General features: G+C 69.3%; 59 protein-coding genes and 1 pseudogene (1 of these 60 only partly in view). 29 read left to right on the top strand and 31 right to left on the bottom strand.

Annotation, left to right across the window (positions count from 1 at the left end):
* The 11 genes from ACWDSL_RS06600 to ACWDSL_RS06550 all read right to left on the bottom strand — a co-directional run.
* A protein-coding gene (locus ACWDSL_RS06600) for a hypothetical protein (RefSeq protein WP_450482355.1) crosses the window boundary here: on the bottom strand, window positions 1–379 show its 5' portion. 251 nt of this gene lie to the left of the window's left edge; 379 of the gene's 630 nt are visible here — the first part of the coding sequence; it begins with the start codon at window positions 377–379; its stop codon lies off the left edge, out of view.
* Between the two features lies 1 nt (window position 380).
* Window positions 381–941 (bottom strand): DUF6197 family protein, encoded by a 561-nt coding sequence (locus tag ACWDSL_RS06595; protein ID WP_450482353.1) that lies wholly within the window; start codon window positions 939–941, stop codon window positions 381–383.
* Between the two features lie 229 nt (window positions 942–1,170).
* Window positions 1,171–3,711: a hypothetical protein gene (locus ACWDSL_RS06590; protein WP_450482351.1), complete on the bottom strand. Its 2,541-nt coding sequence runs from the start codon at window positions 3,709–3,711 to the stop codon at window positions 1,171–1,173.
* A 157-nt stretch (window positions 3,712–3,868) separates the two neighbouring features.
* Window positions 3,869–4,456, bottom strand: coding sequence for a DUF6197 family protein (locus ACWDSL_RS06585; RefSeq protein ID WP_450482349.1), 588 nt, complete (start codon window positions 4,454–4,456; stop codon window positions 3,869–3,871).
* A 114-nt stretch (window positions 4,457–4,570) separates the two neighbouring features.
* Window positions 4,571–5,350 (bottom strand): hypothetical protein, encoded by a 780-nt coding sequence (locus ACWDSL_RS06580; RefSeq protein WP_450482347.1) that lies wholly within the window; start codon window positions 5,348–5,350, stop codon window positions 4,571–4,573.
* A 313-nt stretch (window positions 5,351–5,663) separates the two neighbouring features.
* A complete protein-coding gene (locus ACWDSL_RS06575; RefSeq protein ID WP_450482346.1) occupies window positions 5,664–5,921 on the bottom strand; it encodes a WhiB family transcriptional regulator in 258 nt (85 codons plus the stop codon).
* 106 nt (window positions 5,922–6,027) lie between these two features.
* On the bottom strand, window positions 6,028–6,408 hold the full coding sequence (locus ACWDSL_RS06570) for an ATP-binding protein (RefSeq protein ID WP_450482450.1): 381 nt from the start codon (window positions 6,406–6,408) through the stop codon (window positions 6,028–6,030).
* A gap of 322 nt (window positions 6,409–6,730) precedes the next feature.
* Window positions 6,731–7,531: an NUDIX domain-containing protein gene (locus ACWDSL_RS06565; protein ID WP_450482344.1), complete on the bottom strand. Its 801-nt coding sequence runs from the start codon at window positions 7,529–7,531 to the stop codon at window positions 6,731–6,733.
* A 282-nt stretch (window positions 7,532–7,813) separates the two neighbouring features.
* Window positions 7,814–7,960 (bottom strand): hypothetical protein, encoded by a 147-nt coding sequence (locus tag ACWDSL_RS06560; protein ID WP_450482342.1) that lies wholly within the window; start codon window positions 7,958–7,960, stop codon window positions 7,814–7,816.
* A 681-nt stretch (window positions 7,961–8,641) separates the two neighbouring features.
* Window positions 8,642–9,058 carry a hypothetical protein gene (locus ACWDSL_RS06555; protein WP_450482340.1) on the bottom strand — a complete coding sequence of 139 codons (417 nt, stop codon included), beginning with the start codon at window positions 9,056–9,058 and terminating at the stop codon, window positions 8,642–8,644.
* Between the two features lie 145 nt (window positions 9,059–9,203).
* Entirely contained in the window at window positions 9,204–10,031 is an 828-nt protein-coding gene (locus ACWDSL_RS06550; RefSeq protein WP_450482338.1) for a hypothetical protein, read from the bottom strand.
* Window positions 10,032–10,488: 457 nt separating this feature from the next.
* Between ACWDSL_RS06550 and ACWDSL_RS06545 the strand changes: the two genes are divergently transcribed.
* From ACWDSL_RS06545 to ACWDSL_RS06530, 4 genes are all read left to right on the top strand, one after another.
* Window positions 10,489–11,298 (top strand): GntR family transcriptional regulator, encoded by an 810-nt coding sequence (locus tag ACWDSL_RS06545; protein WP_450482336.1) that lies wholly within the window; start codon window positions 10,489–10,491, stop codon window positions 11,296–11,298.
* 872 nt (window positions 11,299–12,170) lie between these two features.
* A complete protein-coding gene (locus ACWDSL_RS06540) occupies window positions 12,171–14,681 on the top strand; it encodes a hypothetical protein (RefSeq protein ID WP_450482334.1) in 2,511 nt (836 codons plus the stop codon).
* On the top strand, window positions 14,678–15,490 hold the full coding sequence (locus ACWDSL_RS06535; RefSeq protein WP_450482332.1) for a DciA family protein: 813 nt from the start codon (window positions 14,678–14,680) through the stop codon (window positions 15,488–15,490). Before ACWDSL_RS06540 ends, ACWDSL_RS06535 begins: the two co-directional genes overlap by 4 nt.
* A 141-nt stretch (window positions 15,491–15,631) precedes the next feature.
* Window positions 15,632–16,378, top strand: coding sequence for a DUF5131 family protein (locus ACWDSL_RS06530; RefSeq protein ID WP_450482330.1), 747 nt, complete (start codon window positions 15,632–15,634; stop codon window positions 16,376–16,378).
* Between the two features lie 55 nt (window positions 16,379–16,433).
* Here the strand turns inward: ACWDSL_RS06530 and tcmP are convergent, their stop codons facing one another.
* Window positions 16,434–17,582: a three-Cys-motif partner protein TcmP gene (gene tcmP, locus ACWDSL_RS06525; RefSeq protein ID WP_450482329.1), complete on the bottom strand. Its 1,149-nt coding sequence runs from the start codon at window positions 17,580–17,582 to the stop codon at window positions 16,434–16,436.
* Between the two features lie 289 nt (window positions 17,583–17,871).
* Between tcmP and ACWDSL_RS06520 the strand changes: the two genes are divergently transcribed.
* From ACWDSL_RS06520 to ACWDSL_RS06510, 3 genes are all read left to right on the top strand, one after another.
* A complete protein-coding gene (locus tag ACWDSL_RS06520) occupies window positions 17,872–18,117 on the top strand; it encodes a hypothetical protein (protein WP_450482328.1) in 246 nt (81 codons plus the stop codon).
* Window positions 18,118–18,680: 563 nt separating this feature from the next.
* Window positions 18,681–18,947: a hypothetical protein gene (locus tag ACWDSL_RS06515; RefSeq protein ID WP_450482326.1), complete on the top strand. Its 267-nt coding sequence runs from the start codon at window positions 18,681–18,683 to the stop codon at window positions 18,945–18,947.
* Window positions 18,947–19,345 carry a hypothetical protein gene (locus ACWDSL_RS06510; RefSeq protein ID WP_450482324.1) on the top strand — a complete coding sequence of 133 codons (399 nt, stop codon included), beginning with the start codon at window positions 18,947–18,949 and terminating at the stop codon, window positions 19,343–19,345. Before ACWDSL_RS06515 ends, ACWDSL_RS06510 begins: the two co-directional genes overlap by 1 nt.
* Window positions 19,346–19,408: 63 nt before the next feature.
* On the opposite strand, the gene ACWDSL_RS06505 is transcribed toward ACWDSL_RS06510, so the two are convergent.
* From ACWDSL_RS06505 to ACWDSL_RS06495, 3 genes are all read right to left on the bottom strand, one after another.
* Window positions 19,409–19,570: a hypothetical protein gene (locus ACWDSL_RS06505; protein WP_450482322.1), complete on the bottom strand. Its 162-nt coding sequence runs from the start codon at window positions 19,568–19,570 to the stop codon at window positions 19,409–19,411.
* A gap of 282 nt (window positions 19,571–19,852) precedes the next feature.
* Complete coding sequence (locus ACWDSL_RS06500) at window positions 19,853–20,776, bottom strand: recombinase family protein (RefSeq protein WP_450482320.1); 924 nt, start codon at window positions 20,774–20,776, stop codon at window positions 19,853–19,855.
* A gap of 47 nt (window positions 20,777–20,823) precedes the next feature.
* Window positions 20,824–21,147: a hypothetical protein gene (locus ACWDSL_RS06495; protein ID WP_450482318.1), complete on the bottom strand. Its 324-nt coding sequence runs from the start codon at window positions 21,145–21,147 to the stop codon at window positions 20,824–20,826.
* Window positions 21,148–21,482: 335 nt separating this feature from the next.
* On the opposite strand from ACWDSL_RS06495, the gene ACWDSL_RS06490 reads away from it, so the two are divergent.
* A complete protein-coding gene (locus ACWDSL_RS06490) occupies window positions 21,483–21,839 on the top strand; it encodes a hypothetical protein (protein WP_450482317.1) in 357 nt (118 codons plus the stop codon).
* Window positions 21,840–21,900: 61 nt separating this feature from the next.
* Here the strand turns inward: ACWDSL_RS06490 and ACWDSL_RS06485 are convergent, their stop codons facing one another.
* Both ACWDSL_RS06485 and ACWDSL_RS06480 read right to left on the bottom strand, forming a co-directional pair.
* Window positions 21,901–22,272, bottom strand: a complete 372-nt coding sequence (locus ACWDSL_RS06485) for a fic family toxin-antitoxin system, toxin component (RefSeq protein ID WP_450482315.1) — start codon at window positions 22,270–22,272, stop codon at window positions 21,901–21,903.
* Window positions 22,273–22,288: 16 nt separating this feature from the next.
* On the bottom strand, window positions 22,289–22,516 hold the full coding sequence (locus ACWDSL_RS06480; protein WP_450482313.1) for a hypothetical protein: 228 nt from the start codon (window positions 22,514–22,516) through the stop codon (window positions 22,289–22,291).
* Window positions 22,517–23,258: 742 nt separating this feature from the next.
* On the opposite strand from ACWDSL_RS06480, the gene ACWDSL_RS06475 reads away from it, so the two are divergent.
* Window positions 23,259–23,474 (top strand): hypothetical protein, encoded by a 216-nt coding sequence (locus tag ACWDSL_RS06475; RefSeq protein ID WP_450482311.1) that lies wholly within the window; start codon window positions 23,259–23,261, stop codon window positions 23,472–23,474.
* 150 nt (window positions 23,475–23,624) lie between these two features.
* Here the strand turns inward: ACWDSL_RS06475 and ACWDSL_RS06470 are convergent, their stop codons facing one another.
* Window positions 23,625–25,670, bottom strand: coding sequence for a hypothetical protein (locus tag ACWDSL_RS06470; RefSeq protein ID WP_450482309.1), 2,046 nt, complete (start codon window positions 25,668–25,670; stop codon window positions 23,625–23,627).
* A 1,404-nt stretch (window positions 25,671–27,074) separates the two neighbouring features.
* Here ACWDSL_RS06470 and ACWDSL_RS06465 point away from each other — a divergent pair.
* Window positions 27,075–27,287: a hypothetical protein gene (locus ACWDSL_RS06465; protein ID WP_450482307.1), complete on the top strand. Its 213-nt coding sequence runs from the start codon at window positions 27,075–27,077 to the stop codon at window positions 27,285–27,287.
* Between the two features lie 175 nt (window positions 27,288–27,462).
* Window positions 27,463–27,975: a hypothetical protein gene (locus ACWDSL_RS06460; protein WP_450482305.1), complete on the top strand. Its 513-nt coding sequence runs from the start codon at window positions 27,463–27,465 to the stop codon at window positions 27,973–27,975.
* Window positions 27,976–28,057: 82 nt separating this feature from the next.
* Here the strand turns inward: ACWDSL_RS06460 and ACWDSL_RS06455 are convergent, their stop codons facing one another.
* Together ACWDSL_RS06455 and ACWDSL_RS06450 are read right to left on the bottom strand one after the other, a co-directional pair.
* Window positions 28,058–28,780 (bottom strand): hypothetical protein, encoded by a 723-nt coding sequence (locus ACWDSL_RS06455; RefSeq protein ID WP_450482303.1) that lies wholly within the window; start codon window positions 28,778–28,780, stop codon window positions 28,058–28,060.
* Window positions 28,781–28,962: 182 nt separating this feature from the next.
* On the bottom strand, window positions 28,963–29,421 hold the full coding sequence (locus tag ACWDSL_RS06450; protein WP_450482301.1) for a hypothetical protein: 459 nt from the start codon (window positions 29,419–29,421) through the stop codon (window positions 28,963–28,965).
* Window positions 29,422–29,670: 249 nt separating this feature from the next.
* On the opposite strand from ACWDSL_RS06450, the gene ACWDSL_RS06445 reads away from it, so the two are divergent.
* Window positions 29,671–30,921, top strand: a complete 1,251-nt coding sequence (locus ACWDSL_RS06445) for an endonuclease domain-containing protein (protein ID WP_450482299.1) — start codon at window positions 29,671–29,673, stop codon at window positions 30,919–30,921.
* Window positions 30,922–30,989: 68 nt separating this feature from the next.
* Here ACWDSL_RS06445 and ACWDSL_RS06440 read toward each other — a convergent pair.
* Window positions 30,990–31,079 (bottom strand): annotated as a pseudogene (locus ACWDSL_RS06440) (telomere-protecting terminal protein Tpg); the annotation flags it as partial.
* A 3-nt stretch (window positions 31,080–31,082) separates the two neighbouring features.
* Complete coding sequence (gene ku / locus ACWDSL_RS06435; protein WP_450482297.1) at window positions 31,083–31,991, bottom strand: non-homologous end joining protein Ku; 909 nt, start codon at window positions 31,989–31,991, stop codon at window positions 31,083–31,085.
* Between the two features lie 156 nt (window positions 31,992–32,147).
* Between ku and ACWDSL_RS06430 the strand changes: the two genes are divergently transcribed.
* Together ACWDSL_RS06430 and ACWDSL_RS06425 are read left to right on the top strand one after the other, a co-directional pair.
* On the top strand, window positions 32,148–32,585 hold the full coding sequence (locus ACWDSL_RS06430) for a DUF6233 domain-containing protein (protein ID WP_450482295.1): 438 nt from the start codon (window positions 32,148–32,150) through the stop codon (window positions 32,583–32,585).
* A gap of 352 nt (window positions 32,586–32,937) precedes the next feature.
* Entirely contained in the window at window positions 32,938–33,210 is a 273-nt protein-coding gene (locus ACWDSL_RS06425) for a hypothetical protein (protein ID WP_450482293.1), read from the top strand.
* Window positions 33,211–33,212: 2 nt separating this feature from the next.
* Here ACWDSL_RS06425 and ACWDSL_RS06420 read toward each other — a convergent pair whose 3' ends face one another.
* The gene (locus ACWDSL_RS06420) at window positions 33,213–33,434 is read right to left on the bottom strand and encodes a hypothetical protein (protein WP_450482291.1); all 222 of its coding nucleotides are present in this window, start codon (window positions 33,432–33,434) and stop codon (window positions 33,213–33,215) included.
* Between the two features lie 86 nt (window positions 33,435–33,520).
* Here ACWDSL_RS06420 and ACWDSL_RS06415 point away from each other — a divergent pair, with 86 nt between their 5' ends.
* The 9 genes from ACWDSL_RS06415 (at window position 33,521) to ACWDSL_RS06375 (ending at window position 40,734) form a co-directional block, all read left to right on the top strand.
* Complete coding sequence (locus tag ACWDSL_RS06415; protein WP_450482289.1) at window positions 33,521–33,712, top strand: hypothetical protein; 192 nt, start codon at window positions 33,521–33,523, stop codon at window positions 33,710–33,712.
* On the top strand, window positions 33,709–33,918 hold the full coding sequence (locus ACWDSL_RS06410; protein WP_450482287.1) for a hypothetical protein: 210 nt from the start codon (window positions 33,709–33,711) through the stop codon (window positions 33,916–33,918). The genes ACWDSL_RS06415 and ACWDSL_RS06410 overlap by 4 nt, the downstream gene beginning before the upstream one ends.
* A 259-nt stretch (window positions 33,919–34,177) precedes the next feature.
* Entirely contained in the window at window positions 34,178–34,408 is a 231-nt protein-coding gene (locus ACWDSL_RS06405) for a hypothetical protein (protein ID WP_450482285.1), read from the top strand.
* Window positions 34,409–34,724: 316 nt separating this feature from the next.
* Entirely contained in the window at window positions 34,725–35,129 is a 405-nt protein-coding gene (locus tag ACWDSL_RS06400; RefSeq protein ID WP_450482283.1) for a hypothetical protein, read from the top strand.
* Window positions 35,130–35,262: 133 nt separating this feature from the next.
* Entirely contained in the window at window positions 35,263–35,631 is a 369-nt protein-coding gene (locus ACWDSL_RS06395) for a hypothetical protein (RefSeq protein ID WP_450482281.1), read from the top strand.
* A 95-nt stretch (window positions 35,632–35,726) separates the two neighbouring features.
* Window positions 35,727–36,740, top strand: coding sequence for a helix-turn-helix domain-containing protein (locus tag ACWDSL_RS06390; RefSeq protein WP_450482279.1), 1,014 nt, complete (start codon window positions 35,727–35,729; stop codon window positions 36,738–36,740).
* A gap of 5 nt (window positions 36,741–36,745) precedes the next feature.
* Entirely contained in the window at window positions 36,746–37,048 is a 303-nt protein-coding gene (locus tag ACWDSL_RS06385; RefSeq protein ID WP_450482277.1) for a hypothetical protein, read from the top strand.
* An 88-nt stretch (window positions 37,049–37,136) separates the two neighbouring features.
* Window positions 37,137–37,994 (top strand): hypothetical protein, encoded by an 858-nt coding sequence (locus ACWDSL_RS06380; RefSeq protein ID WP_450482275.1) that lies wholly within the window; start codon window positions 37,137–37,139, stop codon window positions 37,992–37,994.
* Between the two features lie 187 nt (window positions 37,995–38,181).
* Window positions 38,182–40,734, top strand: coding sequence for a Helicase associated domain protein (locus ACWDSL_RS06375; RefSeq protein WP_450482273.1), 2,553 nt, complete (start codon window positions 38,182–38,184; stop codon window positions 40,732–40,734).
* 32 nt (window positions 40,735–40,766) lie between these two features.
* Here the strand turns inward: ACWDSL_RS06375 and ACWDSL_RS06370 are convergent, their stop codons facing one another.
* The 3 genes from ACWDSL_RS06370 to ACWDSL_RS06360 all read right to left on the bottom strand — a co-directional run bounded on the left by ACWDSL_RS06370 (window position 40,767) and on the right by ACWDSL_RS06360 (window position 42,175).
* Window positions 40,767–41,156 carry a hypothetical protein gene (locus tag ACWDSL_RS06370; RefSeq protein ID WP_450482271.1) on the bottom strand — a complete coding sequence of 130 codons (390 nt, stop codon included), beginning with the start codon at window positions 41,154–41,156 and terminating at the stop codon, window positions 40,767–40,769.
* A gap of 328 nt (window positions 41,157–41,484) precedes the next feature.
* Window positions 41,485–41,622: a hypothetical protein gene (locus tag ACWDSL_RS06365; RefSeq protein WP_450482269.1), complete on the bottom strand. Its 138-nt coding sequence runs from the start codon at window positions 41,620–41,622 to the stop codon at window positions 41,485–41,487.
* 244 nt (window positions 41,623–41,866) lie between these two features.
* Complete coding sequence (locus ACWDSL_RS06360; protein WP_450482267.1) at window positions 41,867–42,175, bottom strand: hypothetical protein; 309 nt, start codon at window positions 42,173–42,175, stop codon at window positions 41,867–41,869.
* A 116-nt stretch (window positions 42,176–42,291) separates the two neighbouring features.
* On the opposite strand from ACWDSL_RS06360, the gene ACWDSL_RS06355 reads away from it, so the two are divergent.
* Window positions 42,292–42,441 (top strand): hypothetical protein, encoded by a 150-nt coding sequence (locus tag ACWDSL_RS06355; protein ID WP_450482265.1) that lies wholly within the window; start codon window positions 42,292–42,294, stop codon window positions 42,439–42,441.
* A 40-nt stretch (window positions 42,442–42,481) separates the two neighbouring features.
* On the opposite strand, the gene ACWDSL_RS06350 is transcribed toward ACWDSL_RS06355, so the two are convergent.
* Together ACWDSL_RS06350 and ACWDSL_RS06345 are read right to left on the bottom strand one after the other, a co-directional pair.
* Window positions 42,482–43,198, bottom strand: a complete 717-nt coding sequence (locus ACWDSL_RS06350) for a hypothetical protein (RefSeq protein ID WP_450482263.1) — start codon at window positions 43,196–43,198, stop codon at window positions 42,482–42,484.
* 228 nt (window positions 43,199–43,426) lie between these two features.
* Window positions 43,427–43,969 (bottom strand): transposase, encoded by a 543-nt coding sequence (locus ACWDSL_RS06345; RefSeq protein WP_450482261.1) that lies wholly within the window; start codon window positions 43,967–43,969, stop codon window positions 43,427–43,429.
* Between the two features lie 137 nt (window positions 43,970–44,106).
* Between ACWDSL_RS06345 and ACWDSL_RS06340 the strand changes: the two genes are divergently transcribed.
* The gene (locus ACWDSL_RS06340; protein WP_450482259.1) at window positions 44,107–44,559 is read left to right on the top strand and encodes a hypothetical protein; all 453 of its coding nucleotides are present in this window, start codon (window positions 44,107–44,109) and stop codon (window positions 44,557–44,559) included.
* On the opposite strand, the gene ACWDSL_RS06335 is transcribed toward ACWDSL_RS06340, so the two are convergent.
* The gene (locus ACWDSL_RS06335) at window positions 44,522–47,209 is read right to left on the bottom strand and encodes an ATP/GTP-binding protein (RefSeq protein ID WP_450482257.1); all 2,688 of its coding nucleotides are present in this window, start codon (window positions 47,207–47,209) and stop codon (window positions 44,522–44,524) included. The two genes, ACWDSL_RS06340 and ACWDSL_RS06335, sit on opposite strands and share 38 nt — an antisense overlap.
* A gap of 196 nt (window positions 47,210–47,405) precedes the next feature.
* On the opposite strand from ACWDSL_RS06335, the gene ACWDSL_RS06330 reads away from it, so the two are divergent.
* Window positions 47,406–47,687, top strand: a complete 282-nt coding sequence (locus tag ACWDSL_RS06330) for a hypothetical protein (protein WP_450482255.1) — start codon at window positions 47,406–47,408, stop codon at window positions 47,685–47,687.
* Here the strand turns inward: ACWDSL_RS06330 and ACWDSL_RS06325 are convergent.
* Window positions 47,651–49,483 carry a zeta toxin family protein gene (locus ACWDSL_RS06325; protein WP_450482253.1) on the bottom strand — a complete coding sequence of 611 codons (1,833 nt, stop codon included), beginning with the start codon at window positions 49,481–49,483 and terminating at the stop codon, window positions 47,651–47,653. The genes ACWDSL_RS06330 and ACWDSL_RS06325 overlap by 37 nt on opposite strands.
* Window positions 49,484–49,591: 108 nt before the next feature.
* Here ACWDSL_RS06325 and ACWDSL_RS06320 point away from each other — a divergent pair, with 108 nt between their 5' ends.
* Window positions 49,592–49,855 carry a helix-turn-helix domain-containing protein gene (locus tag ACWDSL_RS06320; protein WP_450482251.1) on the top strand — a complete coding sequence of 88 codons (264 nt, stop codon included), beginning with the start codon at window positions 49,592–49,594 and terminating at the stop codon, window positions 49,853–49,855.
* A gap of 155 nt (window positions 49,856–50,010) precedes the next feature.
* Here ACWDSL_RS06320 and ACWDSL_RS06315 read toward each other — a convergent pair whose 3' ends face one another.
* The gene (locus ACWDSL_RS06315) at window positions 50,011–50,772 is read right to left on the bottom strand and encodes a hypothetical protein (protein ID WP_450482249.1); all 762 of its coding nucleotides are present in this window, start codon (window positions 50,770–50,772) and stop codon (window positions 50,011–50,013) included.
* 1,051 nt (window positions 50,773–51,823) lie between these two features.
* Between ACWDSL_RS06315 and ACWDSL_RS06310 the strand changes: the two genes are divergently transcribed.
* Together ACWDSL_RS06310 and ACWDSL_RS06305 are read left to right on the top strand one after the other, a co-directional pair.
* On the top strand, window positions 51,824–53,395 hold the full coding sequence (locus ACWDSL_RS06310) for a hypothetical protein (RefSeq protein ID WP_450482247.1): 1,572 nt from the start codon (window positions 51,824–51,826) through the stop codon (window positions 53,393–53,395).
* Between the two features lie 48 nt (window positions 53,396–53,443).
* Window positions 53,444–54,868 carry a phospholipase A2 gene (locus ACWDSL_RS06305; protein ID WP_450482245.1) on the top strand — a complete coding sequence of 475 codons (1,425 nt, stop codon included), beginning with the start codon at window positions 53,444–53,446 and terminating at the stop codon, window positions 54,866–54,868.
* Window positions 54,869–55,035 lie beyond the last annotated feature (167 nt).

Raw genomic sequence — 55,035 nt, 5'->3', positions numbered from 1 at the left:
CGCACTGGTTCACGCTGGCCTGGCGGGCGGCGGCAGTTGCCTTGTCGGACTTCTCGTCCTTCGCCTTCGCCTCGTTCCGGATCCGCAGCTCCTCCAGTTCCAGTTTCTTCATCTGGATCTCCAGCGCCGCGGCCTCCTTGCGGTCGGCCTCCACGTCGGCGGAGTGGACGTTCCACCAGATGGTTCCGCCGCCCACGATCGCGACGCCGGCCACTGCGATGGCGACCTTTCCGCGGCGCGTCAGGCCGGACTTCTGGGTCTTTACGACCGGGGTTCCGTACGCGTTGACGTCCTCGTACGGATCGACATTTCCGAAGGCCATCCCCTGGTTGATTCCCTGGGAAATGCCCTGGAACGCTGCCTCCTCTTCGGGGGTCATTTCAGTCTCCGTTCTTCCGTGCGATGTCGGAGGCGTGGGAGATCATCGCCCGAACGCCTTCGAAGGCGTTGTGAGAAAGGTCATTCCAGGCCCAGAACTTCATATCGACGCCCTGGCGATGAAGGGCGGACTGAAGGTAATTGACGGCCTTACCGCGACCGATAGGAGAGACGTGCCCGGTGGATTCCAGGAACGTCTGGGCACCGCGAATGCACATCTTTCCCGTGGGGCTGAAGTCAAAGGACTGACACCAGCCGTAGCGCTCCAGTACCTGGATTACCTGGACCAGGTGGAACGAGGGCTTCAGGGGGCGCGGCTCCACCCAAAGGCCCAGGTCGGCCATTTGGGCCCGGACCGCCTTCGGGATTAGCCGCTGGCCCCAGGTCGGAGGGTCCGGCGCCCAGATCGCCAGGGCCGGCGGGATGACCTCCGGCGGTGCCAGGCGGGGGGAAGGCGAAGGCCCCTGCTGATCTCGTTTCAGCGGGGGCCTTCGTGGTGCCTGAAGCCGTTCAGGCACCACCGTCTCCGGACGTGCCGGAGACGATGTGTTGGTCTCGGTCATGCGAAAAGACCTCCAGGTCTCGGGGGTGGAAGGGGGAGAGAGTCCGTGTCCCCGAGGCTGTTGCGCGGGGTGGGGCGGTACTCGGTTCGTGCCTGGCCCGCTGTCCCCGCTCGGGGCAGGGGTGCGGGCGAGCGGCCTGTCGGCCGTGGCCGTCACCGGAGCGCGCTCGGTGCGCGAGCGCGGTCCGGTGGCGACTATGAGCGGCAGGACGGTTGTGCGGGCGGTCCAGTCAGCGGACCGTGTGCTGCTTGAGGGCGACGGCGATCTGTCCGGCGCGGTCCGTGGCGATGGAGCCGCCCTCGGCTCGGACCGCCTTGGCGATGTTGGTCCGGTTCAGCGGCTCGTTCGCGGTCCGGAGCCGGTCCAGCACGGTCCGCTCCAGGTCCGTGAGCGTGATGACCGTGCGGTCCGGACCGCCTTCCTCGTTCCGGTCCGGACCGCTTGCGCTGTCCGGCGCCTCCTGGTCGGCTGGTCCGGTGCGGTCCGCGTCCTGCGGTCCGGGAGCGGCGTCGGTGGTCCGGACCGTCACCCTGCGCGTGCCCGCCGCGCTCTGGGTGGCGGGCACGGTCCGAGGTCCACGGTCCGGACCGGGGCCGGTCGGCAGGTCAGCGCTCTGCGGTCCGGCCGGACCGGCCTCCAGGGCGAGCGCCGGTCCGCCGGTCCGGTCCGTGGCTCCTGTGGTCCGGACCGGGCCATGGACCGCCTTCCGGTCGGCCGGACCGGACCGGACCGCGTACCCGCCGTGCTGGACCGGGCGGACCGGAGCGGGGCTTTCCAGCGGTCCGTGCCGGTCCGTGCGGGTCAGAGTGAGGACGGTGGGGATGGCGGCCGGTCCGTGGTTGTCGGCCCCGATGCGGGGGACGACGACCCGGTGCAGGGCCAGGCCGGTCCGGACCGCCTTGCGGTCCTCGAGCTGTGCACCGGCTGCGGTCCAGGCCCGGTCCAGCGTGGTCAGGCGCGAGTCGGTGATCGCGAGGGACCAGGCGGTGAAGCTGTGGACCGGGTAGCGGAACCAGCGGACCGCCCCGATGGAGGGCCGCGCCTTGGCGACCTTGCCGTCCTCACGGAGCTTGCGGCGGTGGATCAGTGAGGCGTACAGCTCCCACAGCACCATGCCGACGATGCTCATGGCGGCGAACGCCACCGCCTTCGGGGTGAAGTGCCAGTAGGTGATCTGCTCCGTCCAGATCTTCTCCTTCGCGTCCCAGACCCGGCTGTCGGCCACGGCCTGCCCGGAGGCGTGCCAGAAGTTCATGACCGCCGCCCCGAGGGCGAAGATCCAGGTGGAGACCCGGTAGAGGGTTCCGGCGTCGCCGCTCTGGCGGGCCTGGTGGTACATCCAGCCCACGAACGCCGTCGACAGTTCCCAGGCGGCAGCGAACAGGATCGTGAACGGGACGACCCAGCCGAGGATGTCCTCGGCGAACCCGGCCTGGCCCGTCCACGCGACGGCCATCGGGGCGGTGATCGGACCGATCACCATCAGGCGTTCCGCGTTGACCTTCACGAACTGCTTCACGCGGTCGGTCACGGCCGGCTTCCCGGCGCGGGACGCGGCCCGCAGCTCACGGGCCTTGGCCTTGCGGGCCTCCTTCGCGTTCCTGCGCTCCCCTTTGGCCTGGAGCTTGAGGCGCTTGCGTTCCAGTGCCCGCTCGGTGCGGTCGGTGGCGCGCTGCATCCGGGCGGCGGCTTCGGCCACCATGTCGTCGGCGGCCTTCAGCGTGACGTCGGCGTCCGCTTCCCGCAGCCGGGCCTGCGTCAGGGCCTGCTCGGCTTCCTTGAGCTGCGCGTCCCGTTTGGTGCGGGCCGCGGCCAGGATGCGGTCGGCTTCCTCGCGGGCGGTGCGGGTCAGCCGCTCGGCGTCCTCGGTCGCCGTCGCCCGCAGGCGGCCGATGTCCTCCTTGGCGAGCGCGCGTGTACGAGCCGCATCCGCGCGGGACGCCTCCCGCTCGCGGGTGGCGTCCTCACGCAGCTCGGCGGCCGCCTTCTCCGCTTCGGTGCGCACCCGCGCGGCCTGGGCGTCCGCGCTCTCGCGCAGCCGGTCGGCCTCGCCTCGCGCCCGCTCCAGGAGCTGTTCGGAGTCGGTGGTAGCGCGGGTGCGGGTCTCCGCCGCGGTGCGCTCTGCGCCGGCCAGCAGCTCGGTGCGCGCGCTCTCCGCGTCGGCGAGGGCCTTCGCAGCGGCCTGAGCGGCCTCGGTGCGGACCTGCTCCGCCTGCGCGGCCGCCGTGGTGGCGACCTCGTCCGCCTGGCGGCGTGCGTCGGCGAGGACCTGTTCGGCTTCGCCGGCCGCCGTCGCCGTGACGGTGTCGGCCTCGCGGCGCGCGTCGGCGATCATCTGCTCCGCCTTCGCTTCGGCGTCGGCGAGGACCTGCTCCGCGTCGGCGGCCGCCGTGGTGGCGGCCTCCGTGCGGAGCCGGTCGGCGTCCGTCGCGGCGACGGCCAGGAGGCGGGACTGCTCCGCGGTGGCGGCCTCGGTGATCGAGGCGGCCTCGGTGCGCGCGCCGTCCAGCAGCTCGGTGGCGCGCACCTCGCCGTCGGCGAGGATCCGCGCGACGTCGTCGGCGGCCAGGTCCCGAAGGTCGGCGGCGCGGTCCGCGGCGTCGGCCACGACCGGGTCGGCCTCCTCGAACACCAGCGGCGCGGTGTCCTCGAGGGCGGCGGCCCGCGCCGGAACGGCGGCCCGCGCCGGTGCCTTCGCGCGCCCGTTGGCGCGGGGCTTCGCGGCTGCGGCGGTCTGGCGCCTGCGGCGGGTGGCGGTCTTGGGGGCCACGGTGTTGTTCCTCTCTTATGCTCCGGCGCCTCCGTGCAAGAGGTCACCGCGGTCGGCATCGGGTCGGTAGGGTCGTGACCAGGCCCTCCGGGGCCCCGGCAGCTGATATGCCGGGGGCTCGGAGGGCCGTTGTGCTGGTGCGGTCAGTACCGGGGGTTCAGGCGGCCGCCGTTTCCTGGCTGGGCCCGTAGGTGCGGGCGAACTGGGCGCCGGCGGTCAGCAGGGCGGTGATGTCCGCGTGGGTGCGGTGCTGCCGCTCCGACCAGGGCGTGGCGCGAGCGGAATCGGCCCCGGTGTGGGCCTGGATCACCCGGTCCAGGACGTAGCCCGCCACATAGGCGGTGTCCGTGTCGCCGTGGGCGCCGTCCTCGCCGACGTGACGCAGGGCGGTGGCCAGGGTCCGCTGCGGGTCGGTGCCGCTCTCGTCGCGGACGAAGCGGATCAGCGCCCGGAGCATCGCCTTGACCGTCATGGAGTCGTCATCGGCGAGGTCCGCGCCGGCCGACCAGTCCTTGCTGTAGTCGTAGGCGCGGATCCAGCCGTCCTTGTCGAGCAGGGCGATGGTGGCCTCCAGGTGGCGGGCCACGGCCTCGCCGGAGGACTCCTCGCCGGACGTGCCGATCCACAGCGGCTGGTAGGAGTCGGCGGCGAGTTCGGCCGCCTTGCTCAGCGTCACGTCGGAGAACACCGCAGCAGCGGGGGCGGGAGCGCTGGCCTGGGGTGTCGAGGTCTGGGTGGAGGTCACGGTGATGGGGTCCTTCCTGTGATCAGGCGGTGTGGGTGCTGTTGGGGATTCCGGTGGTGGTGGCGATGGCGTCGCCGGTGAGGATGTGGCGCTTCAGGAGTACCGACAGGCCGGTCAGGCGAGAGCACGGTGGGCCGGGTCGGAATCGCCAGCCAGGGTGGCGATCTCGCGCAGCTGCTCCCGCTGCTTCTCGATCTCGCGGGTGACGTCCTGAACCAGCGGGGTCTCCCGCTGGAAGTACGAGTCAGGCCGGTAGGCGGAGATATGGTCGATCCACCACCGGGAGGCGTCCAGGCCGATGTCCTTGGCAACGGTGGTCAGCCCCAGCTCGTCGTACTCCCCGGCGACGTAGACCTGTTCGCTCGCGAGCTTGGCGAGCTTCTCGGCGAGCTCATCCCACGCGGTAGCAGCGACCTTCGCGTCGCGCTCCGCATCGGTCAGGCGCAGCAGCTGCGCGCGCCACTGCCCGTCCGAGGTCTCCCAGAACGCTTTGAAGGTCGCGCGCAGTTCGGCCTGCGCCGTCGTCCATGCGTCCCACAGCGGCGCGGCCTCGCGGAGCAGCGGTCCGGCCTGCAACCGGAGGCGGGCTTTGGACCACATGATCCGCGCCGCGTCGTACTGGCTGCTGAGCTCGCGGCGCTGCTCGTAGGTCACCGCCTTGTCGTCGTAGACGGACTCCGGCATCTTCGGCTCGGGCTCACGGCCGGTAAAAGCGGTGAAGAAGTAGTTGACCCAGCCGTCGTACCGGCCGGGCTCGGACCGCACGAAGTGTGGGTGGTGGTAGTGGCTCAGGTCGGCGACCGCGGCGGGCGATGTCTGGGGTTCCGGCTCGGCGGGGGCCTGGCAGGGCAGGCCGGCGTCCAGAGGGTGCTTCAGCGGAATGGTGCGCGGCATGTGGTTCTCCTCCATCGCAGGAAAGGCGGCCCCGGGGCTTTCCCGGGCAGGGCCGTATGGAAAGGCCGGCCGCCCGGGGTGCGGGCGGTCGACCTGGTGGAGTGCGGTAGGGCGGGCAGGAAGTCGCCCGCGGCTCCCGTACGACGAGAGCAGGGCGTTCAGCTCGCTGAGGGTTGCGCGCCGTGATGGCGGAGGCTCTTGGGGCCTCCCTCGAATCGCCTCGGTCCCCAGCTGTCCGGCTCCCTTCACCGCCCGACCCAGCCGCCAGGCATCAGCGGTCGGTGCGGGCGGATCAGGCAACCGCCAGAGCGGGTCACGCCGAGGCGTTCCGGGCACGCTGGCGGGCGATGCGGCGCCTCATGGCGCGGCGCTCGTCCTCGCTAAGGCCGCCCCAGACTCCGAACTCCTGGCCGGACTCCAGCGCCCACTGCAGGCACTGCTCCATCACGGGGCAGCGGCGGCAGACCGCTTTGGCCTCCGTGATCTGCGGCAGGGCCGGGCCGGTGTTCCCGATCGGAAAGAACAGCTCGGGGTCTTCCTCGCGGCAAACGGCGTTGTGACGCCAGTCCATGACTCCTCCGTCGTGTCGTGTGGTGAAGGAGATGAGGAGCGGGCAGGGTGATCTCGGCCCGTGTGGCAGGCTGACCTTCCGCACGCCCGCTCCTCGAGGGAATTCGCTACGCAGCGCCGAGCGGGCGGACGTGGCACCGGATCTGCTTGCCGATCGGCGAGCAGGCGGTGGTCCAGCCGGGCGCGAGCTCGTCCAGGAGCCGCAGGCCGCGTCCGGACTCCGCTTCGCTGCTGTCCATCGCCGCCGTGCTGCGAGTCGGCAGCAGGTCGCCGCGGGGGTCGTGCACGGTGACCGCGATGCCGGTGTCGGTGGCGTACACCTCCACGAACAGCAGCGCGTCGGGGCCGCAGGCCCGGTCCGCGTTGCTGATCAGCTCGGAGACCACCAGCATGGCGTTCTCGGCGGTCTCTTGGTCGGCCCCGTACGCCACCGGCACCTCGGCGGTCATCTGCCGAATGGCGCGGGCGGTTGTGGCCGAGGCCGTCATCTGGGCGGTAAACCCGCGGACGCGGTGACGCGGGAACAAGCCGCGGACGACGGGGAGTTGCGGTCGCTCCTGGCGGTCACCCCGGACCCGGTGCAGCGCCTGCTCCGTGTTCGGGTCGCTGTCGGCCGGGTGTGCGCGAGGAGGCGGTGGAGCTGTCATGATGGTGGGCACGGTCGTGGTCCTCTCTCCTGGATGGTGAGCGACCGACGAAGGCCCCGGGGCGCAATCCCGGGGCCTTCATCGTTGGGGGGCATCCTGCCGACCCCCTGCCGTCGCCGTCATGCGACGGCGGCGACAGGCAGCGCAGGAGCTGCGTGCCAGGTCATGACTGCTGGTTGAGGTATTCGAGGGCGCGCTGAAGCAGCGGGCGGTGCGCGGCGTAGAGGGTGCGCCCGGCTGCGGCGAGTGCTGTTTCGAGCTCGTCGAGCGAGCCGAACGGCCACCACCCCGCGTCCGCAGCGTCGTCTCCGGCGGTGGCGGTGACCCGCTCGGGTAGCTGGTAGAGCGCGATGGTGGACGCAACCCAGGCATGATCCGTGTTACGCCAGTCGTCTACGACCTGACGGCCGAGGATGACGGGCTGCTGATCGGCGAGGTCAACGCCGGTTTCCTCGCCCCCCTCGCGCACCAGGGCAGCCGGGACCGTCTCACCCTGGTTGACCATGCCGCCCGGGATGGCCTCCTCCTCAACGTCGTCGCGAGTGATCAGCAGCACCCACCCGCCGGCGACCACGATGGGGTCGGCAGCCTGGTTCTCAGCCCACTTGCCGAGGTTGCGCCCGGTGCGCCCGGTGCGACCGTGCGGGTGCAGCGGCCAGCCCCGCCCATCAAACTCGAACGGCACGAGCGCGTCGGCCTGGCGCTGCTCCCAGTCGCGTACGAGGTCCGGCGTAGCGTCCCCGTCGACCACCCAGTCGGGCACGTGCTGGGTCAGTGCCAGTGGCCGCAGCTCGAGCGGTGTGATATCCACCGGCGCGTACCCCGGCCAGCTCACCGACCAGCAGCGCCGATCCTCGGGCACGGTCACGCCGGGGTGGTCAACCGGGGCGTAGTGGTCCGGGTCGAGGGCCACGACGTCAGTGGTGCACTCGACCGTCTCGGTCGTCTCGGTCGTCTCGGTCATTGAGATTTCCTCCCTGACCGGGCCCGCGTGGTGGCGGGCCCGGAGTCGATATCGAAAGATGGCCGCTCGAGGGCAGGATGAACGTCGGCTACGCGGTGGCCTGCCTCCCACGCGGGCGCGGCCGCCAATGAGGCGGCCACGAGCAAAACGTGGGTGAGCGGGTGAGTCAGTCCCCAGGTCGCAACCGCCCGCGCCGCGCGGTACTGCGCGGCGCGGGCGGCACGTATGCCGGGCGGGATGTCAGTCACCGGCCGCCCTGGTTGACGACTCCGTCGCAGCAGATCACAGCGAGGCTCCGGGAAGCCGGATGGGCAGCTCGGGGTGCTCCTTCGCCGTGGGGGGCGGGGGCGGCGGCTGCTGGCCCTGGGGGCGGTCGGCTCGGTCGTGGTCATGGGCTACGACGGCCAGGCGTGCGATGGTGTGGTTCACAGGTCGCCTCTCTTCAGTGATGTGCCTGTGCGCGGCGTCCAGGGGGCCTAGCCCTGGACGCCGCTTGTGTGTTGTGGAGCCGAGATTCCAGCCCCTTCGGCCGGCACGTTCGATGTCCTGCGGAACAGACAGGCTCACGGCGACCCAGCCCCGTCAGAGGTGGACCGCCGTGAGCCTGTAACCGCTCGTGAGCAGCGTCAGCGCCGGAGAGCGCTGGTGGTGTCCGGCACCGCGGCGGGGCAGCGCTCGAATTTGCCGGTCAGAGGGTTCCGTTGTAGCCGCAGCTGGTGCACGTGTAGTTCCCGTCCAGGGTCGTGACGGTCTGGCCGCAGGTACTACGACCGCACGTGCCGGTCGTGATCTCCGCCGCCAAGACGGAAACGCTGGCGATCCATGCCGATAACCGCGACGTGATCTTCATCAGGCCACCGCCTTACTGGCACGGACCCGGCGCAGCGCCTCGTCCATGTCCGGGTCGCTATCCCCGTCGTGTGCACGAGGAGGCGGGGGAGCTGTCATGCTGGTGATCACAGGTTCCTCCAGTTCAGGGCCTGTACAGACAGCCCCGGAGGGTCAGAGCTCCGGGGCTGTCGCATGTGACTGCTCGGACGAGCAGCCACGACCCGCGACACCAGCCGTATCGGTGGTATCGGGGGCCGTGGCGGCTGGTACGGGTCGTTGTCAGGCGGCCGCCGCGACCGCGGCGGGGCGACGTCCGAACACCGCGGCCGGCGTCGGGACCGGCCCCGCCGCCACGATGCGAGGCAACCTCTTCACGGCCGCGGCTCGCGACGGCACCGTGGGGCCCCTGTCGACGCGAACCTCGTTCCCGTCGGGCACGGGCGAGAGATGGCGACGCAGCACGATGCGCGCCTCCCGCATCAGCCAGTCCGGCAAGGCGCTCGTGCCGTCGGTGGCATCCAGACGCCGCGAGTCGAGCGCGCCGATCCAGGTCTCCCGGGCCAGATCCTCAGCCACGCGCCAATCGGTGGCGGGCAGGTGGTTGGTGATGTAGCCGAGCAGCGCGGCCTGGTGGTCGATGAGCAGCTGCTCCGCCGACGAGTAGCGGCGGTCGGTACGGGGCGCGATCGTGGGCATGTTGATCTCCTAGGAAGCGGGCAACCTAAAGCCCCGGGGCAATCCCGGGGCCGTCGTTCTGTTGTGGCTCTCGTACGAGCAGCCACGGCCCCGGCCTCCCCGCGTACGGGATGGCCGGGGCCGTGGTCGTTCGTTCGCTGTGGAGTCAGGCGCTGACCCGGAGCGGCTTCAACGGGACACCGGGGCCGCAGAAGTCCGAGACCGTGTCCGCCCTGCGGATCCGGCAGGTGTTGTTGGCCTCTTCGACCGCGGTGCCGCTGCGCTTGGCCAGTGCCTGCATAGGGGCGCCCGTAGCCTGGCGGTGCTTCGCCCACTCGGCTGCAGTGTTCGTCTTGGCCTTGACCGACCGGTGGCGGGTGAGCAGCGCGTCGACCCGAGCCTCTTCCCTGCGCTCGCGGTCGCGGTGCTTCTGGGTGCGCTTCAGCTGCTCGTACAGCGCGGCGAGCCGGGCCCCGTCGGCACAGCGGCGGGTGCCGCCGCAGCGGCCGGTCGCGCTGCTGGTCCGGCACTTATTGAGGTGTTCGCGGTAGGCGGTGAGTGCGTCGTCAGCGTTCATGGGCGCTGGAGTCATCTTGGCGACGGGCTTGGCCGGGGCCGGGAGCGGCTTGTAGTGCTGACGGGCGGAGCGGCAGCCGGCGGCCTCCACGCCTCCATCCTCCAGTCGCCGCCACCAAACCTCGTACGGCACGTCGACGATGACGCGGCGGTTACTGCCCAGCGTGCAGCGGATCGCTTCGTCCTCGCCCGCGGTGCCGGCGTGGTGCGGAACCAATTTCTGGATCCTGGCCTGGATGCCGGTGATGGGCACCCAGGTCTTGCAGTCGGGGCAGAGCAGCTGCGCGCAGGCGGGCCGGAGGTCGTACTGGTGGGGGCGGAGCGTGGAGATGGCGAGCGCCGGGCGGGCGCTGACGTTCGGGGTGCGGGTCCGGCTCCTCCGCATACGGGCGGTGCGCTCCAGGGTCTGAACGGGCATACAGAACTCCTCACTTCGGCGTGGCGGGGGGCATCGCGGTGCTCTCTCCGCCCGTCAGGCCGCATGGGGAGACCCGGCGTCCTGATGGACGGACAGCGCATCTGCGCTGCGACGTGCACGCAGATCAGTCGAGAAACCCGGGGGATTTGTTGGAGCTATCGACCCCGGCCACCCAACGAGGGGCGGACGACTGCTGCGGTGGTGCTCCCGTTCGGGGAAGGACGTGGTCCGTCACCTCGGGCCCGAACGAGCTATGCGGTTGTTGGCGCAGCGTCGCGTGTTCTCGGCGACACAGCACGTTATAGCTAGCTCTATTGTGCGCATCGCCTTGCCTCTGTCAATAGGGATAGCTATAACTGAGGATGTTCGATCAGGTGAGGAGAGTCACCGTCGAGCCCTCAGATAGGGCTAGCTCTAGACTGGCTACATCAACTGCAGGGCAGGGAAAGGTGACCGGATGCCAGCCTCGTACCGCGACATCGCCGCTGACCTGCGGCAAGCCATCCTGGATGGCCGGTACAGGCCAGGCGACAAGCTGCCGATGCTCAGAGAACTTCAAGAGCGGTACGGCACCAGCTACCAGACCACCCGCAGCGCGATCGCCCTGCTAGAGCAGGAAGGGCTGGCGGTTGCAATCCGGCGAAGAGGAACAATCGTGCGCGAGCGCCCAGAAAGACGGAGAATTACGAGGTCGCGGCAGGTCTACCGCGACGAGAAAGGCTACTTCTTCGACCCAGCCGCGCAGGGTTGGGACGCCATCCAGCCCCCTACCGTCGGTTGGGGAACAGTCCCTGCTGATCTCGCCGCCGTTGTTGGAGTACCCATCGGCGCTGAAGTACTGATCCGCGACCGCGTCATGGGAGAGCAAGAGACCAGGCAGGCAATGCAGTTGGCAACCAGCTATCTGCCTGCTGACATTGCCCGCGGGACCCCCCTCGAAGAGCGCGACACCGGCCCAGGCGGCATCTATGACCGACTCGAGGAGATGGGTCACCGGCCTCTGGCTTGGGCAGAATCAGTAACCGCCCGCATGCCTTCACCCGAGGAAGCAGAAGCCCTTGGCTTGCCCAGTGATGTCGGCGTCCCGCTACTGCGAGTCGTACGTATAACCACGTCCCCGAGCGGGCGGGTTGTCGAAGTCAACGACACCCGAATGAGTGCGGAGCGCTTCGAAATCGGCTACAGCATCAGTCGAAGCCCAAGTGCCCGACGGGCTGGTGACGACACGGCCGCCCCTGACGCCTCTAACGCCCCGTCGGGGGAGTAGGGTGGCCCCGAGTTTGATCAAAAAAGAAGAGTGGCCCCGTCGACCGGCCTGGACAAGCCGGGAGGGGCCACAGTGGCCAACGGATCTTGTGAGAGGGATCCGGTGGCCTGCCGAACACCCTTTAGCTGAAGTTAGGTGATCGACATGAATCAGGGTACCCGTACCCTCGCCCAGACGCACCGCACCCCGCCGTGGTGCCAGCAGCCCGTGAGCAGCTGGCCCTTCGACGGGGTGTTTGTGTTGCCCATGACCGCCTCAGCGCACGCCTCTGGTGTGGAGGGGGTTGGGATGATCTAGCTCTTTGGGGGCGGCGCCCTTCCGGGTCTTCTTGCCGCCCCGGGCTGCTCGGTTCCTTGGTGATTGGCGTCACCCAGGTCCAGCGCCCTCTGCTCTCCAACGGCCGGGCATGGCCTGCGGAGGAATTGTTCGACCGGTTGGCGCCGTATCGAACAGTTCAATTTTTCAGGTTCTCCACGAACCGAAGCACCCATGAAGGGGCTTCTTTGTGCCGTCAGGCGGGAAGCCCGCGACAGGAGCATTGTGCATGACTGCACGACGGCTCGCCATCTTTGGCGGGCTCGCGTACGCCGGTTTTACCGGCGTGACCGGCTGAAGCGCTGGTCAATCGAGACGAACGTCACACTCGCATGCGTGTCCGAGTGTCGCCCGAATGCCGGGCGACACTCCTCCACCCACGGCCGCGCCGTGCTGTCGTACGCCGCGCCGCGCCGCGCCCTGTTGCCCGTCGCCGTATGTACGGCGCAGCGGCCGCTGGTGCATCGGCCGGCTCGGGCGGGTTGGTGAGTGCCGCGGCGGCGCGGGCCGCTGTGGGTGGGCGGGGTATGGGTCCGCGGCCGCGTCGGCTGCGGGCCGTGCCGGACCAGGCGGGGCCGGCGCCTCGGCATGCCCCGGGGCATCCGCTGGTGTTGGGGCGGGATGCCCGGGCGCGGTTGCGGTGTGCGGTGCGGGAGCTGCTGGACGCGCAGGGCCTGGAGGGTGTGCCGGATTCGGTGCGCTTGGCGGTGCTGGTGCTGGCGTCACGCACGCCGGCGGAGTCGGGTCTGGTGGAGATCCGGGCCGGTGAACTGGCCCGGTGGCTGGGCCTGTCCACGTCGCGTGTGCGCAGGCTCCTGCGGATTCTGCGGGCCTCTGGTGTCGTGGAGGTGGAGACGGCGACGGGGGACTGGAGGGAGGACACGGGGCTGCGGTGCAAGGTCTTGCCGCTGTGGGCCGCGTACGGGAAGGCCGGGCATCCTCTGGCGCTGGCGAAGACGGAGTTCGCGACTTTCCTGCGGTTGCTGGAGGCGTTGTTCGGGCCGGGGTGGACGCATCGGGACGGCTCGGTGACCCCGGCGGGGCTGCTGGCCTGGCGTACGGGTCCGGGGGCCGCGACTGATCGGCTCGCGCTGCTGCTCCTGGTCCTGGAGACGAACTCGGCCGGGCGGGTCAGGTTGTGCGGTGGCACGGTCGACACCCACCGTGGCCGCGCGGCGGCGACCCTGTCTCGGCTGCTGGGCTGTGGAGTTGACGGTGCTGAGCGGATCCTGGAGCGGCTGGAGGCTGCCGGGCTGGTGCAGCGGCCACGCAGGAAGACCGGCTCCGGGTTGAACCATCGTGGCCACCTGGTGGTGCCAGCGGTCGCGGTCGCCCACCGCAAGGACGGCACCGAGCCCGTCGCCCAGGAGCAGCGCGCGGGCGCGCCGAAGCCTGTTCCCCTTTCAGACCCCGATGCTGCAACAGGGGGCAGTGACGCCACCACGGAGCAGGAAACGCCGCAGGTCAAAGACGTACCGGAGCTCGAGGAGGTAGAAGATCCAGAGCCCGACACTGCGCCCACCCTTCACTCTGATCACTCTTCTGCAGCGACTCCGGTCTCTTCCCCGCAGCTCTCTGGTGGTTTTTCCGGCGAAGGCCGTGGGAGGAACGGTGATCGGCCGAAGCGCGCGTGCGTGCGCGAAGGCCAGGCCGCCGACGGCGAAGGCGCGGTTGCCGCGAGCGAGTTGCCGGTGGCGGGGGTCGGCCCGCTACGCGGGGAAAAGCCAGGAGATTCCCCGGCCGATGAGCGGGATGAGCAGCATCCTGCCGAGGCTGGGGCCGGTGTCCGGCCGCGGTCGGTGGCGGGTGGAAAAGCGCAGCAGCAGCGGAGGGTGGGCCTTCCGAAGGATCTTGATCTGCGGGTTGTCCTGGCGCCGGTGGCGGGGCTGTGGGAGCGGCTGAACGGCTGGCAGCAGAACCAGGTTGAGCGGTCGGTGTCGGTGGAGCTGGGTCGGCTGAAGAACTTGCTGATGCGGCCGGAGGCCGCGGCGCGGTTGCTGGCCGGCCGGCTCACCGACCGGCTGGAGGAGACCGGTGGTGAGGCCCTGGTCGGCAGCCCGTTCGGTTGGATCACCCGGCGGGGCCTGGTGCAGCGGCCGGCCTGCTCGGATGTGCGGTGTGACGACGGGATCCGGCTGGACACCGGCGGCGACTGCGAGATGTGCGGCAACGTGATTCACATCCGGCGCGCCCGGCGGGCCCGGTATGCGGCGGAGATCGACGTGCAGCTGCCCGGCCTCACTGAGGACGAGCACCGCCAGGTCCTCGAGGACCGGCTCCGCGAACACGCCGCGGCGGAGGCGGAGGGCTTCGTGTGGCGCCGTGAGCAGGCCCTCGCGAGGCAGGTCCGCCGTGACGCGGCCCGTGCGGAAGCCCAGGAGCGGGCGGAGCTCGAGCGCGCGGCCGCAGCGGCCGCCGACGCGGTCCGCCAGGCGCTGCCGTGCGAGGACTGTGGGCAGGAGCGGGCGGCCGGGCTGTGCGAGGCGTGCGGTTACCGGCGCCGCGCCGAGGCCCTGATCGTGGAGGCTGGCATGGTCGCGGCCGCCTGGTCCGCGGCCCTGGATGACCCAGGCGCCGTCGCCGCCGTCACCGCCCACGTCCGCGCATCGCTGGAGGCCGACATCGAGGCCGCCCGCACGCAGTTCCTGCAGCTGCTGGACCCCGACGAACTGGAAACGAACCCGGTCGCGGCGGCGTCCGCGCTGCCCTTCGCCGCGCTCCAGGCTGTGGAGCAGGCGGCGCCGGAGTACCGGCGGTGCGCGCTGGCGATGCTGGGCCGCACCGAGGAAGCGGAAGCCGAGGCCCGCCGGGCGTACGCGACCGAGCAGAACCGCCGCTGGTTCCGGGCCAACCCGAACGGCGCGGACGCCGTCGCCGCCGCGACGAAGGCCGCCGACACCGCCCGGGAGCGCACCGCCCAGTACCTGCTCAAGGCGCGGCTGGAGCAGCTGCGCGAGCAGGCCACGGACCACACCGAGACAGTCGGCCCCGCGCTGTGGGCGGACCGGCTGCCCGAGCTCGCCGCCCGTTCCCTTGAGGGCGACCCGGCCGGGGTGGTGATCGCATGACCGCCGAGTTGAGCGGGGTCGACCTCGCACGCCAGGCCCTGATCGCGGCCCGGGAAGCGGCGCAGAAGAACGGCGGCCGCCGCCAGGAGAAGCCGAAGCGGTCCCGGACGCGGGCGGTGCGGCGGGACGGCCGCGAGCCGCTTGGGCTCGCCACCGCGATCTCCCTGATGATGACCGAGCGCGGCATGGTCGCACCGGCCGCCGGCGGCAGCGTCCTCGCCAAATGGGCCGACATCCTTGCCGCGGCGGCGCCCGAACTCGCCGGACATATCAAGGCGGTGAAGTTCGACGCGGACACCGGCCGCCTGGACGTCGTCCCCGACGCCCCCGCGTATGGCGCCAAGCTGCGCTGGAGCTCACCGAAGCTGATCACGGCGGCCAACGAGCAGGTCAAAGGCGCAGGAGTCCGCACCCTGCACATCCTGCCGCCCGCACCCGGTACGGCCGACCCCGCCTCGGAAGCCGCCGCGCCGACCCGGCAGCCGGCTGCGCCCGCCGGGCCGGTGAAAACGAGGGAGATGGCACCTGACGGCTACCGGCAAGCGCTGGCCGCCCACCAGGCCAGCAGGCCGGAACGGGTCCTCGACCCGAGGATTGCCGCGGCCATCGAGCGGCAGAACGCGAGCCGTGGGATGCGCGAGCCGGAGGAAGCGTTCGGCGATGGGCAGGCCGCGATCGAGGAACTGCAGACGGCCGCGGCGAGGGACGCGGCCGCCGGCAGCGGTCGCGCCCGCGCGCTGCGGCGGGCCCGTGCTGAGCGAGCCGGCTCCGGGGCGGCTCCAGCTGTTCGGAAGGCCCGTATCGCGTGACTGTGCGTGCGGGAGATGTGTACAGGCCGGTGATATCGGAGGTGTTGAGGTGATTGGATGGCCGGGTGTCGGCGCCGGTGTGTGGTCGTTGAGCATGCCGTGCGTGAGCGGCGGAGTAGTCAGGCGAGGGGGAGGTAGCTGGTGAGCGATCGAAGCGCCATCGAGTGGACCGAAGCGACGTGGAACCCCACCACGGGATGCGACCGCGTGTCCGAGGGCTGCACCAACTGTTACGCCCTCGCCTTGGCCAAGAGGCTCAAGGCGATGGGAGCGGCGAAGTACCAGAACGACGGCGATCCACGGACCTCTGGTCCCGGGTTCGGTGTCACGCTGCACCCGGATGCGCTGGATGTGCCGTATGGGTGGAAGAGCCCTCGCACCGTGTTCGTAAATTCTATGAGCGACCTCTTTCACGCGCGGGTGCCGCTCGACTACGTGCGGCAGGTCTTCGAGGTCATGGCAGACACCCCGCAGCACACGTACCAGATCCTGACCAAGCGGGCTCGGCGCCTGCGTCAGGTCGCCCCGAAACTGGACTGGCCGCCGAACGTGTGGATGGGGGTCTCGGTCGAGTCGGAGGCCGAACTGCCCCGCGTGGATGATCTGCGCCAAGTCCCGGCCGCCGTGCGGTTCCTGTCCTGCGAGCCGCTGCTGGGCCCGCTGCCCGGGCTGGACCTGGAGAGCATTCACTGGGTCATCGCCGGCGGCGAGTCCGGCCCACGCCACCGCCCGCTGGACCCGGCCTGGGTGACCGGCATCCGCGACACCTGCCAGGAAGCAGGCGTGGCCTTTTTCTTCAAACAATGGGGAGGCCGCACACCGAAGGCCGGCGGCCGCGAGCTCGCCGGCCGCACCTGGGACGAAATGCCCAGCCCCGTCGCCGCCTGACAGCGACACGAAGCGGCCGCCGCGGTGGGTCCGCGGCGGCCGCTTCACGGCGTCATCAGGCCGCGGGGCGCACGATCAGCTCACGGATCCGCTTCTCGCCCACGCCGGTGCTCGGTGTCTTGCCCTGACTGTGGAGCAGCTTCACCGCCTTCCGGGCAGCCGGCTCGGTGACCTGCCCGTAGTAGGTCCCGAACACCTCCAGGGTGTGGTCGACCAGCTTCACCGGCCGCCTGGTGCGGAGCAGCAGTTTCTCCAGATTGCGGGCCATGGCCGGCACCGCTTCCTTCTCCACTGTTGCCGGGTCCGGCCGCTGGAGCGAGGCGGCGGAGAACAGCGCGCCGTCGTCCTCGCGCAGCTCGAGTGTCTTCCACCACTCGTCCCTGGCCCGCGCCGCCGCGTCTCCGAAGACCCACAGGCCGTACGGGCTGCGGGTGGCGAAGACCAGGTGGTAGACCGGTTTCACGTCAGGATCAGCGGCGACCGGCACGGATTGCACCGACATGTCCGTCTGCCGTGCCAGGCGCCGGGCGTACTCCGCCGCCACAGCCTCGGCCGCGTCCTCCTCGGACCGGGCGCCGCTGAAGTACTCACGCCACCACCGGCCCCCGCACACCGCGTCGAACCGCTCCAGGCTCTTCTCGTTGCCCTTGGGCGAGGAGACATGGCCGCCCAGACGCCGAACCGCCATCATGCTGAAGTTCATCAGCAGCTCGGTGGCCGGGCGACGCCCCGGCCGACGCCGCGCCAGGACATCCACCAGGCGGTCCATCGGCAGACACAGCCCGCACGGGTCCAGGAACAGAAACAGCGGAACACCGCTCGCCCGCAGCACCACATCGTCGAGGACGCCGTCGACCTCCCCGCGGTGCGCCCGCGCGTCAACGCCGCGGGCCTGGTAGCTGCGGAGGACTTCCTGCAGGCGCTCGAAGGACTTGGCCTGCTCCTCCACGAAGAAGCACGACAGGTTCAGCCCACGGGACCGGTAGTAGGAGGCGACCCGCAAAGCGATCTCCGCTGAGCCCGGCTCCCCGTTCTCGTACCGGCCCTCGCCCGCGTACCCGTCCAGGTAGACCACTCGCCTGTCCTGCGACTGCGTACTTGTCATCCCGCCGAACGGCGGGATGTACCGCCGCAACAACTCATGCTTGAACACGCTCGGCAGGGCTTTGCCCTCCCAGTAATTCCCGCCCGTTCCGGTCGACATGGCCCCCACCCTGTATTCCGTCAACTACGTTCCGTTACAGATGGTGAACCAGATGCCAGGGCCCGGCAAGACCCCCATGACGCCATATGACGGGCAGGTCCGACGGACCCGGCGCCAGCTGCATCAATCGACGCCGCCCGGGCGCAGAGTTGCCACGGCGGTAGGTCGTCCGGACCGCGCTTGTGAGAAGCGACCGTCAGGCCACCCGCTCACGGGCCTCCTCACGGTGCCCTGCCAGTGCGCGCAGAGAGCGGTCGGCCGGGGCGGGGAGTCTGCCAGGATGGTGGGCATGGCGAATGAGACGCCGACGCATGACGAGCAGCTGGCGACGATCCGCGAGCAGCAGCGCACGGCGTTCGGGAACATCGACTCGCTCGCTGACGCCGTCGGAGCGCCGGGGGACCGGTCGATCACTCAGCGTCTGGACGGGATCGAACGTGCCGTTGGCACGATGGGAGATGCCATCGGCTCGATGGAGCGTCTTCTGGTCGCCCTCGCTCGTGCGCAGGGCATCGACCCCGACATTGCTCCCTGACCCAGCCGAGCCTACGGCGCTCAACCGCTCAGGGGTCAGGTGAGCGCTCGGTCTCAAGTCGTTGTGACTGAGCGTTCGACTTGGCCCGTTCGGCCAACTGAAGCGCTCAGCACCGCAGGCTTCTGACCAGGGTCTTCTGTGACAGCGAGAGCAGATCCCATCACGACCTCGCCCGCCCCGAGGAGCGTGTTGAATCCGAGGACCCGCTGACCTGCGGGAATGAGTGAACGGGCCAGCTCTCGCGCTCAGCCGGGCCAATCCGACCGCTCATAGGCCGAGTCGAGCGCTCAGCCACAGTTGTGACTGAGCGCGCCACTTGGCGAGTTTGAGCGTCGTAGTTGGCGACATGCTCCGGCCTGCGACAACGTGGCGCCTCAGGGCCTCTGGCGCCCAGTGCTGCACCGACGGCGCTCGCGACCTCCAACCTCCGCAGGGTCTCTGAGCTGCAAATACGTCCATGCTCAATCCGCCAGATAGAGCGCTCATCCGCCAAGTAGCGCGCTCAGTCACAACAGTCGTTCGGAGGCTGCCCACCAGTCCTCTACTCGCAGTAGAGTCGGGGTATGGCAGATGAGACGAGTATCAAGGTGAGCGCGGCTACCCGCGACCGGCTGGCTGCGCTGGCGACCGAGGAAGGCACCACGATCCGGCAGCTCGTCGAAGAGCTCGCCGAGGGCCGGCCGACCCAGGCCGAGTACGCGGAGCGCGCCAAGCAGGCCCGCGCCGAGCTTGCTTCCGTTCTGGGTGTTGTGCCCAGTGAGCAGGCCGAGGCGAAGGCCCGCGGTCTCCTGGAGCGCCTTGGCGGCCGCCAGGACCCGGCGGCCGCGTAGTGGGGCCGATCGCGGTCGTCCTGGACCACACGACCGCCACCGCCCTCCACGACCCCAAGGACCCGTACAACGAGGCCGTCGCCGCGTTCTACGTCCAGGCCTCCGGCGGGCTGGGCACCCTGTACGCGCCCGTGCTCTCCCTCACCGCCGGCGACACCGAGCGGCCTGGTCTCCTCGCCTACATCAACGGGCTGCGGTTCATCACGATCGAGCCCTTCGACACACAGGCCGCGCTCACCGTCAGCGAGCTGCTGTACGCCGGGCACTCCTGGGCGGCCGTCCACGCCATCCACGCCGCTCGCCCCTCCGCCGACTTCCCCACCGGCCGCTTCCTGCTCACCCTGACGCCCGAGGCGTACGAAGACACCGGCGTCCAGGCAGTCCATCCTGGCGAGTAGGCCGCTCGGTAGGGGCGAGGTGGCGCGGCAGCGGTGGGCGGGGCACGGGCGGCATGGGTGCTCTCAGGACGCTGGGCCCTCGACCTCGCCCCGTGCAGTCCAGGTCTTGCGTACGCGCCGGCGGCCGTCGGTCTCCTCGATGAGCTGGATCACGACGTCCGGGTTGGTTCCGTAGAGGCCGACGTATTCGGTGTACTTGTTCTGGGCAGTGCCGGGGACCTCCACTCGCCTTCGACGGCAGGGCCGTTTGCCGCGAACTGCAGTCGGCAGAGGTGCTTGGTCCCCACACACGGCTCCTCGCCTCGGCGTATCGACCCCATCCTGTCACCCGGCGGCTTCCGGAGATCGGGCTGTGCCTGCCCTGCGAGTAGTGCCGCATCAACATCGTGAGGCGTGCTGGACGTGACGCCGCATGATCTGCCGACAGCGCCGAACTGTGGCACGAGACAGCGGGGCACGGCGTGACCAGAAGCTGCTGGTCTGTTGTCGCCTACAAGACATGACAGGTCAGCCCGTGGTGCGGGCGGCCGTCACGCGGTCCTGGTGGATGCGGTGGGCCTTGCGGCCGGCGGGCGTGCCCATGAGGCCGGTGGACTGCTCGATCATCGCCAGGTGCACGCTCAGCGGTGCCGTGGCCCGAACCGAGTAGCCCTGGCCCCGACGGATGGTCCGGCTGCCGCGGAGCGCTTCCTGAATTTTCGTGTCCTCGGTGTTCTGCAGGTGCTCGGCAACCAGGCCGGGGACGTCGACGGACACCGTGGGGTCGGCGGCGGGGACTTCTTCCACGGCCTGGTCGTCGGCGACGTCGTCCAGGAGCACCCCGAGGTGGTCGGGGACCTCGCGGGCCTTCGCGTCGTCCAGGACGCGCCGGATCGTCTTCGGCGACGTGCCGTACTGCCGGGCGAGGGCCTTCACGGCGGTGCCCTCCTCGCGGTACGCCTGGACGACCTCGGCGGCTTGGTCCTTGCCGAGCGCGGAGGGGCGTCCGAGGGTCTTTCCGGAGGCTTCGGCGGCGGCCACGCCCTCGCGGGTGTTTTCCGAGATCATGTTGCGCTGGAACTCCAGCACGGCCGCGAGCACCGAGACCGTCATCTTGGTGCCCGGGTCGTCCAAGGCGAGGTCGATACCGGAGAGCAGTCCGGACTCCACCCGCAGGTGCAGGCCCCGCCGGATGAGCACCGGGCGCAGGGCGATGATGTCCGCCACCGATCGGAACAGCCTCGCGGCGTCGGCGATGCGGATGGTGTCGCCGACGGCGGCCTCGTCCAGGAGCCGCTTGAAGCCGTCGCGGTACAGGGACAGCACCCGGCTGGAGGTCGCCGGGTCCTCGTAGGCCGGAGCGCCGGCGGCGAGCAGCGGCGCCAGTGCGTGCTGCTGCCGGGCGTCGGCTTGCTTGTCCGTGCTGTGGCGCACGTACAGGCGGTCGCTCACTCGTCGTCCTCGGTGTGGGGTGGTGGATGGGGTGATGCGGGCAGTGATCAGCTTCCGTCGGTCTCGTCCCACCACCGGTGGGCGTTCTGGCAGGTGAACTGCCGCACGGTGATCTGCTGGTACGGGCCCCGGTCCTCCAGGTAGACGACGCCGCTGGTCGCGGCCAGGTCGTCGGTCGGGCAGACCCAGGAGGCGAGGTCACTGTCGGTCATGACCCGCGGCTTGCTGCTGCTGGGCACGATGAATGCTTCGTGCGGGATGAGGCCGTGCTCGACGTAGTCGTCTCGGCACTTCCGGGCCAGGTCCCGGTCATGCGCTGCAGCGTCCTCGATCAGCCCATGCCGGGCGTCCCAATGGCAGATGGACCACATGTTGATTCCCTCTCGGTCGGCCGGGCCGTGGTGGTGGCGTCCGATGAAACACCCTAGGGGGCGAAATAGGGGGGCGCAAGTACGGAATGGATTCCAACGGATCGGCACGGCAAGGCCGACACGGTACGCACCGAGTACCTGAATCCGATCCGGCGCGAGCTGGGCGAAGGTCAGCCGCCGTCGCGGGTGAAGAGCTGACGCCTGGATGCGGACCCCCGCAGCCCGCAGCTGAGGCTGTTCATGAACCGATCGGTTAACGGACGCCCTCTCCCGACAGGCAGTCAGCTGTCATGCTAAGCAGCTGAACTCCCACCTCCGCCCCCCTGGAGAGCATCGTGGACCTGAGCGCCACCGGCGAACCCGTCATCGTGCAGGAGGACACCCAGGTCCACGTCGGCATCCACCTTCGGCCAGGCACTCTCACCCTCACCCGGAACGGCAAGGACTTCGCGGCGTACCACGCCCTGGTGCAGTTCGCCTCTGCAGACGCGAACCCGTGGGCAGCGCAGGAGGCCAAGTTCTCGGCCAAGGGGCCGGACGGCAAGTCCGTGGGATTGACCGTGGATCTTCTCAACGACGCCTGCGACGGCCCTCAGGCTGGCGTTCCCGCCGCGATCTGGAAGGTCGTAGCTCTCGCCGCGACCTCCGCCGGAGACGTCGGCATCACCTACGCGCCTCCTGGCCGCGCCTGATGTAGGGATGTCGTGCACGGCGTGCCGGCGAGAGGGGAAAGCCGACGCCGAACGCTGCAGATCAGCGAGTCCACTCCTTGAGTGATGACGCGATCTCCCGCACGTCGAGCCGCCCATTGGCGACCTGCTCGACGAGGTCCGCAGCCTCCTTGGTCGTCACGCTCACCGGGATCCCCGAGGCGCTGAGGTAGGCCGCGGCCACCGTGGCGCCGAACAACTCGTTGGAATGTTCGAGAGCGGGGATCCGTAGCAACTGCTGGAGCAGCGCGGCCGCCCGGTGATGAGCCTGGCTGTAGACCGGGGTGTCCATCACGTGGAAGCTGTGCCTGGCCCGGGCGGCTTCGAGCGCGCCCCAGTCCACGACCTCGGGGTCGCCAGGAAGCTCCTGGTGTGCGATTTCCAGTAACCAGGCCAGATCGATCTGAAGAATCATGCGCGGAACGCCGGGCTCAGGCGGCGTCGGCCCGATGGCTGGCAGGGCCGCCGAACCGCTCCGCGAAGCCCTCGGCGTGCTCGCTGATGAAAGCCCGGGCACCCTCGAGGAAACGGACCTTGATGAGGTCAGCGGCCAGTACCTGACCGGCGTACGCCTCGGCGGGTACATGCTTCTCAGCGGCAGCGCGCTGCAGCTGTTCGTACGCCTCGTCGCTGATCTCAATACGGATTTCCCGGGCCATGCGACCACGGTAGCGGCACATCGTCTTGGCCGGCAGCCGAACCGTCGTGCTCACCGTGGCCTGGTGCCTCTCCCACTCGCCGGGCCAAGCACGGAGAACGGTCAGGGACCGTCTCTCAGATCCGGGGAACTCGTGGTGACGACGATCGCACGGTGCGCCCGGGCTGCCTGTTGAGTGAGCCGCACGGCCAAGGGGCGGATGGCCGACCGTGTGAGCTGTGGAGAAGCCAACACGCTGCCGGCCGGTCCGCCGTGCATCGTCCTCACCCGCATCCATCTGTACTGACCGTCCCTGATACAGGGAACACGACGGCTCTGGCTTGCGGTGGTGGGGAAGGAAAACACCTAAACCCGTGGTCAACGTGGCGGTCAACCCGTGCCGAAACGCTGGCTTCCCCTCGTACGACTGCCCCGCCGAGCCCAGGTCGGGTGGGCGAGCGCAGCGCTTGCGCCGCTTGCCCCTACCACTGCTACAGGGGAGAACCCGGCCCGTTATCGGTACCAAAAGTCGCAGGTCAGGGCAGTGACAACAGCGACAACGCCGATCCGATTAAGGACCCGGACTCTATTGAATGCGGTTCTCCCGCGGCCGATATTGACGGCACCCAACGGGGTTGCGTCGCTAAACGGCGCCTGTCCCACAGTGCTGCCCGCAGCCAGAGCTGGCAATCCACTTGCTCTCTCCACCAAAGGGCACCACCACGCATGCGGCCTCCGCACGCCCGAACCCGAAGGACAACCTGATGACCACCAACCCGAACACCCCGCGCCGCGAAGACCGGTCCGAACAGACACGGCTGTACCTCCTGCTGCGTGCCCTAGCGGTGATCCTGCTCACCGTGGCGGGCCTGGTCTACGTCACCTACCAACACCCGGCACTCGCCGATCCCCTGGTAGTCGGCGGGACGGCCGCCGCAGTTCTGGTGGCTGGACTCGGATTCGCCCTCACGAGGCGGTGAAGCACCGGCGGCCGTCGCACGCGGGCCGCCAGCTGGCGCGCGGCGAGCTCGGCCGGGCTCGCCGCGTACGTCTCCGACCGCCGCCGTACGTCTTCGAGATGACGTACGGCGGCGAGCGCCAGGAGCACGACCACTCGACGGGTTGCAGGCTCAGGCAGCCGTGGCCTTGACGCCGCCCTTGCCCCGGTAGTCCGGGCTCTGTGTCTTCTTCGTCTTCTGGGACGGCTTGGGCTGCTCGGCACGCGTCTTGGTCGTGGCGGTGGTCGCCTTCGCGTTCTGCTTGCGGAGCTTGGCGACCCGGTCGGTGACGCAGGTGTCGTACCCGCCGCACTCCTTGCGGGCCTGCTGGTACAGCGGGTCGGCGTTGGACTGCTTCGCCTTCTTCGTCGACTCCGCGATCGCCTTCGCGTTGCGGGTTTTGTGCTGGTCCGTCTGACGGGTCTTGGCGGTCGTGGTCTTGTGGACGTCCGTGGTGCGGCGCTGGTCGCTCCTGGTGGTGGTTGCCTTCTTCTGGGCCCGGAGCTTGGAGACCCGGTCGGTGACGCAGGTGTCGTACCCGCCGCACTCCTTGCGGGCCTGCTGGTAGAGCGGGTCCGCGTTGGACCTCTTCGCCTTCTTCGTCGAGGCCGCGATGGCCTTGGCGTTGTGCTTGCGCAGCTTGTCGGTGCGCTCGGTGACGCAGGTGTCGTACCCGCCGCACTCGGTGCGGGCCTGCTGGTAGAGCGGGTCCGCGTTGGACTCCTTGGCCTTCTTCGTCGAGGCCGCGATGGCCTTGGCGTTGTGCTTGCGCAGCTTGTCGGTGCGCTCGGTGACGCAGGTGTCGTACCCGCCGCACTCGGTGCGGGCCTGCTGGTAGAGCGGGTCCGCGTTGGACTTGTCCGCGACCGCTTTCGCGGTGTCGAGCGCCTCTTGAGACTTGATCAGCTCAGGAGCGACCTTGCGGACGGTGCCCTGCGCGTATTCCTTGGAGGTGTCGAAGCCGCGGGCGATCTGCCCGATCGGGCCGTCGTCTTTGATCTCGTTGTAGTCGTCGGTGATCCGCTTCGCCAGAGCCGGGTCCTTGCGTGCCTGCTCCAGCACCTTCTGGTTCTCGCGGCCCAGATAGATTTGGTATTCATCGCCGATGCCCTCGCCGATGACCCCGGCAATTTCAGTGCCGATGCCGGTGCTCGTGCTGCCCCGGTACCCGGTCTTCGGCATCGTGGGACCGCTCCACCCCTTCCACGGTGCCCTGGGGCTGGTGGCGGTTGTGCTGCTGGTTGTCTTCGGCGTGGTCGTGGGGCCGGCGGGGGTTGTGCCCTTGGTCCCCTTCGGCGTGGTCGTGGGGCCGGCAGGGGTTGTGCCCTTGGTCCCCTTGGCCTGCGTGGTTTCCTTCGGCGTGGTCGAGGTGGCCGTCGGTCCCTTCGGGGGCTTCTTCGGGTCGCGCGGTGTCGTACGCGTCCCGCCGGTGTCGCCGTCGTCGTCCGGCGGTCCCTGGAGCCTGCGGCGGTCGGCCTCGGCCTGGGCCAGGTTCGCACGGGCCGTCTTCAGCTGCCGCAGCTTCTCCCGACGGTCCGGACGGGACTTCTTCGTCTCTTCCTCCAGGCCGCTGATCTTGTTCCTGAGGCCGCTGATCTTCGTGTCGAGGCCCTGGATCTTCGCCTTGACGCTTTCCGTGTCCGGCCGGGTCTGCTTGACCGTCCAGTACTTTTTGGCCACGTACTTGGCCTGCCTGCGGGCCACCTCCCGGTTCTTCTCGGCCTCCTCCCGTTCGGCGGGAGTCTGGGCCTGGTTGACCTTCTGGTTCAGTTCATGGACCTTGTCCCCGCGCTTGGTGACCTGCCGCCGCAGCCCGTCAGGGGTCTCCTGCAACCGCCGGTGCAATTCCTCTGCGTCCTCCACAAGATCCGGCAGATCGTCGGGGAACGAGAAGCCGACGCTGCCCCTTCCAAACCTTTCGATGTAACGCTTGGCGGCGATCTGCCGGAGCACCTTCCACCCGTAGTACGGGTCGTGAGGGTCCACCGCGGCCTCGACCCAGGACTCGTACATCTGCCACTGCCACTTGTTCCACTGCCCCTGCAGCTTGTTCCAGAAGCCGGGCTTGCGACCGGAGGAGTCCGAGGCCGGATTCGGCGGGGGCGGCGCGGCCGACGCCGTCGCCGCCGGCGCGACCAAAGCGAAGCCGACCGCGGCGATGACGGCCACCAGAGCCATCCGCAAGGACACCGGCCAGCGGCGGGGCTCACGAGCCAGCCACCATCCAGCCGCCCTCCCCCGGTGAGAACCGGCCTTACGCAAAGAGACGTTCACGGGATTCCTCCTGAGACAAAGCGGGCGGGGCACCGGGCGGCCGAACCCGCCACAGCTTCGCGTTCCGGCTTCACTCCGCAGTCCTGGACTGCTGGAGGAAGCCCTCGCACCGGGCGCCGTCGAATGGCTGCGGAGCGGTACGAGAAGCGTCGCGGGCCACCGACCCCCGCACAACGGATCAAGGCGTCCGGGACCGTCCGGATCCGTCTGGGACTGTCTCAGCCCAGGTCAACACCCTGATCAGACACTCCCGGACACCCTGCCGAACCCCACCACCGACGTCAGCGGCCACATCCCCCGATTGCGCTGCAGTGGCGAATCCGGGGCATCAGGCCGTGGGTCGGCGAAGGCCCCCAAGGGCTGGCCGGGAGGCCCGGGGTCATCCAGTCGGCCCAGCGCTGCAGCTGGTGGCTGTCAAGGAGGTGGACCCTGCCCGGCGCCCAGCGCGGGGGATCCCAAGGCGTCGCCGCGGCGGTCGCCCGGATGGGCTCGGCCGCTCGCGAGGATGGACCGGAATGCCTTCTCCTGGCTCAGGGCGCCGCAGCAGGACGCCAACGCTCTCGCGGGTTACATCCGAGGCGGGCTCTGAGCGTCAAACCGGCATCGACCGCCGCCCGGCCGCGTCAGGATGCTGCTGCCGGGGAGCGGGTGTGTTGCTGGTTCGGCGCCACGGTTTGTCGTACCGGCAGCCGCAGGCGCGGCACCCGGCACGGAAGAGCCCGGCGGCTGGGCCCATCTGCTCGCGCAGGTTCGGGCGGCGACAAACGGGTCCGGATAGCGACAAAAGCGACAACGCTGGTCAGGTTAGGGACCTGGGCTCTATTGAATGCGGTTCTCCCGCGGTCAATAAATAGTGACGGCACCCAGCGGGGTTGCGCCGCTAACCACCAGCTGGCGCACGGTGAGCTCGGCCGGGCTCACCGCGTACGTCCCCGACCGCCGCCGTACGTCTCCGAGCTGACGCATGACGCGAGGGCAACCCGCCGGGCACTTCCAAACCGCAGCACGCGCCAGGCAGGAGCCGGGGTCACCCAGATCCCTGCCCCATAACAGAGATAGGAGGTTGCGAGCCCGTACCAGTGGCAGGCGCGCCGTTCAAGCCGGGCTATCCGGAGAAGTCCCAGGTCAGAGGCCATGAATGGGGCGTTCGCCGGTGGAACAGTTTGGTCTGCCGATCGGGCTTGCGCCGCTAACTGGTGCCTGTCCCACAGTGCTGCCCGCAGCCAGAGCTGGCTATCAACTCGCTCTCTCCTCCGAGGAGCACCACCACGCATGCGGCTTCCGCATGCCCGAACCCGAAGGACGATCATGACGATCAACCCGAACACCCCTCGCGAAGACCGGTCCGAGCAGACGCGGCTGTACCTCCTGCTGCTCGCCCTGGCGGTGATCCTGCTCACCGTGGCGGGCCTGGTCTACGTCACCTACCAACACCCGGCACTCGCCGATCCTCTCGTAGTCGGCGGGACGGCCGCTGCAGTTCTGGTGGCTGGACTCGGATTCGCTGTCACGAGGCGGTGAGGCGCCGGCGGCCGCCGCGCGGACCGCCAGCTGGCGCGCGGCGAGCCCGGCCGGGCTCGCCGCGCATGTCTCCGGCCGCCGCCCGGCTCGCAGCAACTGACGCCGCGCCCCCTTTCGGGTCTGATTTCGCAATCGCCATCCGCTGGATCGGACTGCCCGCCTACGCTCGATCGTCATGACGATGCACGATGCACGAGTCAAGGTTGGCGCAGTTCAGGCGGCGTGGGACCAGGCGAGCATCCTGCGCTCGGCGGACGATCAGAAGGCGTGGCCTGTTCTGAGCGAGCGCATCGCTGCGGCTACGGCCATCTACGGCAGAGGTGAACTCCTGCGCGGGACGGTGTTCCTGATCGATGGTGCGCTCAGCCAGATCGGGGCCGGCCGCCCTGGAAGCGAGCAGAGCGAGCAGTTCGCCGAGCGGTTCACTCAGACTCTGTTGGACAAAGTCAGCCAGTGGGCCGGGCTCGTGGAGCCGGCCGACTTCCCGATGGTGCGCCAAGTCGTGAAGGCTGCTTTCGAGAGGCGCGATCCGGTGGCCTGGCGGGACCAGGCCGGTCCGGTCCGTGACAGCGAGTCCCGCACGATGACTTGCGCACTCGCGCTCATCGCCGATTTCGTGGACCGGGTCGACGGGCCGGGAGCGTGTGAGCGCGTGCTGCTGGCAGGCCTCGGCAGCGCCCTCGACTGACCCGGGCATTGCCCTGATGATGGCCTCCCACGGCTCACCGGATCAATCTGGTCCGGTGAGCCGTGGATTCGGGCCTGCTGACCTACGCGGCGGTGCTCGGCGGCGGGGTGCCGACGGCGATCCGGGCGCCGACTAGCTGACCTGCCTGGGCGGCAGCGCGCAGGGTCTTGGCGGCGGCCTTGGTGTCGTGGCGCAGGTCGGCGAGCCCGACGGTGCCGGCGTAGAGCACGGCCCAGCCGTAGCGGGCGGCCTGGGTGAGCCAGCGGTCCGGTAGCTCGACGCTCCCGGCGTAGAACTGCCCGCCGTCGGGGTCGAGGATCAGGAGTCCGTCCTCGCCGGCGGGGCCGTGGCCGAGCAGCAGCACGCCGATCCACTCGGGTACCTGGGGCGGGGCCTGGCCCATCCGGGTGACCACGTGGAAGCTCTGGCCGAGCAGGTGGCTGGCTACCAGGCTGGTCAGCTCCGCGCCGGGGCCGTTGATGATGTAGGCCTGACTCACGGTCTCGGCGACCAGCACGGGCAGGTCGGCGCCGCCGTGGTCGAGGACGGCTGCGGTCATCGTCATCTCGTAGCCGTCGGCCGGCGCAGTCGGACTGAAGTCGGCTCCGATCTGGATGACCTGGGACGGGCCACACCGGGCGTGCACGTAAGAGACGTGGGTGAAGGCTCCGTTCGTGCACACCACCGCGTTCACCGTGCCGACCAGCGGCTCCTCACAGCTGACGCATGTGCCGTCGGCGAGTGAGACCTCGGCGGCGCGGGTCACGCCTTCTGGGCCGAGCAGGGCCCGGACTTCGGAGCTCATCTGCAGGTTAGGCACAGGGCTGCTCCGTCTCGTGCTCGTCGAGTACGGCAGCGGTGTGCTCCTGTTCGAGGGCAGCTGCCTCGCGCAGCAGCGCGAGGTAGTTCCTGGGGGAGAACGTGCTCATCGGATCCTTCCGGCAGAGGGCCGGGCAGCCGGCTCCAATGATTCCGGCCGCGGTGAGCCTACTGGTGCGGGCCAAGCCTGCTCAGGCCCGTGGTCGGGGAGGGCTTGGTGATCTGCATCGGCACGAAGATTGCCATGGTGTACCCGGCAATCACGAAGACGGTCATCCCGATGCGTAGCCCTATGCCTTCGCCGAGTGCACCCGTTCCCCACACCAGACCCAACGCGACGAGTAGGCACAGGCCCCACCAGCACATCAGCACACTCCAGGCCCTCAGCTCCTTGCGGTACTCACGCTCCTGGGCAGCCCGTGCCTCGGGAGTGTCGTGGAGGATCCGGGTGTACCAAGCCAGGTACTCCATGCACTGGGTGTGTTCCAAGGTGTCCCAGTCGGCCGGCCTTAGCGGAATCCGTATGCCGTGCTGCTCCAGGTGGGCGCGTCGTTGGTCGCCGCTCAGCTCGCGCCAGCCGACTGGCGGCTGCCAGGCCATGAGCTCCCTGCTGGTCCTGAACGCCATGGCCCGACACGGTACTGGTCGACCGGTTCCACCGCTTCACCAGCTGCCACTGCCCCGGACGCATACGGCAAGAGCCCCCGTGCCGATCGCTGGTCTGCAACCCCGGGTCGGCAGGGCGCCCGACTTTGCGTACGCGGCGTGAGCTGGCGGCCCCACCCGGACGAAGCCTTCCACGTCAACGTCCACGACCTCGGCGTGCCACTCGGCCCCGTGAGCCGGGATGTCAGACCCCACTGCCATCATCCGGCCATGCTCATCAGCCGGGAGTACGCGCGCTCCCTCTTCGCGGACCTGACACAGAAGGCCACGGTGTCGCTGGACCCTGACGAGCTTGTCCACATGCCGGGCCTGCGGGAGCACGGCCACGTCTTCTTCGGCGACATAGCCCTGCGCTGCTACAAGCACAAGGCGCGCTGGACGTATGACGAGCGGGACATCCGCCGTGCCGGCCACGCCTTCGCGGAGCTGCGCCTGGACCTGGACGATGTTGTGGACGTGCAGCTGCCCCCGTACCGCGAAATCTCGGACCGAGACCCGGGGGAGTGGAGCCGTCCCGACTGGCGGCGCCGACTGGTGTCGTGGATGTTCTGCCAGGCCCGCCACAAGGCCCAGGAGGGGCGCCCCTACGAAGAGTGGGACGACACCTGGAAGGAAGCCGGAGCGAACGGACTGCCGGGCGATCTGACGTGGGAGGAGTTCGTCGCGGCCAGCAGCAGGCACCGGGACTCGCAGAACATCGCCAGCACCCGGCCTCTGCAACTGCTGACCTGGTCCGGTGAGACCTGGTTTCTGCCCCGGGCCTACGCGGAGCTCCTGGACCGCTGGGAACAGCAGGAGGAGGAACTGCTCACACAGGCCCGGCTCTGCTCCTGCGGCGCCCAGGGCCCGTACTCGAGCGGCTGGAGGCGGACCACCAGGACGGGGTACGTCACCATGTGCCCGCCGTGCTCTGGAGCGTCCTGCCGCCCGTACACCGGCCACATGCGAGGCGTCCTGTACGAGTCGCCGCGCAGGCGTAACACCCGGGCCGACGACTACCTGTGCCAGCTGTGCAAGGAGAGCCCGGCAGCGGCATGGGATCATTGCCACGACCACGGCTACGTCCGCGGCCCGTTCTGCGGCAGCTGCAACACCCGCGAGGGCACGGCCTTGCCGGACTGGTTGCTCCAGCACCAGGACAGCGTGCTGCACCTGTTGGAGTGCCGGGGCTGCCGCGACCAGCGGACATTGCCGCGCCGGTATCACACGGGCGTGGTCCAGGCGCACCTTGAACAGACCGAGCGGCACGGGCGCTGCCAGCGGGAGCCGTACGCCCGCGAGCTGGAATATGCGCACGGCGTGCACCGGTTCGAGCTGCACTGCGGCTGGCACACGACCGGCCGATGGACGAAGGACGTCACGGCAGCCGAAAAAGCCGCACTCGTGCGGGCCTTCGTCAACGCAGCCCTCGCCGCACAGGAAACCGGGCCCTCCCCTGCTGCCAGGACCGAGGCGCAGTAATCGGCAGGCCCGTGACGTCGTTGCACATGGCATCGCGTGCATGAACATCCGCCCCTCGAACATGCGGCGAGCCCGAACTCAAGGCGCTCGATGTTCGTGAAGCGGACCTCCTCCAGCTGGCCAGCGCGGCGGCCGCTGTCCTGGAAGTACACCTCCTGAGCTCAGGAGGCTGTCCGCTTCGTTGCCTTCTTTGCCAGGGCTTTCTTCCCGCTGGTCTTCTTCGCGGCCGCCTTCTTCGCCGGGGCCTTCTTCTTCGGCCGCATCTCCTGCACCTCGGCCTCACCCTCATGCTCCCCACGGGACTCGCGGGCGGCCCGCACGCTGTCCCGGAGCGCGGCCATCAAGTCCACGACCCGACCCGACTCCGCCGGCGCCCCCACCTCAGGCGGTTTGACGCCTGCGGTTTTCGCTTCGATGACGGCCTCCACCGCATCCCGGTACGTGTCGCGGTACTCGCTGATGTCGGTGCCGCCGATCGCCTCCATCAACGCCACGGCCTCGTCGACCTCCGCGTCGGACAGCTCCACCCCGCTCGGCGCCAGCCCCTCGGCCGACCGCACTTCGTCCGGCCAGTGCAGCGCCTGGAGGACGATGGCATCGCCCACCACCCGCAGCGCGCCCAGCCGCTCGCGGTTGTGCCACGCGAATTTCGCGATGGCGACCTTGTCACTGCGCTGCAGCGCCTCCCGCAACAGGATGTACGGCTTCGCCGCGACCGCCCCGTCGGCCTGGAGGTAGTACGGCCGCCCGTACCGGACGGGGTCCAGCTGCTCCTCGGAGACGAAGGCCCGCACGTCGATCGCCTTGGCGGTGGGCAGGGGCAACGCGTCCAGCTCCCCGTCCGTGATGGGGATGAGCGTGTCTTTCGACTCCTCGTACGCGCGGCCGATCTCGTCCTGGCTGAGCTCCCGGCCGTCCTCGAGCTCGCAGACCTTCCGGTAGCGGATTCGTCCACCGTCCAGGGTGTGGATCTGCCGGAAACTGATCGAATGATCCTCAGTTGCGGGCAAAACCTTAACCGAAATCGTGACAAGGCCGAACGAAACGGCTCCGCTCCATACGGGGCGCATGGCTACCTCCCGGAGCCCCCCTGGGTCTCCCAGGGTAGATGCGCGCTGGTCAGGGCGCCCCCGATCCGCCATCTCCTTCGATGTTCGATTAATATTCGAATGGTGGAGGCGGGTGAGGAATGGCGGTCGAAGGCCGGGCCATGGGTGCGCGGCACGATGCCTGACGGCCAACAACTGGATTTGATCATCACCGGTTGGACGCGTACCCCCGACGGAAAGTGGTGGTGCGAGGCGGAAGCCATCCTGCCCACGCGCTACGAAGACGCCGAGGGCCGCAGCCGCCCCATGGGAGCCCCCACCCCGATCACCCTCCCCGCTGACGACGTCGACCCCATCCCAGACGAGGAGTACGCGCTCGTCCCCCGGGACGGGGCGATCACGGGACGGCAGTGGGTGCTGGAGAAGTTGCATAGGTACGTGGAAGACGACCCATCCCGCCGCCTCCACCGCCGCGACTGCTGGCAAGCTCGCACCAGCCACACCCGCATCACCACCGCCCAGGCCGCCGAGCTGGCCAGGAGGGCAAAGTCGTCCAAGAACCCTGACACCGCGATTTGCGTCGTGTGCCGCCCGGACCGGGCGCTTGTGAACTGACGCTGAGCCGCATCGCCAGACGCCCCGCTGCATCCCGCGAGCCGGGTCACCCCACGCGCGCACCCCTCGCCCGGGGCCATGGCGTCCTGACAGTCGGCCGGATGATGAAGGCCAGGGGGCCCAACTCGCCTGGCGCCGGGGAGCATCCGTACGATCGCGATCATGAGCACCGCCGGCCCCTGGGTCGCGGACTGGAGCACTTAGCCCAGCGCCGCGAGCGGTGCCCCGCAGATCCCGGAGCGGGGACCGGTGGGCCAGCCTGGAGCTCAGCGGCTCAGAATCGGGCGCCCGAGGCCGCGGTATCGTGGAGGGCCTGATGTCCGCTGTTCATGATCTGACAGGAGCGCCGCGCGTGCCTGAGGACCCCATCGCTCAAGGTGAGCTCCATGCCCTCGCCCGCCGCACCGAGGCGGTCGAAGACCGCGTGGAGTCTCTGCAGGTACAGACAGGTGGCAACTTCGCTGCCGTCATCGAGGGCCAGGCCGCGCTCCGCCGTGAAGTGCGGGACGGCTTCACCAAGCTCGATGCCCGCTTCGATGCCCTGGAGCAGAGGATAGAACGCCACCAGGCGCAGATGCTCGAGCTGCTGACGCAACTGGTCGGCAAGCGCCCGGACGGCAGCTGAGCTCAGGACGCCGTTCGCTTCGTTGTCTTCTTCGCCGACGCCTTCTTCTGAGGCCGCATCGGGTGTACTTCTGCCTTGTCAGCGGTCTGGCCACGGGCTTCTTTCGTAGCCCGCGCGCTGTCCCGGAGCGCGGCCATCAGGTCCACGACCCGACCCGGCTCCGCCGGCGCCTCCACCTCAGCCGGCTTGCCCTCTTCGGCCTTCGCGCGGATCACGGCCTCCACCGCGTCCCGGTACGTGTCGCGGTACAGCTCCCGTCCGCAACGCCAGTCCGGTCGAGGGGGCGGGGCGGAGCCGTACGATGATCATCGTGACCATCATTCGTCGCTCTCTGGGTTCTGGTCCCGAGGCGCCGCCTCCGGCGGCCACCGCCGCCTCCGCGCACCGCAAGGGCGCCCTCGAGGCCGACCTGGACGCCGAACTGCCTGCGGTCAAGCTTCCGGACCTGGGCGACCTACGTAACCGCGGCGTACTCGGGGCACCGGGGAGGCGGGGACAGTGAGTACCGCCCGCCGCCCCCTTGGCACCGGGCCTCACTCCGGCGAGCCGGAGCTGTCGCCGATCGGTGACAGCCGCGAGCGTGCCCGTACGGCTGCGGAGCGGGCCGCCGCCGAGCCGGCCGCCCAGTTCGACGAGGAACAGCTGAGGACGTACTCGCCGGGCCGCCGCCGACTGGGCACCGGGCCAGGAACGGGCCAAGCGCTCTAGTTTGAGCCCTCGCCTGAGGACCCAAAACTGAAATCTCCGCAGGTCAGAAGCATGCGAACCCCATACGGCGGGGGAGGCCGCGCGGAAGGCCCGGAGGGAAGGAGTATCCGCACCGCCCGCCGTGGTCGAGGTGACAGACGGGGCGCAGCGCACGCTGGTAGCGGATGCCTGTAGGGCTAAGCGGGGGTGAGGGGCAAACGAGGCCACCACTCGACCGGTGATACATGGCTGCTGCATGGACGGCTTATGATCCGGACTCGTGGACATACCCGACAGACTTACCGCCCTCCAGCAGACAGCTGACGCTGAGCATGCCAAGCTCGCCGGCCTCATTGGCGACGAGCACGACGCCCAGTGGAAGCGCTGGTTCGACGCCGCCGCCGAGATCCAGGCCGCCATCACCAGGCACGCCGAGGACGCTGGCTTCAACCGCTTCGAGGTGGAAGCCGCGGTGAAGAAGGCCGTACGACACCCGGACCCGAAGGACTGATGGGACAGGGAGGCGGTTACCACACTTCAGGGCCGCCTCCGCGCCACTCGATCAGCTCCGGATCGTCCAGTCGCACGTCATCCGGATTCATTCCGGCACGCTGCAGGAACTCCAGAAGCGCGCTGCTCGTGGCCACATCCCGGGCCGGGCCAAGGGGGCCGGACGCAACGGAGCCCCCTCGCAGAAGGGGCTCGCTTCCTCCCTTTTGGGAGACAGCACGGCTGTCGAGGCCTGGTTTCCCACTTCTTGAACCGTCGGATCAAGAACTCGCCGCGCGTCGGCGTGTCGCTCTTGCGGATCTGGCAGTTGAATGGGCATGAAGGACGTCACCACCGCGACCGGCGGCACTGTGGCCGGCGCCGCGATCGAGCAGCTTCTGGCCACCGAGAACTCGAACGAGGGCGTACGCGCCCTGGCGCCTACCACCATCAGCGAGCGGGCCGCGCACGCGTACGACATCGCGCACGGACTGACTGGCGGCGGCGACCTCCACCGCAACGCTCACTCCGCCGGCGCCTCCAACCTCCTGGGCCACGTGACCCCGAGCATCGTCGCGTTCGCCCTCCATCACCTCGACGCGCTGCTGCCCGATCTCACCGCCGAACAGTGGGCACGGATCAACGCGGCCGCCCGCGCCCTCAGTATCCAGGTGCGCGAGGACCTGACCGGCGCGAACGGCACCGGGGCCGGTCTCGGCGAACGCGAAGGCAAGGGTCCGTGACACCCGCGACAGCGGGTTGCCAACGTGCCCAGGGACCCCCAACTCCCTTGCGCACCCTAATTTAGGGTGTATGGTTGGTGGTGTGAGGCAGGGGACATCCCCAGCCCGCTCCGTAAGTCACTCGGAGAACCCCATGAACACGAATGCCGCGGCCGTCGAGGCCAGCGTCACCGTTGAGACCATCCGCACCTGGTGCCGGAACGGCGTCATCACCGCGACCAAGACCGCCGGCCGATGGGTCATCGACGCCGCTTCCCTCGCCCGTCGCATCGCCATCGCTGCCATGCGCGCCAGGAAGGAAACCCCGATGGCCCAGGAACCTCGCGCCACCAGCCGACAGGTCGACCACGCCATGGACCTGCTGAGCAAGCTGTCTGCCAGCGACTTCGGCCTGGAGTACTACGACGGCCCCACCACCCGGCCCGAGATCGCGGCACTGTCCAAGGACGACGCCAGCAACCTCATCGAAAACCTCAAGAACCTCCCGGACGGCCCCTGCTGACGAGCGGCGATGGCCGTACCGCTATCGCCGCCCTCTGACCAACCCACTCCCACCGGCCGGCACGCCCCCGGTCCGAGCCCTTGAAAGGGATCGCCATGCCTTCCACCGGAACCACCGTGCGGATCATCGAGTGCACCAGTCCCACCGAGCTGTACCGGCACTACGACGGCCAGAGCGAGGCCCAGCCCGCCTACATCGAACTGGACGTGCGCGAGGGCACGTTGCTCGCTGACTACAACGCCGAGGTCGGCAATGCCGTCCCGTTCTCGGTCTTCCACGGCTTCGAGCGGCGCTACGGCATCCCGGTCCTCCACGCCGAGGCCGCGAACCGGGTCATGAAGGAACTGGCCCCGCTGGCCGAGCGGATCCTCGCCGACTGGGAAGAGGAGTGGGACGAGCGGAGGGGCAACAAGGTTGCCGTTCTCGGTGACGACGCGCAGGAAGCCGAGGAGGAGATCCGGGAGCGGCTGGGCCTGAACCTCGCATACGGCGACATCGATTCCGACACCCAGGGATTCGACCCCGAGGACCTGGTCACCGAGTGGGACGTCGACGGGGCGGTCACTGGCCACGAGGTGGAGGAGTACGACATCACCGCCGACACCACCGACGCCCGGCTGGACGAGATCGAGGACGAGATTCTGGAGAGCCTGGCCGAGGGCCCCGACGTCCCGGTCTGCCACGGTCTGGACGACTACCTGCGGCAGCTGCGTAACGAGCTCGCCGAGGATGACCCGCTGAACCCGGCCGAGCTGCGCGCGGCCCGCGAGTACCTGGGCCTGACCGGCGACCACCTGGCGAAGCTGCTCGGGGTGAACCCGCGCACCGTGCGGTCGTGGGAGCAGGGCCGCGACCCGATCCCGGGCGATAAGCGGCCGGAGATCGCCGAGCTGAAGGCAGCCACCGACAAGGCCGTCGCGGAGATGGTCGAGGCGTGGGCCGAGGGCGCGCCGCTGATCACCTACCGGAACGATGACGAGTACCTGGCCGCGCACCGCGGCGGCCGGTGGACGGCATCCTGGCACCGCCGGGTCTGCGCCCGGGCCGCCGAACAGACCGGCGCCCGCATCGACTACGCGGAAGACGCGGACGCGCAGGGTGAGGTGTGACCCGCATGTCCACCATCCTCCTCATGTCCGGGCTCGCTCTCATCGTCGTCGGCTTAGTGGCCGCAGCCCTCGGGTGGCTGCCCTACTACAAGGCCTATGGCCTCATGGCTGTCTCCCAAGTGCTGATCGGTTCGGTGAACTTCCTGGCGGGGAACACCTCGGCAGCGTCGATTTCGGCTGCCGCCGCCGCGTTCACTGCGTGGTATTGGTGGAACGGCGGCGGCGGTGACGGCACACGGCGTCGCCTGCGGAGGTGGGCGCGTCGATTCCGCGGCGTGCGCCGCACTGCTCCGGCGGGGTCCTCATGAGCGTGTATCCCTCCTCTGTCGCCCGTGTGGCCCAGGAAGTTTCTGCCCTGTCCATCGTCTACGCCTCGGACGTGCAGGAGGGTGTCGCATGACCAGCACTGAAGGCTGCTCCGCCCCCGCTACAAGCTGTGGAACCCCCGCTGGCTGGCGCGCGGGCGGCCGGTGTGTGCGCTGCCGGATTGCGCACAACGCTGAGACGGGCCGTTACCGGGGCCTGACTGCCGAGCAGCGACAGCACTTCCTGTCTCTCCTGCGCGCAGGACACGGCATCGATCAGGCAGCCACCGCCGCGGGAGTCACGCGGCAGCGTCTGGCGGCCGCCAGCAAGGGGGATGGTGAGCTGCGTGCAGCTCTGGATGGCCGCTCCGTAGAAGTCCAGCGTGCTGCGAGGCTGGGTGACTACCTGGCCGCTCTGACACGAACGGGTGGCGATGTAGCGCTGGCGGCGGCGGTGTGCGGGTTTCCGGAGAAGGGCCTGCACTTCTACAGGAGGGAACAGCCTCATTTCGCGGCGGCGGAAGAGGCCGTGCTGAACATGATCGAAGCGAGTGCACCGGCTCATGGTCGGGTGACTGACGCTCAGCTCGATGATGTCGCGGAGAAGATCGCAAATGGCATGAGCATGAGGCAGGCCGCCCTTGCAAACGGAGTCACCCCAAGCAACTTGCGGCTCTACGCAAGGAACCATCAACGGCTGGCGGCAGCGCTGCCGCCTCTCCGGCCCCAGATGGGCCCCAAAGAGAAGAAGCGGACGCCTGAACGGCTCGAAAGGTTACGGGAGCTCTGGCCGGACCAGAACCTGACCGTCGCACAGATCGCGGCCGCACTGGGGGTCAGCGTGGCCTCAGTGCAGAACTGGGCTGCGAAAATGGGATTGCCCAGACGCAGAGGCAGAAGGCCCGGCCGTCGCATCGGCGCGGCACCGACCAGGCGCAGAGCGCGATGACTGAACCGGGCCGGAACGTTGGTCAGCAGCGCCGATGTCACGACTGCGGAAAGCTCCACACCACCGGGTACAGCCCACAGGCGGCCCCACCACCAGCGGCACGGCGCGTCCCTCCCATCCGCCCATCCCAACACGTTCCGCGCTGTACGAGCTCCTTGAACACTCAGGCCGGAAAGGATCGAACCGCGTGATCCCGCGCCCCAGCGGCCACCAGGCCAGCCAGCTCGAAGGCCACAATGCCCCGACCGGCTCGGTACTCGAGCTGCGGACGTACCAGTCCGAAGCGGTCGAGGCGATTGTGAGTGCTCTGGCCGACGGGGGGCGTGCCCAGTTACACGCGGCGTGCGGCAGCGGGAAGTCCCTGGTCGGTGCGGTGGCCGGGATGCGGCTCGTGCCCGGTGGCGGGCTCCTGGTGGTGCTGGTGCCGTCGCTGTCGCTCGTTGCCCAGACCCTGACGACCTGGCGCGATCACACCCGGCTGGACGCGTTCCTTGCGGTGTGCAGCGACGACACCGTGACCGACGCCCCCACCCACACGTCCGACATCGACTCCGACGTCACCACCGATCCGGCCGTCATCGCCGCCTGGCTGACCGGCGGCCGGGGACGGCGGCTGATCGCGGGTACCTACCAGTCCGCCCATCGTCTGGCTGAAGCCCTCCGCGACACCGGCCAGACGGCGGATCTGGTGGTGCTGGATGAGGCGCATCACCTCGCGGGGCGCCCGGACTTCGTCACCCGGCGGGTCCTGGAAGACGCCTTCCTGCCCGCCCGGCGGCGCTTGTTCATGACCGCCACCCCACGCATCGATGACGTGCGGGTAGAGACCGTGGGCGGCCTGTCGATGGACGACCGCACCGTCTTCGGCCCGGCCGCCTACAGCTACCCGTGGGCGCGCGCGATCAGCGAGGGCTACCTGGAGGACTACCGCATCGTGGTCATGGGCGTGACCGAGTCCCAGGCGATGAAGCTCCTCCAGGACGACGAGCACGCATTCGTCGACCGGGCCGGCGCGCCGGACCTGCGAACCCTGGCGGCCCAGGCGGTCATCACCAAAGCCGCCCGCCAGTACGGGCTGCGCCGGATCCTCGCCTTCTGCCCCCGGCTGGATGCCGCCCGCGAATTCACCCGGACCCTGCCGTCCACCGCGGCCCGGCTGCCCGCCGACCAGCGGCCCGACGGCGTGGTGCATGCGGACCACATCCACGGCGAGATGAGCAACCGCCAGCGACAGACGGTCCTGGACCGGCTACGCCGGCCGCCCGGCGAGTGGATCGTGGTGTCCAACGTGCGGTGCCTGTCCGAGGGCGTGGATGTGCCGGCAGTGGACGCGGTGGCCTTCACCCACCCCAAGCGGTCCCAGGTCGACATCGTCCAGGCCGTGGGCCGGGCCCTGCGCCCGTCGCCCGGCGGGTCGGGCACGGCCACCATCATCGTGCCGATCATCATCCCCGACTCCGCAGAACAGGTGACAGACCTCGACCCGGGGGAGTTCAGGACCCTGTGGCAGGTCGTGCGCGCCCTGCGCGCGCACGATGAGGCACTGGGCATCGAGCTGGACATTCACCGCAGCCACGGGACCACACAAAACCCGCAACTGCCGTCCCGGATCACCATCGAGCTGCCTTCCGGCACCAGCGACCAGGTGCTGCAGCAGCTCAAAGCGATCACGGTGCGGCAGACCACCTCGGCCTGGTGGGAGGGATACGGACATGCCCGTACCTACTACTCGGCCCACGGCCATCTGAACGTGCCGTTCCAGTACGTCACGCAGGAGGGCGGGTTCCGGCTCGGGCAGTGGATCGTCAACGCCCGGCAGCACCACCGGAAAGGCTGGATGCGCCGGGACCGCATCGAAGCACTCGACAAGATCGGCATGATCTGGGAGACCAAAGCCCGGCCGTGGAAGCTGTTCACCGATGAGCTGAAGACCTTCCGCCAGTCCTTCGGCCACGCACTGGTACCGCAGAGCTACATCTCGCCCAGCGGCTACCGGCTGGGCCAGAAGATGAACAGCACACGCAGCAACCCCCACCGCGTGCCGGAGCATGTACGCTCCACCCTCGACAGCCTGGGCATGGTCTGGAACACCCGGCACGCCCGGTGGCAGCAGCTGCACACCGCGGCATACGAGTACCGCGAGCAGCACGGCCACCTCGAGGTACCGGCCCGCTACACGGCCCCCGACGGCTACCCCCTCGGAGCGAAGATCAAGGCGTACCGCAAGCTGTGGCGTGAAGGACGCATCGACCCCGCCGAACAGTCATCCCTGGAAGAGCTCGGCATGCGCTTCAAAACCGCCGACCACTCCTGGCGGGAGTTCCTGGCCGCGTGCGACCGCTACATCGCGGCCCACGGCGACCTCAACGTCCGCAAGGACTACGTGGACCCGGGCGGGTACCGCCTGGGCAAGACCATGGGCTACTACCGGGCCTTGTACGCGGGGACGAAAGCGGGCGGGCTCGCCGACGACCGGCGCAAGGCCTTGGAAGAACGAGGCATGGTCTGGAGGGTCAACACCGCCCGAGACCTCACAGCCGACGAAGCCGAGGCCCTGCGCCGTATCCCCGCCGCCCGCCAGGGCGAGGAAGTGATGCGCCTCCTCGAGGAGGTCGGTATCACGCAGTCGAGCATCGCGGCCGCGCTCCGCGTTCACCGGTCTCACCTGAACGGCAAGATCAAGAAGTACCGCGAGACCCGGTCATGGCCGGTCAGACAGCGCAAGAACGACAGGCCGTAGCACGCGATGTCGGCCCTTCCCGGCAGCGGTCCTCAGTTGGGGTGCTCATCCTGGTGCGGTGCGCGAGTGCCCACAAGATCATGGATGCCGAGGGCATACCTGATCCTGGCAATGCCCGTATCGCTGAGCCCTTCCAGGACTCCCAGCTGCTGGTCAGTGGTCCGCCGCACGTCTCGCGCGGTCCCATAGCCGGCTGCCCATAGGGCTGAGAGCGCCCGGTGGCCGAGGCTGTCGTGACCGAGCAGTGCCGCTAGCTCGATGCCGTTCCGATCAAGGTGAAGGCGCTTGCAGGTCCGGCAGGGCTGGGCGGGAGCCGCGGTCGTCGCAAGCTTTTCTGTTTCGGCGAGGAGGGTTTCGAACTCGCGCGGATGCGCAGCGATCAGACGCCTGACCGCTGTGACCTCTACCTCCCAATACTCCATCGCTGCCTCCCTGCCGACCCCACTTCCACGCTACGGCGAGACCGGCGCGTCAGCGATCGTGACGCTCTCCGGTTGCGGTGGAGAGCGTCCACCGACCGTTCTCAGGCGTGATGGTGTCGAGTCCGCTGGTGGCGACGCGGGCGTCACGCAGCGCGGTGGAGAGCAGCGTGACCGCCTCGCGTGCCCGATGCAGTGCACTGCCGGCACTGCGCAGCTGGCCGTCTGTGTGTCCCTGGCCGTCGACGGATGTCAGCAGCCCGGCATCCCCGAGGCGGTCGAGGAACTGGGCGGTCTGCTCGATGACCTGATCCAGGCTGTCGGTGACGGCTCACACGGAGCCAAGCAGGACGTGGGCGTCCTTAGCGGTCTCCCAGCCGGGGCCCTCTTGGGCAGTCGCGAGTGTGAGCCTGCGCAGCGCGTCGGACGCGTCGAGGCCGAACTGGGCGGGCGTGGTCTTGTGATCCATCCGTCGATTTTCCTCGACAGCAGGCACGGTTCACGTGCGAACGGACAGAACCGGCCTGGACTACGTCAGCGGCGTTGGACCGCCGTCCGAAACAGGGAAACGGGACAGCTTCTCACCACCGGAAGGCCGTCAGCGGAACCGCTGATGTCGTCACCGGAGCAACCCAAGCCCGCCCCCGTTCGAATCCTGAGCTGGGAAAACGCGCAGCTCAGAAAACAGGCACTCACGTCCGCGCGGTCTCGGCTCAGGGGTAGGCGGTGAGCGCGTCGACCAGCGCGCGCAGTTGGAGCACGACATCCTCGTCGACGGCGGCGTTCGTTTGGTCGAAGACCTCGGCGGCCGGCACGAGGACGTCGACGAGGCGGCCGGACCGTACGGCTGGCGGCACCTCTCGCAGCGCCGTACGGAAATACTGCGGGTCCCAATGACCCCGGGCCAGGTCCTCGGCGAGTTCGTGTTCCTCCGGCGTAGGAACCCATGTTCCCGACTGGTACGCCTTGAGGAGCGTGGCCGCGTCGCAGCGCAGGGCCTCGGCCAGTGTGGGCATCGTCACGTACTGCTCAACGATCCAGGGCCATGTACGGCACGCGCAAGGGGGCCTGTGAGCAGCTGGTTCCTGCAGTGATGAGGCTCTGGGAGGCGCGCGGACCGGGCTGAGAGAATGACGGCATGAGTGAGGACGAGCTGTGGCACCGGCTGGAAGCGCTGGAGGGCGGCTGGATTTTCGGCCGCGATCCGCTCGGCGTAGCGCACGTCGTCCTGTTCGCCCATCCGGGCATTGGTGTAGGTGACGGCCAGAGGCTGCGCCGGCCGGTGTAGAAGTCAAAATCTGGTTCCAGTTCAAATACCTGAGTCGTTCTTAAATGGCGTGCCACCCATCTTTCCGGGAGCGCTCTCTTACGTCGATGAGGATGTCCTCAAGGGAGAAGTGCTCCAGGAGCGCCGCACGCAGGGCACTGAGCGATGACCGCATCTCTGCCAGCAGTTCGCGCGGCCGCTGGATGTCCAGGTGCTCCGCAACTCGTTGCTGAGTGGAGGAGTCCCACGGGCCCGCATCGACTGAGGACCGTTCCATTGCCTCGATGAGTTCGGCCTTAGCCTGGAGGAACCGTTCCGGTGACCGCAGCGCGTGAGCCCTCTCGTTCGCTAGTTGTTCGATCTGCTCCCGAGAAGGAGCCAGCGGCACAAGACTGATTTGAAGTCCCGCGATCAGCATACTTAGCGCCTGCGTCTTTCCGTCGACCAAGGACACGAGCCGATTGGCAGCGTCTGGCGCGACGACAGTCATGACCACCGAATGATCGCGCAAGAACGGAATGATCCGCGTCAGGTTTTCCGCCTGGTCGGCCGCCACGCGGGAGATATAGAGAGGAGCCAGGACGCCGCCTGGGTCGGTAACCCGCGCCTCTAACTCGTCGACAATCACTTCGCCGTCCACCACGACCTGGTTAAGCCGCGCATACAGCACAAAAAGGTCAGCTCCGAGTCGTCGCCGCTTTCTAGCGTCCCTCACTCCCTTGATGTTAGGTGCGGCGCTCACGATTCCTTCAATAAGCGTTCGAATGAATTCGAGCACTCCGGCCTCCCCGCATTCCTGTATCGCAGAGGAGAGCATCCCAGATCCTTCACCGTCTGGTGGCTACTTAAGCCTCGATCCACCGGTGGCGGTATGAAGTGATCTTCTGAGGTTTTGCGGGGTGGTTCGCGGGGCGTTGGCTGGGTGCGGGCAGGGGTTATCCGCTGGTTGCACAGCTTTTCCACAGTGGCTCTGGTCGTGCCCGGTTGGGCGGGTGGATGGCGGGGGTCAGGCAGCGTCGGGTGGGCGGTGGAGGGTGTCGAACAGCTGCGTCCACGCGTCGTGCCAGGGCCATCGTCGGGGCAGGTGGAGCGTGAGGCGTCTGGCGTGCCGGGCCAGGCGGGCGGGGACGTGGACGAGGTGGGTGCGGAGGGTTGTGGTGGTGGCTTTGGCGTGGAAGACCGAGGTCAGAGCTCCGGCGGCCCGCAGCAGGTTGTGGGACATCGCCCACAGGATCAGCCATGCCGCGTTCGCGTTGAACTTCCCCGAAGGCAGGTGGGCCAGAGGGCCGGCCTTGCCGTCGGCGATGACCTGCTCGATCACCGCGTGATGACGGTGCTGCCGCTCGGCCTGGAGGGTTTCGAAGGGGCTGTCGGTGAGGAGCGGGTGGTAGCGCCTCGCCGGTGTCAGGATCGATGATCGCCCTCGGGTAGCGGATCGGTGTCCAGGCGCCCTCGGGTATAGCAGCGATGGCCCGCGCCGTATCCCCGCCGCCCGCCAGGGCGAGGAAGTGATGCGCCTCCTCGAGGATGTCGGTATCACGCAGAGCATCGCGGCCGCGCTCGACTACGGGCTGTCCCAGCACGCTCTCCTGGCCGTCTCCGGCCGCACCGGCGACGTCGCCTGATCTCACCCGCCGCCTCACCGCACTTGCGCACGGCGACGCCCGGGCATGGGAACCGTCCGCCGTGCGCGCGATCGTCCAGCAGGCCATCCGTGACGTGCGCACCGCACCGTCCGCCCTCGACGCGCCGCCGACGGATCCCGCCCTCGCCTCCCTGCGTGAGGCCGTCGACCAGATCGCCGCCGACGCGAACGCGATCGGCGCGCTGATGCTCGAAGTCGCCCCCGCCTACCTCTCCGACGCCGACGCTGCCGGTGCCCTCGCCCCGCTGTGCGACGCGATCGGCGAAGATCTCGACCACGGCCTGGCCGCCCGCCGCTACGCTCTCACCGGCGACCGCGTGCCCTGCACGGCACCGTGCTCTGAAAATCGGAAAGCGTCCGGAGCCGGCGCAACTGGCCCGGTGCGTTGGACGGATCCCACAGCTCCGGCTGGAGCCCACCGGTGGAGAGCTTGGCCGCTTCTGCGCGGGGGTCCGCTCACGTCACGGTGCGGAGGTGATCACGCCGGGCGGTGACCAGGTCGCGCCACCGCTGGCGGGTGGGCTCGGCGCCGTCGATCCACCGTGTCTGTGGGGCATGGTCGGTGGGGAGGGGAAGGCCGGCCATGAAGTGGGCGATGTCGAGGTAGTAGGTGTAGTCGCCGTCTTGGGTGAGGTCGCGCAGCCGGGAGACTGTGGCCCGTACTGCGGCCTCGTCGTCGCGGACGGCATGATGGAAGCTGAGTGCGAGTTCGAGAGTGGTGTGGGCGGCGGTGACGCCGGCGGTGGTGATGTCGGCGAGAAGGACACTGGCGCGGTCTGCGACCCTGGGGCCGGGGGTTCCTGCGGCGCGGATGAGGTCGGCGATGTGGGTGGTCAGGGTGGTGGCGCGCAGGGTGAGCCCGGTGAGCAGCTGCTGGGCGAGTTCGAGTTCGTCTTCGGCTTGGTCGGGATCGGTGAAGGCCAGGGTGAAGGCGCGTTGGGCCTGGGAGGTGGCACATTCGCCGGCGACGCCGTGCTGTTCGGCCTCGGTACGGGCGGAGTGATATGCGGCGGCGGCGCGGTCTATCTCGCCCTGAATCCACCACACGTCACCTTCGACGCGGTGGTGGCGGCCGGCCCAGCCGAGCGTGCGGGCAGTTGCCAGGGCGGTGGGGAAGTCTCCGGCGAGTCGGGCGAGGTGGGCCAGGCCGCGGCGGGCGGCGGGGGCGAGGCGGCCTCCGCCGTCAGCGACCAGCTGCATCCCGCGGCGGGAGTCTTCGCTGTGACCGAGGTCGCGCTGGGCTTTGGCCAGGTAGTAGACGGCCATCTGCTGCAGATCGGCGGGCAGCAGGCCGGTATCGATGACGGCGGTGAGCCGGGCGGCGGTGCGCTCGCGGTGCTCGTGCTGTCGGCGGGCGAGGGTGCTGAGGGTTTCCACTAGGGCGTCCGCGGGTGTCTGCAGCGCGGTCTCGTCCTGGTCGTCGGTGGGAGGGGCGAGCGGTTCCCAGATGGAGTCGCTGATGTAGGACCAGGCCGCGTCGGCGAGCCAGCCCAGGTCGAGGCGGGCTTCGCGGGCCAGGCGCAGGCCTTGGCGGAGGCAGCCGATGAGCAGCAGGCGGTTCTGGGCGGGGCTGGTGGTCCATTGCTCGCCCAGCGCGGTGAAGGCCCGCTCGGCGGCTTGGGCCCAGTCGCGTGGTGACCAGCGGTCGTCGGTGTGGTCGTCGGCGGTACGGAGGGTGGAGCGGATCAGCGCGTGGAGGTGGTAGGGCCACAGGCCGAAGGGGTCTTCTTGGATGAAGGGGCGTTCGACCAGCCGCCTGGCGGGTGCTTCGTGGGTCAGGCCGGCGGCTTGGGCGGCCAGGTTCAGGTCGAAGGCGTCCAGCAGGGCGACCGAGCGCAGGACGTGCCGTTCGTCCGGGGTGAGGTCGGCCATGGTGCGGGCGATCAGAACGGGGAAGTCGTGGTCGAAGTCGCCGGGCGCCGGGGTCTGCCCGGAGCGGCGGATCTCCAGGTACCGCATGACGGCCAGGTCGAGATAGAGGGGCAGGCCATGGGAGTGGTCGGTGATGACCTGGCGGATAGCCGCAGGGATGAGTGGCTTGCCGTCGCGGGTCAGGCGGCGGGCCAGGTAGTCGTCGCAGTCCTCGGCGGAGAAGGCTCCGATCAGGATCTGCCGCCGCCCACTGCCGACTGGGTCTGGGGCGGCGGTGCGGGCGGGCGGGATCGGGCCGGCGGCCAGGCCCGGCCAGGCTGTGGGCCCGGTGAAGTCGAGTTGCCCTTGCAGGCCTGGGTCGGCCCACTGCAGCCGGGAGCGGCCGGTGATGATGAAGACCGCGTTCGGCATGAGCCACACCACGCGCTGCAGCAGGCGCTCGAAGTCGCGGTGCGTGCGGTCCCCGATGTCCTCGAAGGTGTCGAGCAAGACCACCAGCGTGGGGCGTTTGTCCGCCGGGAGCTGGGCGATCTCCCACGCCAGCAGGTGCGAGTAGAAGGACAGCGCGTCAATGTCGGGGTCGGCCTCCAGCAGGTCTGCCAGCCGGGCGCACCCGGCGAGCGCGCGGACGGTCTGCCGGCGCTCGCGCAGCGCTTGGACCAGCGAGCCGGTCACCTGCCCGATCGCCGATCCGACGCTGCCGGGCATCAGCAGCGCCTGGGCGACGTCGGACAGGGCGGACTGCATCTGCTGCGGCATGGCCTTGCCGAACCGGGCCAGGGCGCCGCGGCGCAGGTACTCCTCGAGCGGTTCGCCGGGGTGGTTGTGCTCCCAGTAGCGGCGCAGGGCCACATCGAACGCGGGCAGCGGCCGGCCGAGCTCGGCGAGAGCGAGGCGGAGGGTGAGGATGACCTGCTCGAAGTCGGTGCCGGCCGACCGGGCGAGGTCGATACGCACCGGCAGCAGCCGTGCGCTGGTCCAGGTGGGCGTGCCCCACTGGGCGGGCCGGTGCTCGGTGGCGGTGAGGGCGGCTTCGAGCTTGCGGGAGAAGGTGGATTTCCCGATGCCGCCGACCCCGTGGAAGACGAGGACGTTGTCGCGGGGGGCTTCGAAGTCGTCCGCGGTGAAGCCCGGATCGGCGGTGGCCCGCAGGTGGGCGGTCAGCATGGCCGCGACCAGGTTCCACTGTGCCTGACGGTTGGTGAACGCTTCGGAGGTGTCCAGGCTCCGGTCGTTCGTGCTGAACAGCGTCCTCAGATCCCGGCCGGCCACGGATCCCCCCAGAAATGATCAACTGGCATCAACCTAACTGGCGATGCCCTCTGGAATGTAGCGTCCGCCTCGAGTACCCCCTGTGTCCACGGCGGAACTCGCCAGCGCAGGCGGTGGCGGACCGCCTTGCCGGGCGGTTTCTGCTGGCCGGACAATGACCCGGCTTACCAGATACCGACAGCAAGGCGGCCCCTTCGTGCCTGACGCAGATTCCCCCGACTTCTCCGCGCTCGATGGCCACGGAGGCGATGAGCAGCAGGCGTTGGACGCCGTGCGGGAGGTCGTAGCCTGGTGCTCAGCCCAGATCGCCCGTGAGCACCGGGCCCCGGTGCCGGATGAGGACCGCCTCCAGGAACTCCAAGCCGTCCGGCAGGAGGCCCTGGCAGATCAGGCCAGGGCAGAGACGGCCAGCCCTGAGGAGGCGGCCCGGATCGCCGCCGACTACGCCGCCCGGCTGAAGGAACTCAACGGCCGGTAGCTCTGGACACGCTGGGGGAGAAGCGGCCTGGTCGGCTGCGGCCGGTCGATCCACAGCGGCTGCATCCGTGCGGGCATCAACGGGCGCGCCATGTCGGCGATCTGGTCCAGCTCGCGGTGGTGCCGGGGCAGTGCCTTGCGCAGCGCCTGGTGGAGCGCGAGGAACTGGGCCGCTTCCTGCTCGGTGTAGGGGCGGTGCTGTTCTGCCGCGAGTGCCCAGGAGATGCGCCGGTCGACGGCTGGCCGCTCCTGGCGGAGCAGGGCCTGACCGTCGCGGCGGATCACGGTCACGGCCGCGATCGCCGGATGGGTCTGGGCGAGTTCCATGATGTCGGCCAGAGCGCGGAAGCAGGTGTCGTGCCCGGTCCGGGAAGTGAACCGGCCGGTGGCGCCGATCTGCAGAGCGCGGGCGTACCGCAGCGCGGTCGCCAGGCGGCTGTCGGCCGCCCGCACGGCCAGCACCACCAGTTCCACCGGGTACGCGGCGGTCGCGAACGGCACCGCGCTGGCCAGGAACTCCTCCCGGCTGCCCGGCGCGGCCTCGATCAGCACGTCGCCGCGCCGGGCACGTACATACGCCTCGGCCTCGGTGAACCAGGCCCGGTAGTCCGCCCGGATTGCTGCGCCCGCGTTGCGGGGATCGTCCTTCAGCAGCTGGTAGTAGTCCGGATGCGAGACCTTGAAGTCGTCGCCCACCAGCTTCGTGGTGCCCGGCCGCATGGCCCGCTTGACCATCCGCGCGGCCACCGTCTTTCCCACGCCGGGCTGACCCAGCACGTACACCGCTCGCGGATCATCCCGGGCGATGATGCCGCTCAGGTACGAGGGCGCGATCAGCTCGTCAAAGATCCAACGGTGTTCCCCGGCGGAGAGCCGGTGATAGTCCACGCCCGGTGCCTGCCGTCGCGGCTGGGCGATGCGGCGGACCGGCTCCGCCAGGGCGGCGGCGCGCTCAGCGTCCCGCTGGACGGCCAGGCGCCGGTCCTCACAGCGCACATCACGGTGCAGACGCTGGTCGGCCGAGGCGAGCTGACGCCGGAAGACGGCCGTCTCCCGGGCCGTCCATGGCCGCGACCGCTCGTAGGTGACCGCCCGGTCCGCCGCTGTTCGCCGCCGCCACGCCCCGTCCACGAGCTCGTTGTCGTACAGCACCGTGCCGTCGCGCCGTACGACGGTGATCCGGTCGGCCAGCTGCTCAGCCTCGATGACCGCCAGCGTCCGCAGCATCCCCTTCGCACAGGCGTCGTGGTTCTCCCACGACACATACCGGCCGCCGCCGTCGATCGCCTCGGACAGGAAGCGGTCCAGGACCCCCAACTGACTCAGGGCCTCCGCTGTCGCCAGCGCCACCACCTCAAGGCGGGTACCGGAGCGCCGGTATGCGGCAGAAGAGGCCCGGAACTCGTCGGGATCGGCCAGGGCCGACTCGACCACCGCATCCAAACGCCGGGCGCGGACGTATTCCTCCACAGCGGCCTGCCAGCCGCGCGTATCGGGCCGGACCTTCACACCGGCCGTACGGACATCGGCGGCCAGCAGCTCGGCGTAGCGGCGGTGTGCGGCCTTGTACAGGTCGCTGCCGATCCGTACGGCGCCGCCACGCCTGTTCAGCGCCGCCTGCACTATGTCGGCGACCGCAGTTTTCCCCGCGCCAGGTTGCCCGCCGACGACCACTACGGTCGGCCGGTCCTGCCGTACGGCACTCTTCGTCCACGTCGGGAGGATCACCTGGTGCAGCACGTCGTGCCTCTCCTGTTCGGACAGCGCGACTGAGCTGGCGTCTGTCTCTCGCAGCACCGAAGCCTCCCCGTCTTGTGATCACTCACCCTTGACTCTAAAACCAAGGATAAGAATACCGCAAATCCAAGGATAAATCCATGATATTGTCCGAGGTGGAGGTGAAGTATGCCGAGTGAGGAAGAACTGTTCGCGGCGGTGGATGCGCTGCTGGAAGGTGATCCGCAACTGCCGCCCCCCGCCGAGCGGACCCGGTTGCGCGAGGCGGCCGACGTCACGCAAGCGCGCCTGGCCCAAGTCCTGCAGACGACCACGCAGACCGTGAAAAACTGGGAGAGCGGCCGGTCCGAGCCGCGACCGCCGCGCCGCCAACCGTATCTGCGGCTGCTGGATGCATGGGCCGCCCAGTACCCCCCAGAGCCAGAGAACTGAACCAGCTCCGCAGCGGACACCGGCCCCTCAGCCTGGCCTCACCTGCAGCTGTATGTCGCCCCGCAGGAACGTGGGGTCCGGTTGTGCTGCAGGTGATGTCGACGGCGGGCTGCATCAGGAAGCGCCTGCTCAAGAGCTTCAAGACGCACGCCTGGTCAGGGGCTGCCGATGGGGGACCAGGCTCTTGGCGTGCTGGAGTATTCGTCGACGCTGGAGAGGTCCGCGCTGACGCTGTAGAGGTGGTCCTTTGTCGCGACGAAGGAGCTGACGGGATCACCGATGACGGTCCAGGCTTTCTTGGACCGGTCGTACTCCTGGAGCTTCCCACTGGTGGTGTCGGTGGCGTAGAGCGTGGTGGGGCTGGTGAAGATCTGGTCGGTCGCGCCGCGCACCTGGTGCCAGACGCCCGGTGTGCCGCTGTACTCGAAGGTGCCCTGGCGGTCGGGGCCGATGCCGTAGAGGTGGGTGGCGGTAGCGGCGAAGTGGGCGCCGGGGCCTCCGATTTCCGTCCACGTCTTCTTCGAGCGGTCGTACTCCTCGATGTTGCCGGTCTTGCCGTCGGTGGCGTAGAGCGTCGTAGGGCTGGTGAAGATCCGTTCGGTCGCGCCGCGCACCTTGTGCCAGACATGCGGTGTGCCGCTGTATTCCATCGTGCCCAGGGTGCCGATGCCGTAGAGGTGGGTGGCGGTTGCGGCGAAGTGGCTGCCGGGGCCTCCGATTTCCGTCCACGTCTTCTTCGAGCGGTCGTACTCCTCGATGTTGCCGGTCTTGCCGTCGGTGGCGTAGAGCGTCGTAGGGCTGGTGAAGATCCGTTCGGTTCGTTTGCGAATGACGGTCCAAGCACCGGCCTTGCCGGTGTACTCCTCGACCCGTGCGTCGGCGGTGATGCGGTAGAGGCGGCTGGAGGTTGCGACCACGATGCCGGCTTTACCGGCTCGGGGCCGGGATTCCTTTGGCGTCGGCGATGCCGGGGCGGATGACGGCGGGGGTGTCGGCCGGTCTTTCGGCGGAGCCATCGGACCGGTGGGGGACGTGGTCGGCCCTGCAGGCGTCGTGCTCTGCATACCTTGCTCGGGAACGTTCAGGGGGGATGTGGTGCTGGGCTGGTCGTTCGAGCTCTGTAACTGGTTGGCGATGATGAGGACGGCGACCAGGGCCGCGAGTGCCGCCCACTGCGCGGGGGTTCTCCAGCGCCTCAGCCGGGCCGCGCGCGGGACATGGCCGGTCGATTGGTCTCCTCGCGCCGCGTCGCTGCGGGAACTTGGATCCGACGAGGCCGCCAGCGGTTTCTCCGGGGCGGTCTGCGCGGCCTCGCTCGGGTGCTTCGGTGCGGCATCCTCCGAGGCCGGCGGGTTGTCCGCGGACACCCCGGCCGTGTCGTCGCGGACAATCGACTCCAGAGCCGGAGCCTGGTCAGGGCCGGGCACGGGGCCGCCTGGAGCCGGGGGCGGCGCAGGTGTGGGGTCCGGCGCGGGTGCGGTGCGCGGGGGAGAGGATGCTGCCATGGCAGCGGCGTGGAGGCGGCGTGCCTCCTGGAGCCTGGCGCCTCTGGTGCGGGCGTCGCGGGGAAAGCGGTCCTCGATGATCCGGTTCAGGCGGGGCAGCGGAATGATCTTCAATCCGGATCGGTACTCGCTCCACACGCTCCTGCTCAGCTCGTAGCGCTCCTCCAGCTGGCTCACCGTGTCGTGCGCGGTCAGGTCCCGCAGGAACTGCGCGAGGGCGTTCGCCTCCGCAGTGCGGCCCTTTAACGGCCCAGGACGGCGCCCTGATCTACCCATAACTCCCCCTTCGATGTGCGGCATGTTCGCGGAAGTTCGCACAGGTTCGCGGTTATCCGGTGTCCCCCATCCCGCTGACCTGGGCTGATCCCGCTACGCCCCGACGAATAATCAGAGCAGGTTCCAGCGTGGTGTTCCACCGCTTCAGCCAACTGGCCAGCGGAGTCACCACAGCGAAGGGACCACCGTGTACCGAGCGTTCGCCCGCCGGCCCAGGCGCCTCGCAGCAGCGGCGGGGCTGGCCATAGCTGTCGGCCTGGCCGTCGTGCCCTCCCAGGCCGACAGCAAGCCCCACAACCAATACCCCTCCACGACCGGGACACTCGGCCAGAACGCCGCCCCGGGCGGCCCGGTCACCCGTGAGCAGGTCATCGCCCGCGCCCAGCACTGGGTCAAGGAGGCCGTCCCCTACAGCCAGTCGCACGGGTGGAAGGACGACGCGACCGGCGGGCACTACCGGCAGGACTGCTCCGGGTTCGTCTCCATGGCCTGGCAGCTCAAGGACAGCCTCACCACCCAGTCGCTGCCCAGCGTCGCGGACAGGCTCCCCGGTTTCTCCCGGCTGGAGGCCGGTGACGCCCTCGACTACCTGGCGGGCCACGCCCTGCTGTTCGGTGGCTGGACCGACCGGGCCAAGGGCGACTTCGTCTACTACAGCGAGAGCCGCACCGGCCGGCCTGCCCGCAAGGAGAGCGCCAACATCCACGACAGCCGCATCGCCGGCCACCCCCGCACGGTGTATGTCCCGCTGCGGTACAAGAAGCTGGTCGCCCCGCCGGCCTCCACCACACCGGCTCGGTCCACCACACCGGCTCGGTCCACCACACCGGCTCGGTCCGCTACACCGGCTCGGCGTGTCACACCAGCTCCTGCCCCGACGCCCAGCAAGCGTGCCGCTCCGTCGTCCCCTGCTGTCCCTGCGGCACCGACGCCGACCTCGGTACCCCTCGCCAAGTCCTCGGCCAGCGGGCCCGGAACGAGCTTCGCCGCCACCGCCAGCCGGCTGTACGCCATCTCCCCCGACCGCTCCGCCGTCTACGAGTACACCGGCAAGGGCGACAGGTGGGTGAAGGTCCGCGGCCGCACCGGCCGCATCTACACCAGCCGCAGCACCCTCTACGCCACCAGTGCCCGCGGCGATATCCACCAGTACAACCGCGCCCGTAAGAAGTGGACCCGCATCGGCGGGCCCGGAGCGGAGTTCGCCGCCACGAACGGGCGCCTGTACGGGATCAGCCCCGACCGCTCCGCCGTCTACGAGTACACCGGCAAGGCCGGCAAGTGGAGCAGGGTCGGCGGTCCCGCCAGCCACCTCTACACCAGCGGCAGCACCCTGTACGCCACCAATCCCCGTAGTGGCGATATCCACCAGTACAACCGCGCCCGTAAGAAGTGGACCCGCATCGGCGGGCCCGGTGCGGAGTTCGCCACCACGGCAAAGCGCTTGTATGGGATCAGCCCCGACCGCTCCGCCGTCTATGAGTACACCGGCAAGGGCAGCAGGTGGACGAAGGTCGGCGGTCCCGCCAGCCACCTCTACACCAGCGGCAGCACCCTGTACGCCACCAATCCCCGTAGTGGCGACATCCACCAGTACAACCGCGCCTGCAAGACATGGACCCGTATCGGCGGGCCGGGGGCCGACTTCGCCAGCACCCGCGACCGGCTCTACGGAGCCAGCCCCGACCACAGCGGGGTCTACGCCTACACCGGCACACCCAGCGCCTGGGTCCGCATCGGCGGCCCGCTTGCTCCCTGACCTGCCGCCTTTCAGCTCTCGCATGAAACCTCCCGGAAAGGAACACAGATGAACCCCATCGAGCCCATGCCCGACCCACAGGAACCCCGGCGGGTTGCCATGCTGTGGCGCCGATTCCATGGCGCGTTCCGCATGGTGTGCCTGCTGGCCGTCGGAGTCCTGGCCCTGGGCGTCGCCGCGAACGCCGCCCCCTCGAACCAGCCGGGCGGGGACGCCTCGGCGGCGACGGTCGAGCTGGAACAGATCGTCGCAACGAGTAAGGGCGTCTACGGCCTGTCCGCCGACCACCGGGGCGTCTACGAATGGTCCCCCCACCAGGACGGCTGGAAGAGGGTGTTCGGAGGCACCACCAAGCTCTACGCAGGCGGTGACACCGTCTACGCGACCGATGTGGCCACCCGCAGCATCTGGAAGTACAACGGCGACCAATGGAACCGCATCGGCAACCCCGGCCTCACCTTCGCCGCCGCCGACGACAAGCTGTACGGCATCAGCCCCGACGGCAACGAAGTCTGGGAGTACACCGGCAAGGGAGACATCTGGAACAAGATCGACCGCCCCGGCCCGGACAAGGACCTCTACACCGGCCCCTCCAAGAAGACCAACTCCCTCATGGACCTCGTCTCCCGTCCCAAGGCCCTGTACGCCACCGACCGGGACACCGGCGACCTCTACGAGTACAGCGGCAAGGAGTGGACCAAGGCCGGCGGCCCCGGCACCACGTTCGCCGTGACCGACGAGAACCTCTACGGGCTGAGCCCCGACGGCGCTGTCCGTGAGCGCGACCCGAAGAGCGGTGAGTGGATGCCCGTTGGCGAACGTGCCGAGCACATCTTCAGCAGCAACACCCTCTACGCCATCAACCGGGACACCCACGACCTCTACAAGTACGGCGGTAAGCCGAACCAGTGGGACCGCGTCAGCGGTCCCGCCGCTGCCTTCGCCACCAGCGGCGACTACCTCTACCGGCTTGCCCCCGACCGGCGCTCCGTCCAGAAGTACGACGGCAACGGAACCAACGACCAGTGGCTCGACCTGCGGGGGCCAGCCGCCTCGGCAACCCGCGAGGAGAAGATCGACCGTCTGAACAGCCTCATCCAATTCGGCGATGAAGCCAGGAACGCGTGGTACGAGGCACTCGGCGCGCACCGCACGGGCAAGCCCGACCCTTACGAGTTCAGGTGGACGACCAACATATGCAACGCCCCGGCCCCGAACGCCTACGGCAGCTATGACTTCACCCTCGCCTGTGTCCGGCACGACTTCGGGTACCGCAATTACAGGGACCTGTTCGGCGAGGACGCATTCCGCAACAGCCCGACCGGAAAGCAGCGCATCGACCAGATCTTTCTCCAGGACCTCAACATGGTCTGCGACGACCCGGGCTGGCCCCTCCGCCACACCCCCGCCGACCGCGCAGCATGCAAGACAGCCGCTAACAGCTACTTCGCGGGTGTCGTCATCGGTGGCTGAACCGCACCACCACTGAGCAGCCATGACGTGGGGGGAGCCACCCAGGGAAGGGTGACTCCCCCACCTGCGGTCGACGAACACAGCGGACGTGAAACGAGTTCGTCAGCACGGACAGTGACGCGGCAGGGCCCCTCATCGTCGGCGGTGGTGATCCACTCACCACCGCC

Source organism: Streptomyces sp. NPDC000941, assembly GCF_053599555.1.
Note: the sequence above shows the minus strand (reverse complement) of the source record. Positions and strands in the feature narration are given on the sequence as shown.

Bases quoted from the DNA above. Each gene is read 5' to 3' on its own strand.
- ACWDSL_RS06305 (WP_450482245.1), top strand. From the start codon at position 53,444: ATGAACCCCATCGAGCCCATGCCCGACCCACAGGAACCCCGGCGGGTT.
- ACWDSL_RS06475 (WP_450482311.1), top strand. From the start codon at position 23,259: ATGACCACCAACCCGAACACCCCGCGCCGCGAAGACCGGTCCGAACAG.
- ACWDSL_RS06385 (WP_450482277.1), top strand. From the start codon at position 36,746: ATGTCCACCATCCTCCTCATGTCCGGGCTCGCTCTCATCGTCGTCGGC.
- ACWDSL_RS06380 (WP_450482275.1), top strand. From the start codon at position 37,137: ATGACCAGCACTGAAGGCTGCTCCGCCCCCGCTACAAGCTGTGGAACC.
- tcmP (WP_450482329.1), bottom strand. From the start codon at position 17,582: ATGTCGACCGGAACGGGCGGGAATTACTGGGAGGGCAAAGCCCTGCCG.
- ACWDSL_RS06320 (WP_450482251.1), top strand. From the start codon at position 49,592: ATGCCGAGTGAGGAAGAACTGTTCGCGGCGGTGGATGCGCTGCTGGAA.
- ACWDSL_RS06515 (WP_450482326.1), top strand. From the start codon at position 18,681: ATGGCAGATGAGACGAGTATCAAGGTGAGCGCGGCTACCCGCGACCGG.
- ACWDSL_RS06535 (WP_450482332.1), top strand. From the start codon at position 14,678: ATGACCGCCGAGTTGAGCGGGGTCGACCTCGCACGCCAGGCCCTGATC.
- ACWDSL_RS06395 (WP_450482281.1), top strand. From the start codon at position 35,263: ATGAACACGAATGCCGCGGCCGTCGAGGCCAGCGTCACCGTTGAGACC.
- ACWDSL_RS06365 (WP_450482269.1), bottom strand. From the start codon at position 41,622: ATGGATCACAAGACCACGCCCGCCCAGTTCGGCCTCGACGCGTCCGAC.
- ACWDSL_RS06455 (WP_450482303.1), bottom strand. From the start codon at position 28,780: ATGAGCTCCGAAGTCCGGGCCCTGCTCGGCCCAGAAGGCGTGACCCGC.
- ACWDSL_RS06370 (WP_450482271.1), bottom strand. From the start codon at position 41,156: ATGGAGTATTGGGAGGTAGAGGTCACAGCGGTCAGGCGTCTGATCGCT.
- ACWDSL_RS06400 (WP_450482283.1), top strand. From the start codon at position 34,725: ATGAAGGACGTCACCACCGCGACCGGCGGCACTGTGGCCGGCGCCGCG.
- ACWDSL_RS06485 (WP_450482315.1), bottom strand. From the start codon at position 22,272: ATGATTCTTCAGATCGATCTGGCCTGGTTACTGGAAATCGCACACCAG.
- ACWDSL_RS06465 (WP_450482307.1), top strand. From the start codon at position 27,075: ATGACGATCAACCCGAACACCCCTCGCGAAGACCGGTCCGAGCAGACG.
- ACWDSL_RS06550 (WP_450482338.1), bottom strand. From the start codon at position 10,031: ATGCCCGTTCAGACCCTGGAGCGCACCGCCCGTATGCGGAGGAGCCGG.
- ACWDSL_RS06460 (WP_450482305.1), top strand. From the start codon at position 27,463: ATGACGATGCACGATGCACGAGTCAAGGTTGGCGCAGTTCAGGCGGCG.
- ACWDSL_RS06480 (WP_450482313.1), bottom strand. From the start codon at position 22,516: ATGGCCCGGGAAATCCGTATTGAGATCAGCGACGAGGCGTACGAACAG.
- ACWDSL_RS06445 (WP_450482299.1), top strand. From the start codon at position 29,671: ATGCTCATCAGCCGGGAGTACGCGCGCTCCCTCTTCGCGGACCTGACA.
- ACWDSL_RS06555 (WP_450482340.1), bottom strand. From the start codon at position 9,058: ATGCCCACGATCGCGCCCCGTACCGACCGCCGCTACTCGTCGGCGGAG.
- ACWDSL_RS06430 (WP_450482295.1), top strand. From the start codon at position 32,148: ATGCCTGACGGCCAACAACTGGATTTGATCATCACCGGTTGGACGCGT.
- ACWDSL_RS06390 (WP_450482279.1), top strand. From the start codon at position 35,727: ATGCCTTCCACCGGAACCACCGTGCGGATCATCGAGTGCACCAGTCCC.
- ACWDSL_RS06470 (WP_450482309.1), bottom strand. From the start codon at position 25,670: ATGGCTCTGGTGGCCGTCATCGCCGCGGTCGGCTTCGCTTTGGTCGCG.
- ACWDSL_RS06545 (WP_450482336.1), top strand. From the start codon at position 10,489: ATGCCAGCCTCGTACCGCGACATCGCCGCTGACCTGCGGCAAGCCATC.
- ACWDSL_RS06495 (WP_450482318.1), bottom strand. From the start codon at position 21,147: ATGTGGTCCATCTGCCATTGGGACGCCCGGCATGGGCTGATCGAGGAC.
- ACWDSL_RS06580 (WP_450482347.1), bottom strand. From the start codon at position 5,350: ATGCCGCGCACCATTCCGCTGAAGCACCCTCTGGACGCCGGCCTGCCC.
- ACWDSL_RS06450 (WP_450482301.1), bottom strand. From the start codon at position 29,421: ATGGCGTTCAGGACCAGCAGGGAGCTCATGGCCTGGCAGCCGCCAGTC.
- ACWDSL_RS06570 (WP_450482450.1), bottom strand. From the start codon at position 6,408: ATGACGGCCTCGGCCACAACCGCCCGCGCCATTCGGCAGATGACCGCC.
- ACWDSL_RS06355 (WP_450482265.1), top strand. From the start codon at position 42,292: ATGAGTGAGGACGAGCTGTGGCACCGGCTGGAAGCGCTGGAGGGCGGC.
- ku (WP_450482297.1), bottom strand. From the start codon at position 31,991: ATGCGCCCCGTATGGAGCGGAGCCGTTTCGTTCGGCCTTGTCACGATT.
- ACWDSL_RS06595 (WP_450482353.1), bottom strand. From the start codon at position 941: ATGACCGAGACCAACACATCGTCTCCGGCACGTCCGGAGACGGTGGTG.
- ACWDSL_RS06345 (WP_450482261.1), bottom strand. From the start codon at position 43,969: ATGCTCTGCGTGATACCGACATCCTCGAGGAGGCGCATCACTTCCTCG.
- ACWDSL_RS06520 (WP_450482328.1), top strand. From the start codon at position 17,872: ATGGCGAATGAGACGCCGACGCATGACGAGCAGCTGGCGACGATCCGC.
- ACWDSL_RS06575 (WP_450482346.1), bottom strand. From the start codon at position 5,921: ATGGACTGGCGTCACAACGCCGTTTGCCGCGAGGAAGACCCCGAGCTG.
- ACWDSL_RS06565 (WP_450482344.1), bottom strand. From the start codon at position 7,531: ATGACCGAGACGACCGAGACGACCGAGACGGTCGAGTGCACCACTGAC.